The organism is Niabella aurantiaca DSM 17617, assembly GCF_000374125.1.
GTDB lineage: Bacteria > Bacteroidota > Bacteroidia > Chitinophagales > Chitinophagaceae > Niabella > Niabella aurantiaca.
Genome location: NZ_KB893625.1, coordinates 406161 through 458878, shown reverse-complemented (window position 1 = coordinate 458878; position 52718 = coordinate 406161). Strand labels below are relative to the sequence as shown.

General features: G+C 48.3%; 31 protein-coding genes (1 of these 31 only partly in view). 13 read left to right on the top strand and 18 right to left on the bottom strand.

What is annotated here, in order from left to right:
- Positions 1–178: 178 nt before the first annotated feature.
- Genes cas2 through cas9 form a run of 3 tightly spaced genes read right to left on the bottom strand, consistent with a single transcriptional unit; the run spans position 179 to position 5740 of the window.
- Positions 179–484 carry a CRISPR-associated endonuclease Cas2 gene (gene cas2, locus B160_RS0101915; protein ID WP_211218031.1) on the bottom strand — a complete coding sequence of 102 codons (306 nt, stop codon included), beginning with the start codon at positions 482–484 and terminating at the stop codon, positions 179–181.
- A 34-nt stretch (positions 485–518) separates the two neighbouring features.
- Positions 519–1427, bottom strand: coding sequence for a type II CRISPR-associated endonuclease Cas1 (gene cas1 / locus B160_RS0101910; protein ID WP_018626155.1), 909 nt, complete (start codon positions 1425–1427; stop codon positions 519–521).
- An 11-nt stretch (positions 1428–1438) separates the two neighbouring features.
- A complete protein-coding gene (gene cas9 / locus B160_RS0101905) occupies positions 1439–5740 on the bottom strand; it encodes a type II CRISPR RNA-guided endonuclease Cas9 (RefSeq protein ID WP_018626154.1) in 4302 nt (1433 codons plus the stop codon).
- 380 nt (positions 5741–6120) lie between these two features.
- Here cas9 and B160_RS0101895 point away from each other — a divergent pair, with 380 nt between their 5' ends.
- Positions 6121–6855, top strand: coding sequence for a DUF3800 domain-containing protein (locus tag B160_RS0101895; protein ID WP_018626152.1), 735 nt, complete (start codon positions 6121–6123; stop codon positions 6853–6855).
- Between the two features lie 382 nt (positions 6856–7237).
- Here B160_RS0101895 and B160_RS0101890 read toward each other — a convergent pair whose 3' ends face one another.
- A complete protein-coding gene (locus B160_RS0101890) occupies positions 7238–7513 on the bottom strand; it encodes a TFIIB-type zinc ribbon-containing protein (protein ID WP_026309453.1) in 276 nt (91 codons plus the stop codon).
- Positions 7514–7772: 259 nt separating this feature from the next.
- On the bottom strand, positions 7773–9179 hold the full coding sequence (locus B160_RS0101885) for an alpha-amylase family glycosyl hydrolase (RefSeq protein WP_018626150.1): 1407 nt from the start codon (positions 9177–9179) through the stop codon (positions 7773–7775).
- Between the two features lie 496 nt (positions 9180–9675).
- Between B160_RS0101885 and B160_RS0101880 the strand changes: the two genes are divergently transcribed.
- From B160_RS0101880 to B160_RS0101865, 3 genes are all read left to right on the top strand, one after another.
- A complete protein-coding gene (locus tag B160_RS0101880) occupies positions 9676–10908 on the top strand; it encodes a 4-hydroxy-3-methylbut-2-enyl diphosphate reductase (RefSeq protein ID WP_018626149.1) in 1233 nt (410 codons plus the stop codon).
- Positions 10909–11095: 187 nt separating this feature from the next.
- Positions 11096–14260 (top strand): ligand-binding sensor domain-containing protein, encoded by a 3165-nt coding sequence (locus tag B160_RS0101870; protein WP_026309452.1) that lies wholly within the window; start codon positions 11096–11098, stop codon positions 14258–14260.
- Positions 14257–15009, top strand: coding sequence for a response regulator transcription factor (locus tag B160_RS0101865; RefSeq protein ID WP_018626147.1), 753 nt, complete (start codon positions 14257–14259; stop codon positions 15007–15009). Before B160_RS0101870 ends, B160_RS0101865 begins: the two co-directional genes overlap by 4 nt.
- A gap of 124 nt (positions 15010–15133) precedes the next feature.
- On the opposite strand, the gene B160_RS0101860 is transcribed toward B160_RS0101865, so the two are convergent.
- The 5 genes from B160_RS0101860 to B160_RS0101840 form a co-directional block, all read right to left on the bottom strand.
- Positions 15134–16675 carry an alpha-L-fucosidase gene (locus B160_RS0101860; protein WP_018626146.1) on the bottom strand — a complete coding sequence of 514 codons (1542 nt, stop codon included), beginning with the start codon at positions 16673–16675 and terminating at the stop codon, positions 15134–15136.
- A 14-nt stretch (positions 16676–16689) separates the two neighbouring features.
- Positions 16690–19584, bottom strand: coding sequence for a polysaccharide lyase family 8 super-sandwich domain-containing protein (locus tag B160_RS0101855; protein ID WP_018626145.1), 2895 nt, complete (start codon positions 19582–19584; stop codon positions 16690–16692).
- An 18-nt stretch (positions 19585–19602) separates the two neighbouring features.
- Positions 19603–21138: an alpha-L-fucosidase gene (locus B160_RS0101850; RefSeq protein WP_018626144.1), complete on the bottom strand. Its 1536-nt coding sequence runs from the start codon at positions 21136–21138 to the stop codon at positions 19603–19605.
- A gap of 163 nt (positions 21139–21301) precedes the next feature.
- Positions 21302–22909, bottom strand: a complete 1608-nt coding sequence (locus B160_RS0101845) for a RagB/SusD family nutrient uptake outer membrane protein (protein WP_018626143.1) — start codon at positions 22907–22909, stop codon at positions 21302–21304.
- Between the two features lie 18 nt (positions 22910–22927).
- Positions 22928–26056: a SusC/RagA family TonB-linked outer membrane protein gene (locus B160_RS0101840; protein ID WP_026309451.1), complete on the bottom strand. Its 3129-nt coding sequence runs from the start codon at positions 26054–26056 to the stop codon at positions 22928–22930.
- Positions 26057–26628: 572 nt separating this feature from the next.
- Here B160_RS0101840 and B160_RS0101825 point away from each other — a divergent pair.
- The 3 genes from B160_RS0101825 (at position 26629) to B160_RS0101815 (ending at position 31496) form a co-directional block, all read left to right on the top strand.
- Positions 26629–27876: a glycoside hydrolase family 88 protein gene (locus tag B160_RS0101825; protein ID WP_018626139.1), complete on the top strand. Its 1248-nt coding sequence runs from the start codon at positions 26629–26631 to the stop codon at positions 27874–27876.
- An 87-nt stretch (positions 27877–27963) separates the two neighbouring features.
- Positions 27964–30105 (top strand): polysaccharide lyase 8 family protein, encoded by a 2142-nt coding sequence (locus B160_RS0101820; protein WP_018626138.1) that lies wholly within the window; start codon positions 27964–27966, stop codon positions 30103–30105.
- Positions 30102–31496, top strand: a complete 1395-nt coding sequence (locus B160_RS0101815) for a sulfatase (protein ID WP_018626137.1) — start codon at positions 30102–30104, stop codon at positions 31494–31496. Before B160_RS0101820 ends, B160_RS0101815 begins: the two co-directional genes overlap by 4 nt.
- A gap of 67 nt (positions 31497–31563) precedes the next feature.
- Here B160_RS0101815 and glgP read toward each other — a convergent pair whose 3' ends face one another.
- A complete protein-coding gene (gene glgP / locus B160_RS0101810) occupies positions 31564–33228 on the bottom strand; it encodes an alpha-glucan family phosphorylase (RefSeq protein ID WP_018626136.1) in 1665 nt (554 codons plus the stop codon).
- Between the two features lie 368 nt (positions 33229–33596).
- Positions 33597–35561: a 1,4-alpha-glucan branching protein GlgB gene (gene glgB, locus B160_RS0101805; protein WP_018626135.1), complete on the bottom strand. Its 1965-nt coding sequence runs from the start codon at positions 35559–35561 to the stop codon at positions 33597–33599.
- A gap of 521 nt (positions 35562–36082) precedes the next feature.
- On the opposite strand from glgB, the gene B160_RS0101790 reads away from it, so the two are divergent.
- Together B160_RS0101790 and B160_RS0101785 are read left to right on the top strand one after the other, a co-directional pair.
- The gene (locus B160_RS0101790; RefSeq protein ID WP_018626132.1) at positions 36083–38899 is read left to right on the top strand and encodes an outer membrane beta-barrel protein; all 2817 of its coding nucleotides are present in this window, start codon (positions 36083–36085) and stop codon (positions 38897–38899) included.
- Positions 38900–38912: 13 nt separating this feature from the next.
- Complete coding sequence (locus tag B160_RS0101785) at positions 38913–39665, top strand: GLPGLI family protein (protein WP_018626131.1); 753 nt, start codon at positions 38913–38915, stop codon at positions 39663–39665.
- 190 nt (positions 39666–39855) lie between these two features.
- Here the strand turns inward: B160_RS0101785 and B160_RS0101780 are convergent, their stop codons facing one another.
- From B160_RS0101780 to B160_RS0101765, 4 genes are all read right to left on the bottom strand, one after another.
- On the bottom strand, positions 39856–41691 hold the full coding sequence (locus B160_RS0101780) for a glycoside hydrolase family 13 protein (RefSeq protein ID WP_018626130.1): 1836 nt from the start codon (positions 41689–41691) through the stop codon (positions 39856–39858).
- A 105-nt stretch (positions 41692–41796) separates the two neighbouring features.
- Entirely contained in the window at positions 41797–43122 is a 1326-nt protein-coding gene (locus tag B160_RS0101775) for an MFS transporter (RefSeq protein WP_018626129.1), read from the bottom strand.
- A 272-nt stretch (positions 43123–43394) separates the two neighbouring features.
- Positions 43395–44675: a glucose-1-phosphate adenylyltransferase gene (locus B160_RS0101770; protein ID WP_018626128.1), complete on the bottom strand. Its 1281-nt coding sequence runs from the start codon at positions 44673–44675 to the stop codon at positions 43395–43397.
- A 68-nt stretch (positions 44676–44743) separates the two neighbouring features.
- Positions 44744–46174 (bottom strand): glycogen synthase, encoded by a 1431-nt coding sequence (locus B160_RS0101765; RefSeq protein ID WP_040679419.1) that lies wholly within the window; start codon positions 46172–46174, stop codon positions 44744–44746.
- A gap of 135 nt (positions 46175–46309) precedes the next feature.
- Between B160_RS0101765 and B160_RS0101760 the strand changes: the two genes are divergently transcribed.
- The 3 genes from B160_RS0101760 to B160_RS0101750 are packed head-to-tail and all read left to right on the top strand — an operon-like array spanning position 46310 to position 49310.
- Positions 46310–47779, top strand: a complete 1470-nt coding sequence (locus B160_RS0101760; RefSeq protein WP_018626126.1) for an MFS transporter — start codon at positions 46310–46312, stop codon at positions 47777–47779.
- Positions 47780–47800: 21 nt separating this feature from the next.
- Positions 47801–48766 carry an ROK family protein gene (locus tag B160_RS0101755; protein WP_018626125.1) on the top strand — a complete coding sequence of 322 codons (966 nt, stop codon included), beginning with the start codon at positions 47801–47803 and terminating at the stop codon, positions 48764–48766.
- A 55-nt stretch (positions 48767–48821) separates the two neighbouring features.
- Positions 48822–49310, top strand: coding sequence for a VOC family protein (locus B160_RS0101750; RefSeq protein WP_018626124.1), 489 nt, complete (start codon positions 48822–48824; stop codon positions 49308–49310).
- A gap of 133 nt (positions 49311–49443) precedes the next feature.
- Here the strand turns inward: B160_RS0101750 and B160_RS0101745 are convergent, their stop codons facing one another.
- Complete coding sequence (locus B160_RS0101745) at positions 49444–50079, bottom strand: DUF4136 domain-containing protein (protein WP_018626123.1); 636 nt, start codon at positions 50077–50079, stop codon at positions 49444–49446.
- Between the two features lie 181 nt (positions 50080–50260).
- On the opposite strand from B160_RS0101745, the gene B160_RS0101740 reads away from it, so the two are divergent.
- Positions 50261–51034 (top strand): SIMPL domain-containing protein, encoded by a 774-nt coding sequence (locus B160_RS0101740; protein ID WP_157557848.1) that lies wholly within the window; start codon positions 50261–50263, stop codon positions 51032–51034.
- Positions 51035–51095: 61 nt separating this feature from the next.
- Here B160_RS0101740 and B160_RS0101735 read toward each other — a convergent pair whose 3' ends face one another.
- Positions 51096–52718: the 3' portion of a DEAD/DEAH box helicase gene (locus tag B160_RS0101735; protein ID WP_018626121.1), read on the bottom strand. It continues 42 nt past the right edge of the window; the window shows 1623 of its 1665 coding nt (coding positions 43–1665); the start codon falls outside the window, past its right edge — the gene reads right to left on this strand; its stop codon occupies positions 51096–51098.

Sequence of the window (52718 nt, the reverse complement as noted above, 5' to 3'; positions counted from 1 at the left end):
TGCAAACAACTGTTGGTTGTGAATTGCTTTCAATTTCAAATTACCTTTGGTCTTTGACAACGCGTTTTGTCAAAACCTGTAACAGCAAAGGATTTCAGGTTGTCAACAGGATTAAAAAACGGGCTTTTTGCCCGTTTTTTAATTTCTATACCCTCATTTTGTGCTATTCTACCAGTCCCTAAAACAGTTCTAATTGCTGCGCAGGAACCAGCGCCTCTGCCGCTTCTTTCCCGTTAAATATCTCCATCTGCCCGAATTGCTTGTCGGTAATGCACATTATGCCAATATGGCCTTTTTGCGGCAGTATCTTCTTTACTCTTTGCACATGCACTTCTGCATTTTCCCGGCTCATGCAATGGCGGATGTACATGCTGAACTGGAACATATTAAACCCATCGTCAAGGATCTGCTTCCGGAATTTTGCATAACGCTTCCGGTCAATCTTGGTTTCCGTAGGCATGTCGAACATCACAATCACCCACATAATCCGATAAGCATTTAACCGTTCAAAATTCATTTTAAACGAATGAAGGAGACAATACAGGATACAGCAGCCTACGGCTGTTCCCTTCAAAGCATTTAGCAAGGCTCGCCGTCGTTCGCTGTACCGCGTTCATCAACGGGCTCTTTTCATGATCAATAATGACGTCCATTGCAGGAATGCTTAACAATTGCTGCTTCATGGAAGGGGTCATATTCAGGAACTTTCCATTACCCCGTACAATGTCATACACCAGCTGGTCCACATAAGGCCGGTAAGGCTCCATGATATCATCGGCCAGGCAATAGGCATTGTACTGGTTCCGGTGAAAAATGCCCAGCGTAGGCAACAGGCCGCTGCCCACCAGATTTCTTGCCACGATGGCGCGTAGCACCGCGTACCCATAGTTTAATAAATTATTGGGCGGCTCCCCTTCCCGGAACCGCTTAAACCCAGGAAACAGGGGAAACACATTTTTCCAGTAATAGTTAGCTGCCTGCGCTTCGCAATTATCACTGTCGCCGCTTTTTACCCTGGCCGCCAGGGTCAATAATGTTTTATGGGGAATGCGATATTTTGCCAGCAGGTTGGCCTGGTTCTGTATTTTAGCTGTTACCGTCTGCTGCCACAACTGTTTCTTTAACGGCACAGAAGCATCAATCTGCAGCTGAAAGCGCTGGCTTTGCAGGGTATGCCCATCCAGGCTCAGCATCAGACCCGTAGGCAGGTGGATATCATCGCAGGTGATCAGCGCCACATTGTTCGCCAGCAGCTTGGCAATCACACTGTGTGTAATGGTGATCTGCTGGTGATCCAGGATCAGCATTCCTATATCTTCAATGGCGGCCGTTTTTACCTCGCCGGTATCAGCTAGTTCTACAACAAGCTGTTCGTTTTTGGTTTTTAGATAGGCAGGGTTACCGAAGTATAGGGTGCGTTTGACCATGGCAAAACATTTTAGTATTCTCCTACACCGACAACATGACCTAAATGATTTAAGCGAACTTTCACAATATGCTCCAAAGGCAGTAAACTCTTATATTGCTGAAAAGCTATTCCCTGTAACTCTTTCTTATCTATAAGCTGCGCTTCTAAATGGTGTCGGAATTTAAAATCTCTTATTGTATTATTACCATATTTAACAACTGAGATTGTTTGAACTCTAAATAAATTCGGACTAATCAGCTTTCTATTTTGAAGATTAAGCAAATCCACTTCTTTAGGATTAAATCCTATCTGGTCATTCGGGAATACAAACATTTCGTTTTGCTTCATTGTAAACAGGAACTGCCAACCTATTCCCTGATTAAATGCCTTGTCGATGACAGCTTCTCCTGCATTGACTAATTGTACCGCATCAAACAACGACACAACTCTATCCTGCAAGTTCCCCTCTGCATCTCGGTAGATGGCTACATGATGATTATTACCAGTGCTCACGAAAGAGCTTGGTATTTGTTTTCCATTTTCATCCAAAATATCATTGCCGAGGTGGTTTTTTTTGTGATGCAAGGCCTCAGCATTTTTAACACCACTGATAGTAACACGCTTTATGGAAATACCTTTGACCTCATTTAACCAAATGGGGTTTTTATCCAAATCGGAAAAAGCCTTCTTTGGATCACTGTCAAAGTCTGCAAGACGTTTTAGCAGTATTTTTTTTACCCCTTCGTCCAAAACCTTGTCGATGGCTTTTACGTCTTTCAGGCTTTCAGGTGTTACATCTTTGCGAATGGAATAATCATCTTCCAGCCAACGCAGCAGCACTTTTTCAGGTAAAACTTCTTGTCTGACTTCATCAAGAAAAATTGGATTTCTGCTTAACGTATTCTTGCCACCAAACGCCTTTTTAGGGTCGTCCTCATTTTCTGCAAGTCGGTCCAGCAGCAGCTTTTTATACAGAGGATTAGCTACCATTTGAATTGTGGCCTTATCAAACTTTGGTCCTACTTTTTCTTCTTTGCTTTCATAATAGCGATACCTGCCATAAATGGTTTCTTTGTGCAGTTGTCCACGCGGAGTAAGTTCCGTTTTTATTTTCTCCCCTTTGGCTGTCTTTATCTTATTCTTGTTTTTAGTAACTACTTTATTCTTAGCCTTATGCGAAATCAGCACATTTTCCAGGTGCTCTTTTACCACTTCGCGGAAATCGGGAATTGGCTCTTTGAATTTTCTTTTCCGGTTTCCGAGGTCATCATAAACCAGTTCCGTTTCTTTCTCCTCAATCTTGCTTACAACCGGATGCCATTTATTAGCCTCATCTTTACGTGCATTCAGGTGATTCAGATACTGTATGTGACTATGACGGGTAAAAGCAATAGTTAAAGCATCCATAGCATGGTGGCGGTGATCATTACGCTTAGTCCAATCTGTAATACGTTCTTTCTGACCGCCGTCCCTTTTCTCAATCATTTCTGTTAAGCCTAATGCACGGAATTTTGGAAGATTAATCTCCTGCATCACATTTACCAGGCCCCAGTCTTCGCGCAATCTTGCTGTAATTTCGCCACTTGTTGACACAACACGCCTGCAAATAGAGTGAAGTATGTTTTTAGCTTTCTTGGCAATATACTGGCTCTCCCGTAAATCTCTTTCTATAAAGCCATCGCCAATATCAATAAGACGTTTTTGTAATTTCTGGAATTTAGCTTTGCTGATTCCCTCTTCCTTACTTTTCTTACCTGATTCAAAAAGACCGGTTATGCGCAGCATATATTCTTCCAATGCCTGTTCTCCGTACTTGCCAAGAATGTAATCATAGGCTGTTTTGTTGCCTTTATCCTGGTTATCTTTCCTAAATACAACCGTTTTGTTAGAAAAGCTATCATCAAATAAACTCATTTGAGGGATAATGTGATCTATATCAATCTGCTTGCTAAACAAAATTTCACGAGGAATGTAGGTGTTAGTATATAGATCTTTGTAGCCGTTATTCTTCAGTTCTTCGTACAGTTTATAACGGATAATATCGTTTCGGGAGGGATTGGGAACTCCAAATTCTGTTTGCAGTATTCTGACAATTTTTTCATGTAATTGCTTTGCTGCATTAATATTAGTTGTCATCTCCGCCCGCTCCTTAGCGTTCTTTTTCAATTCACGGGCCAGCTCTATTCTTATCTCATCAAAATAAAAATCTTCCGATACTCCCAGGGTTTTTCGCCGAGTATTTTCATCATCAATCAAGGTATTGACTACATTAACCATTTGATTGAGAATTTTCTCCACCACAGGGCTACGTAATTCATTCTTCTTCAATAAATCCAAACGCTTTTGCAAAGGACGGGCGTCTATCTCTTCTTTAGTTAGCGAAGAAGCCGAGTGCCTGTAACCAGCCTCTATACAGGCTTTGTCATAAGTAAGTTCTTTGATAAACGGATAAATTTTACGCATAGCCTTGCTGCTCAAACTACCATAATCATCGCCTAAGGCTACGTTCACTAAGATTTTTGTATGCTCCGGCTTGAAACCGAATTTTCCGCTTAGCTTCTTTTTCAAACTAATATCATTGTTACCAAATGTGAAAATATCTTCCTGTAAATATTTCTTGTTATCATCCTCTGCGGAATACAATAAATGCCATAATTGATATAAAGGTTGCTGCTCAAATTCTTTACCATCCATTTCAGCGTCAAATTCTAAGACAGCGCTATTAATGCCCAAAACGTCAAAAACAGACTGCACCATTTGCTTGATTTCCGACGCAGGCTTTTCAATTTTGGAAACATCAATATCATCACTGCCACTTAATTTCAGCAAGTCTTCGTCATACCCTTCCAGCTCCAAAATTTTAAGATAGGCATCGTATAACGCCTTATTAGTGCGATTACCTTCCAGTGTGTGATAGTTCGCTTCCCATTCTTTGGATTTGTACCCTAAAATTTTTATGGCATCGCTTGCTAACAAATTTCCCTTAATATTAAGCTCGTCAAACAGCTGCTGCTTAGCATCCATATCTGGTACAAAAACTTCTTTCGTGCTTTTATTTCTGAATTCCAGGTTATTTAATACCTGCCATATTTTAAACTCCTGGAACAACGGCGATGATTTGGGTGCGACACGCAGGCCTATTCGCTTCTTTGTGATACGGCCATTCTTTTCTACCTCAATTTCCCTGCTTTCAAATTCACAAAAACTAACTAACCCCTTTTGTGATTTTAGTTTACGTTGATAAAAAATAACAACGTCCCTGATTTCTTCCTTTAGTTCGCGTGTTAGTTGTGGATGAAACTTTGCCTGTGTTTCCCAAATCGTTTCAAATTCATCCAGGTAATCCTGACGATAAAAAACCTGTCCCTTAAGGCGGGTGTGCGGGTTCTGTTTCAGTTGTTGGAATAAATACTGACCAACAGTTTGTTTATTAAAAAACAATTCTTTGCTCCTGTCGGAAATAGCTCCCAGGTAGCCGCTGGATTTATTAAAGTCGTTATTGATCTCTGTAATTACATAAGCTACTTCATCTTTTGCTAATTGCTTAGCAACAGCTTCGCTGCGCCATTGATAGGCTTTCAGTTTTTTTTCCTCCCTGCTACCTTTATTTTCTGCCGTATTGAAACCGTATTGTCCCCAAAATGCTGCCGATGTAGCTCTCTGTCCTTTTCCTTCCAGGTGTTTTTTAAACTCATCTGTTAATATTTCAGGATAAAATTGCTTTTGGAAATCCCATACCTTGTCGAGTTCGGTATTCAAATCAGAACGGTAAAAATCGGGCAGGTATTTTTTTCCTCCTTTTAATAACTGATAAGAAAGCTGACCCGGGGTAAGGTTTTCTTCATATAATCTTTTGGCTATGGCCATACCATCAATCAGTTGCCCTTCATCTTCATTTTTAGCTTTGCGGCTGCTTTTATAACCACGCTTTTTATTGATAGCTAAAAGCACTCTTGCAAAAGCATCGAGGGGAGCCTCATTTGTAGTAGCCAAAGCTCTTAGTGCATAAGTGGAGTGCGTTGTATTCTTTCCATCTTCGGCAAGTTTTGTATCTGCTGTAATAATATTATTCGCTTTCAATATCTCAATTAAATTATTCCTCCGGAGCTGATAACGGTCAAGATTACGGCGCATGCCTCTTTTAAGGGTTCTGTCGGCATTTACTGAAACAGGCTTGCCTTTCTCAAAATTAGTTTGCTCATCAGTAGTTAGCGGGTTTACCCGAACACCAATCAACTCAACAGAAGAGTTTTGGTAATCATCATCTTCAATAACTTTGGCAAAGCCGATAGAAGTAGTACCAAGATCGAGGCCTAAAATATTCCTTCTCATATACTTATAATTGATCTTTGTAAAATTAAATAGTCAATTCAAAATATTTTACGGTTTTCCGTATTTTACTCAATAAGATATATTCTATATTTGTACCTGAAAGCAATTCACAATAAGGATGATTCCGTTGTGAAAACATTTGGGTCGCCTCTTGTCCACAATCAGGAGGTTTTTTTATGCCCATAATACAAGCAAGAGAGGCTTCAAACCTCTCTTATTGAATCTAAAAGCAATTCGCAATCCATAAAGTCAATATATACTGTTTTAACTTTATGGATCTTCAAATTTAGTATATATTTCTTTATGGGGGTTTTTTATTTTATTTATTTTCATGCTATCTTTATATTGGAATGCAAAAATCATAGCGAATCAGGTTATTTATGATCTACAATTTATTTATAGATGAAAGTGGCGACCATGGATTAAGTAATCTTAACCTCAGCTTTCCCGTGTTTTTACTTTGTGGAATTGTTATTTCTTCTGCCGACTATGAAACACTTCGCAAAAGTTTTAATAAAATTAAAGAGGACATTTGGCATAACTCCCATGTTATCTTTCATTCCCGAGATATACGTAAATGTGAAAAAGAGTTCAAGTACCTGTTTGACCTGGAATTAAAAAAGCAGTTTTACGAAAAACTGGATCATGTCATTTCCAATACCAATTATACAATTATTTCTTCCGCCATCAAGAAGGAGGCGTATATTGTACGTTATGGCAAAATTTCGGACGATGTATATGAAATAAGCTTGTCATTTATTATCGAAAGAACTGTGTTCTACCTGGATACCTTAATGGATAAGATTGAAAGAGTTAACATCATCATTGAAAAAAGAGGAAAAAAGGAAGACAGAAAATTACAAGAGCATTTTCAGCGTATTTTATCCAGGGGCACTGCTTATATTTCGTCTGCAAGATTAAAAGCATACAACCTGAATATTCAGTTTAAAGCAAAAACACAAAATATCAATGGTTTGCAGTTGGCCGACCTTATTGCTTACCCCATAGCCAGGTATGTCTTGGAACCCGATAGATTAAATCCTTCCTTTGAAGTATTTAAAAGTAAATTTTATGGCAAAGGCGGGAAACGTTATGGATTAAAAATATTTCCTTAAAAAAACAAAGCCGGATCACTCCGGCTTCATTCCGATTGGGGACACCCCGATCCAAATTTCTTATTACAAAGATAAGAAATAATTCTGTCAAAGACCAAAATTGATCAAGGAAACATTCAGCGCCTCGCCTACCTGCGGGGCATTTTTATGTCACCCCTCAAAAATGCGAAACGCCCCATTCCCGGAGCGTTAATTCCCCGGATGCTATCCAGGGAGTTATTCTGATTTAAACAGAGATCTGTTGAAATAAGGGAACATCAATTGCTTCCTTCTATAAAGATATTTTTTGCGGCCGGAACACTAATATTCCGCCGGTACCATAAAGCCCCCTGGCATGTCCATCCGGGACCTCTGCAACCGCAGGTAATCCGGGGAATCCCTTCTAATCAAAGTCAAAAAAATCCGACAAAAAGGATTTCTTTTTGCGCGGATACTGCTGATGTTTTTGATCATCGCGATGACCGGTATAACGCCCCGCCTGCTCATCATCGTATTGCGTTTTGGAAGCCGGTACGCTTTTTTCGTCGCCAGCAAACTGCAACAGCTTGTCCAGTTCCCCTTTGTCCAGCCATACACCCCGGCAGCCGGGACAATAATCAATTTCAACACGGTGACGCTCGGTCATCAATAACGTTTCATTGCAATTGGGACATTTCATCTTATCTGGTTTTTATTTCCGGGAACAATACTTGCAATATAAGGATTTGCATCCAATTGCCCGGTGCCGGGTCAGGATTATAAACCTTTTTTATGAAGCGCAGGGAATAAATGAACACTGCGCTGCAAGAATCTCAACAGGTTCCTGTCCGATACCCGCCCCGAAAATGCATCCTGATCGGATACCGGGGTGATCATATAAAATGTGACATACCTCAGGGCTGCAGGAACAGTAACGACAAAACATCTGTTGCAGCGGCCTATTTTGTACAGACCAGGAACCCGTAAGGCGGCAATGTGACACTCTTTGCAGCAGAAAAATCACTGACGGCACCGGAGAAAACATTTTTGAAGGAACCGTTCAAATGCGGATCCGTGATATCAACCTGCAGGTCCGGAGTGCCGGAAAAATTCAGTACCACCAGCACTTCATGAGCACCGTTCTTACGCAGGTAAGCAAATACCCGGTCGTCGGCCGTGGTGGTCAGCTTGAAGGTGGTAACGGCCGGATCGCCCCCCCGCAGCGCAGGATGGGTGGCATGCAGCTGCAGCAGCACTTTATAAAAGTTATGCAATTCCAGCCCCTCTGTTTGTCCTGGATCCTTTGCCGGCCACGGGATCGGGTCTTTATCAAAAAACTGCAGGCGTTTTTCTTTCAGCGGAAGCTCCTGGCCACTGTATACCAACGGGATCCCGTTCCAGGTGCAGCTGAACACAGCCAGCGGTTTGGCCAGGTCGCCGTACTTTTCATATTCCGTTCCGTTCCAGCTGTTTTCATCGTGGTTCGAAGTAAACCAGGCACGCATACTGGAATCGCCAATGGCATTGTATTGCAGCAGCAGGTCATACAACCCCGAAAGCGGGTGTTTCTTTTTAAAAAAATCTTCGGTCTGATGCATCCACTTCCAGGAGTAGCTGGCGTCAAATACCTGGCCATAACCCGGGTTTTCCAGCTCATCAAATTCACCCAGCCAGAACAGGGGCTTCACCGCATCCAGTTGCGGGCGGGCTTCTTTCCAAAAGTCAAGTTCCACCCAGGAAGCCAGGTCGCAGCGAAACCCGTCGATATCTGCCCCGGTTACCCAAAACTTCATGGCATCGATCATCGCCTTCCGCAGCGCAGGGTTGCTGTAATCCAGTTCGATAATATCATCCATGCCGCTGGCCGTTTTGAAGGTACCGGTGGCGCTGTCTTTTAAATAATAATCCGGGTGCGAGTGGGTCCACACATGATCCCAACCGGTGTGGTTGGCTACCCAGTCGATGATGACCTTAAAGCCCATCCCATGTGCCTGCTTTACCAGGTCCTTAAAATCCTGCAAAGTGCCAAACTCCGGGTTAATGGCCGTATAATCGGCGCAGGCGTAGTAGCTGCCCAGGGTGCCTTTCATCTTTTCTTTCGAAATCGGCGTAATGGGCATCAGCCAAAGGGTACCAACTCCCATATCCTTTAACCGGGGCAGCGCCGCCGCAAAAGCAGCAAAACTGCCTTCGGGGGTGTACTGCCGCAGGTTCACTTCATAAATACTTGTTGTATGTTTCCAGTCTGTGGTCGTCATTGTTGTTGTTTTTGATCCTTCTCCTGATTCTTGTTTGTCCTCCCTGGGCATCAGCTTACAGGCCGCTGTTATCAAAAGCAAAGTTGTGAGTACATACCATTTGCTCATGTTATTTTCTTTTGTCTGAAGATAAATGTTTTTTTGAGATTTCCGCGATCAGGTTTTAGCTTTTAGGATTGAATTGAGCTTTCAATCTTCAGCCATCAGCTAAGAACCGGGAACGGAGAAATACGCACCAGGTACCAAACGGGATCCACATAAAACTTTAAACATAGAACGCCGGACAATAGACGATAGATAATAGACATTAGACGAGACAACAGGATGAAAGATCTGGTCAGCTTTCAGCTTTCTGAGCCCGGAACTACGAAATGTTCATCGATCAGCGCACATCTTCAACCATATTCAACCAATTGAAACGTATTCATGGAATTGAGAAATGCCCATCGAGCAGCGAACAGAAACCAACCTGGAACCTGGGGCCTGAAACATTGAACTTTAAACGTGAAACGTCAAACGGTATAACTGAAACACTGCCTGCCCGGTCTCAGATCGTATTTTCCCCGGATGCGGCGCTTTAGAAGATATGGAGTAATTTTGCCGCATGAAGCAGTTTGATGTGCCTGTTTTTTACAGGAGCCCGTTGATATCCGCAATAAAAAGAAAACGTAAGGAAAAAGACAAGCTGAAAAAGGATTTTTCGCCCACTTTCCTGGACTTCGGCCCGGTGCAGATCTACCTGGCCCGGCACTTCGGGTTTTGCTATGGTGTGGAAAACGCCATTGAGATCGCCTTCAGGACCATCGATCAGAACCCCGGCAAACGGATCTATTTATTAAGCGAAATGATCCACAATCCGCAGGTCAACAAAGACCTGCTCTCGCGCGGCGTCCATTTCCTGCAAGATACGCATGGCCGGCAGATCATTCCCTTTGCCGACCTGACCCCCGACGACATTGTGCTGATCCCTGCCTTTGGCACGACCCTGGAGATCGAAAAAAAATTAAACACCATTGGCATTCACACGGAAAAATACAATACCACCTGCCCCTTTGTGGAAAAAGTGTGGAACCGGAGTGAGGTCATTGCCCGGAAAGAATATGCCATCGTTATACATGGCAAACCGACCCATGAAGAGACCCGGGCCACTTTTTCACATGCTGCTTTTAATGCCCCTTCCGTAGTGGTAAAGAACATGGCACAGACCATCGAGCTGGCAAAATACATCACCGGTGAGAAGCCTGCGGAGGACTTCTATGAAGAATTCAAAGGTCAATACAGCGCAAACTTTGATATTGCCAAAGACCTGGACCGCCTGGGTGTGGTCAACCAGACCACCATGCTGGCCAGCGATACACAGGCGATCGCCGACTATCTGAAGCAGGTCATGATCGAAAAATACGGGCTTACAAAAGAAACCCTGGCGGACCACTTCGCCGATACCCGGGATACCCTGTGCTACGCTACCAACGACAACCAGACCTCGGTAAGCCAGATGCTGCATACCGCGGCCGATTTTGCCATTGTAGTGGGAGGGTATAATTCTTCCAACACATCGCACCTGGTGGAGCTCTGTGAAGAAAAGCTTCCTACTTATTTTGTCAGCAGCGCTGAAAAGATCCTGAGCCGGGACAAGATCCTGCACTATAATTTTCACAGCCGGCAGGAACTGCTGACCCGGGACTTCCTTCCGGATCATACCCCTGTCAGGATCCTGATGACCAGCGGCGCTTCCTGCCCGGACGCACTGGTAGAGCAGGTGATCGAAAAGATCACCGGCTTTTTTAACGACACCATCCCTACGGATCAGGTGGCCGCAAATTTCCTGCTGGTATAGGCTCCGGGAAGACCCCGAACCGGTTGAAAGATTTTGAAGTGTATTTGCCCTGTTTTGATACCACTATCCTCAAATATGGATTATATTTGGAGAGATGGTTTTTCCCCGAATGACGCGTTTCTGCCGCTTCCCGCTGGTTGCTTTGAATAAGCCCTGCTTTATTTTCCTGATATCCGTCTGCAGCCTCATGCTCCGGGCGCAGGAACAGATCCGTTTTGATCATCTTACGGTAGAAGAAGGGCTATCCAGCAGATCCGTATTGTCGGTTGCCCAGGATGCCCTGGGCTTTCTTTGGGCGGGCACCATGGACGGCCTCAACCGCTATGACGGCAAAAACATCCGGATATACCGGTCTTTTTACGAATCGAACCCGATGAACCCCAATATCAAGATCACTTCACTGGTCTCCGGATCAAAGTACCTGTGGATCGGCACCAATAACGGGCTCTACGCGCATCTCCCCGGAACCGATTTCTTCCGGTCGTTCCTCACCGCGCACACAAAACTTGCCGGCAATACCATCAAAGCCATTTTCCCTTTTGATCCCGACCGGGTGCTGATCGCCACTACCGGGGGGCTCAACATGATCACTCCTGCGCAACATTTTAAAACGGAGCAGATCGGGACGAGCTCGGTGATCACCAACAATCTCCTGAAAACCATCCAAAGCATCGGCTGCGATTCATCGGGCAATATTTTACTTGGAACGGCGTCGGGCCTTTACCTGTTTCCCAGCAGGGAACTGGACCAGGGTCAAAAGATCCGCCCCGTATCGATTCAAGGGCATATCAATGTAAGCACCATCGCCTGCGACCGGCATCAGCAACTATGGGTGGGCACACAGGACGATGGCATCTATCTCTTCGCCGCTCAAAAAAACCTGCTCCGGCATTACACTGCTGAGAACAACGAGCGGAGACAGCGTATCGTGTCCAATACCATACGCAGGATCCGTTGCGGAAAAGATGGCCGTATATGGATCGGTACGCTTAAGGGATTGAGCATCTACAATCCCGCTTCAGAAACCATGCACTCCTGCGTCAATGACCCGGATGACCCGCAAAGCCTTAACTTCAACTCGATCCACGACATTTTCCAGGATCAGCAGGAAAACATTTGGATCGGTACTTTTTTTGGGGGCCTCAATAAGACGAACCGGTATCAGACCCCGTTTAATATTTATCAAAACAACCGGAATGAAAACAGTGTCAGCAGCAACATCATCAGCTCCATTCTCAGCGACGCCTCCGGCAACCTGTGGATCGGAACAGAGGCGGAAGGCATTAATTATTTCAACCGGTCGGCACAACGGTTCACCCATCTTAAGAATGACGCATCCAGGTTTTCCATCAGTTCCAACCTGATCAAGGCCATGTTGCTGGATCAAAGAAACAGGATATGGGTTGGTTTTTTTAACGGGGAGCTCAATATTCTTGACCCGGTGCTCAAAACGGCTACCCGCATCCGTCAAACCAATATCCATGCACCTCCGGATGCCGATGACATCATCACACTTGAGCAGGACCGGGAAGGCCGGATCTGGATCGGCAATGAAGAGGCGGGTGTGAATATTTACAACCCCGCAACCCGCACTTTTCAAACCTTTGAACAGGCCTATCCCGGACGGAAACTCACCAGCAATGCCATTACCCATCTTTACAGGGATGCGAAAGGCAATATGTGGATCGGCACCAAAAAAGGATTGAATGTGCTGGATGCCACATCCGGCAGGCTTATTCATTACACAAAAGCCAATACCAATTCCCTGCTGTATTCGGACTATATCTACTACATCACAGAAGACCGGGATCATATCATCTGGTTCGGAAGCTATTCGGGGCTCTCTTTTTTCAACCCGGCCAACGGCCAACTGCAAACCTTTACCACCCGGGACGGCTTATCCGGAAGCAAGGTAGTGGGTATTGTTGCCGATGAAGCAAACAATTTATGGATCAGCACCAACAACGGCATCTGCAGGCTGGACGTTTCCCGGAAAGAATTCAAAGCCTATAATACGCAGGACGGACTTCCCGGACAGGCATTTAATTACAACTCCTGTTATATCGACAAAAGCAATACGGTTTTCTTCGGGGGATACAACGGACTGGTGTCCTTTGACCCGCGGAAAATTGAGGAGAACCCGGTGCCCCCTCCGGTAGCGCTTATTGATATTATCATTAACGGTGCTCCGTCGAAGGCGTTCAACTCCTTAAAACAGGTACCGGCGCACCTGACCCTCCCCTTCGATCAAAACAACCTTGTGCTCCACTACGCAGTGCTTAATTTTATCAAACCCCAAAAAAACCGGTCGGCCTATAAACTGGAAGGGTTCGATCAGCACTGGAACGATACTTATACCCATACCGCAGCTTACACCAACCTTCCGCCGGGCAACTACACGCTGCTGATCAAAGCAGCCAATAATGATGGCGTATGGAACAAGGTTCAAAAAATGGCGCGGTTCACTATTCAGCCGCCACTGTGGAAGACCTGGTGGGCTTACACCCTGTACATACTTGTATTTCTGGCGGCAACAGGAATGGTATTCTGGTTCCTGCAATCCCGGGCAGCGCTGAAAAGAAAACTGGAATACGAGCACGCATTGAATATCAAACAAAGGGAACTGCAGCAAATGAAAACCGATTTCTTTACGCATGTTTCGCACGAGATCAGAACGCCGCTTACCATGATCATGGGGCCGGCAGAAATGCTGCTTGAAAATGATCTTGACCCTGCCTCGGAAAAGAAACTGCTGTCATCCATCAAGTCCAACGCCGACCGCATGTTAAAATTATCCAACAACCTGCTGGATTTTATGAAAGCCGATTCAGGGTACACCCGGTTGCACCCGGTAAAGAACGATCTCGTTTCCTTTTGCAGGGATGTCTTCGAAAAATTTGCCGTTATGGCCTCCGAAAAAGGCATCCGGTACCGATTCCTGGCTGAAGAGCCATCCATCGACCTTTATTTTGATCCGCACTATATGGAGATCGTCTTTTACAATCTGTTATCAAATGCCCTTAAATTCACACCCTCGGGCGGATGGGTTTGCATGCAGCTCAAAAAACAGGAAAACGAAGGCGCCGGGATCAGCATCTGCGATAATGGAGCAGGCATCCCGCCCGAAAGCAGCGAGAAGATCTTTACCCAGTTCTTTCAGGTAGATGCCGCGGGTAATAAAAAAACCGGAACCGGCATCGGGCTGGCGTTATCAAAGATCCTCGTTTCCCTGCATGGTGGCAGCATCCGTTTTACCAGCACCCGCGGCAAGGCCGGCCGGGAAAATAAAACCTGCTTTTTTGTATCTTTGAAAGGAGGCCAGGACCATTTTTCAAAACCAGCAAACTATTGAACACAACGATCCTCATTATAGAAGACAATACAGAAGTAAGGGATTTCCTTCGTATCTGCCTGAATACAGACTATGTTATTTTGGAAGCAGCTGATGGCAGAGCCGGCTGGAATACGGCTGTTGAAGAGCTCCCCGGGCTGATCGTTACAGATGTAATGATGCCTGAAATGAATGGCAACGAATTTTGCCGGCAACTCAAGAACGATGCGCGCACCAGCCACATCCCGGTGATCATGCTTACGGCGCAAACCAGCATTGATCAGCAGCTGGAAGGCCTGGAAAGCGGGGCTGACGTTTATCTTACGAAGCCATTCAGCGTTAAAGTGCTCCAGTCATACGTCAAGAACCTGCTGCGCTTGAAAGAGTCGCAGCGGCAGCATTTCAGTCAGAAAATATTCCTGGAGCCAACACAGACAGAAATAGGAACCGTCGATAAGAAATTTATGGACCGGCTTATGGAGGTCATTGAAATAAACCTGAACAACCCGGAGTTCCATGTATCTACCCTAGCCCGGGAAGTAGGAATGAGCACCGCTGTTCTGTATAAGAAATTCAATGCCCTCACGCAAACACCCATCGGCGAATTCATTAAATCGCTCCGGCTTAAAAAAGCCGCCCAGCTGCTACGCAATGATAAATTCAATATCGCCGAAGTAGCCTGGGAAGTGGGTTTCAATGACCGTAAATACTTCAGTAAGGAATTTAAAAAGTTCTTTGGCCAAACACCATCGGAGTATATTAACGGGTAGGCGCATGCAGATCCAGCAACTGCCGGATCTGAAATATACTACAATATGCCCGATATCTTTTTAAGCACCTATTTTTCAGCCGGCCCCCGGTGCCGCACATTATTGATCACGGGAGCTGCGATAGCTATTTCAGCAGTAGATCCACTACATCCCCGTTCCGTGATCTTATCCCGGCAGGGATCCGGATGGTAACGATTCCGTCTTTTGCCGTATATGCGACCGGAACATTTTTTCCCAGCAGTTTTATTGCTGCCACCGCCCCCGTCGTTTTGAACGTAACGGTCTCGGGCGCTAACGGCAGGGCCGGTGCTTTTAGTTTATCCGGAACGGCCGGCATTACAAACAGGTACCGGTGCCTGCCACGGGCAGCAGCCGGTACCGAAGCCTGCTCCTGATCGCCAAGCGCGTGCGTACCGGTAACAGCCGCATGATTTACCTTCATCCAGGCGGCGATCTCATGCAGGCGGCTGATCATACCCGCTGAAAATACGCCCTCCTTTGTGGGGCCGAAATTCAATAAGAAATTGGTATTATTGGAACGGCAAACAGCCAGCTGATTCAATACATATGCCGCTGACTTCAGGGGGGCCCTGGTATAACCCCATCCCGGGTCGGCAATGGTAGCGCATAGCTCGGCCCAGTCCGGCTGTTTTACGGATGGCAGCGATTTATCACCTTCCAGCGTTTTATAATCTCCATATCCAAAGAACCGCGGACTCACCACAATGCCCGGCTGCAGCTCATGGATGCGGTCCATGGTAATGCAATGTTTCCATGCTGCATTCCCTTTGGGAATATTTGGAGCACCATCAAACCAGATCATATCGATCCTGCCGTAATTCGTCAGCAGTTCTTCTACCTGCCCTTTGATATAGGCCGCAACTTTCTCATAGTGGCGTTGTTGTTCTGGCACAGTTTTAACCGTTGTACGTGCCTTCAGGCTGGCATCTACCGAAGGGACATGCTGGTAGTCCCGCCCGATACCGTAATAAAGAAAGCTCTGGAATTCCCGGTTAAAATACCAGTCGGGACCAGAATAATACAATCCAACCTTCAGGCCGTATTTCCGGCAGGCAGTAACAAATTCTTTCACAAAATCCCTTCCACCCAGGTAATTCCGGGTATTATAATCTCCGTATTTGCTGGGCCATAAGGCAAACCCGTCGTGATGCCTGGTGGTCAGCACCACATATTGCATCCCCGCCTCCTTTGCCAGTTTTACCCACTGGTCCGGATCACAGGATGCCGGTTTAAAGTCTTTAGCCTGCTCCCAGTATTGGTTGGGTGTAAGACAGGTGCCATTGAGCTTACACCGGTGGCCGGCAAAAAAGTCCGCGGCTGCAAAGTACCGGTCCATCGAGTCCTGCGACGGCTTATGGGCGCTCCAGCCGATCTGTGTGCCTGCCATCATCGGCCAGGACAGATCCAGCTCTTTTACGGAAGAAATACCCCAATGAATGAACATGCCAAAGCCTGCCCGGGGATACCATTGCGCTCCGGGATGGGTGGTCCGTTTATAGGAAGCAGCCGGGTCTTCAGTGATGCCGATCTGCGCATGCTGCATCTTCACTTTTTCGTCTTCCTGCCGGTTTTTCGTCTTCTGTGCCCACAGGCGGGGGCTGCAACAGGAACAAACCAGGACAGCCAAAATAAATGCTTTCTTCATATATTACTTTAGATTCAGTTTAATAAAACAGATCCGCCGGTTCCTTCACGAAGTAGTTTCAGTGTGGCAGGTCGTCCGTCTTTCAAAACAAAACCCGCGGTCGTGGTACCTCCGTCACAAACAACCCGGGCGCCGGAAGGGTTCGCGGCAACAGTCCAGTTCCCCTCCAGCTGCAAACTTACACGATACTCTGTCGATCGCCATTTTGTTGCAATAGCATCCACCGCATTCAGGTCCGGGTTGTTGATGGTAAGGGTGATGCCATTCCCCGACTCCTTTATCCCTACCAATGCCCTGCCGGAAACACGTTTGACCACTCCGATATTCACACGGTCATTCGCCTCGAAAAAAACATAAGCGGTAAGCTTTCCGGGCAAATACGCCACCGCATGCAATGAATCCGTCCGGCTGAGTATCCGGTATATTTTACCGCTTGCAAAACGGGCGGAAAGCAATTCCATTTTCTTTGGCGTTGTACCCGGCACCGCCACAAAACAGTAGCCCGCATTACCGGGGGCGGTTCCGTGATCTATATATGCTTTGCTGAAACGGGACCTGACCGTAGGTGTACCCGTCAGGCTTGTTTCCACGGGAGCATCCTGCAGGCCTCTTGCCACTACGATGGTACCACCGCCCTGCGGTACAAAAAAGCCGGTGGTCTGACCGTTTACCAACCATGCGGCCTTATTTTCCGTGGAGACCCTCTGATCGTAATGATCCTCTTTTATTGCCCGGGGAGCATTTATATAAACAGGAGGATTGGCGGATGCAGATACCGCCTGGAATAAATTCGTTGCCGTTGTATGCGCAGTGTTCGAAGAACGGATCCCACTGCCCAGGCACACAAGGATGCCATCGAAAGCAAAAACAGACTTGTGAAACTGCATATGATTCGGGCTGTATTTATTCCCCGCCCTTTCCACAAAATCCATTGCAAAAATACCGTCCTTACCCAACGACAACGCACCGGCAAAACTGTTCTCGTTGTATTCATCGGCCCTGCCCTGTTTGGCCTGTAATTCGGAAAACGGAAGATGCACGGTGGTTGTGCCCGGCGCCACATTCCAGTCCCAGCCATTGCCTCCCTGGGCGGGATAACCGGTAGCAGCAGTATCCCCGTTGTACAGCACTTCCAGGGAACCGTAGCTCTGATAGCGGCCATACCGATTTTCAGTAACATAGATCTCAGTGCCCCATAACCGGTTGGTAAAGCCGCGCATCACCGCTACCCAGTTGTCCTTGCGCAATACGCCCAGCTGTCCGTAATTGTACTGGTAATAGCCGTCGAACGCTGTCTGTGCTACGGGGTACTTCCGGGTATGGAATATATAATTATAAAATGCTGCCAGTTCGGGATCATACAGCCCTCCCAGGATGTCTCCCCCTACCTCCACCAACTTCTCCAATTTGTTGCGCGGTATGGGAAAGCCTGAAAAAGGATTCCTTCCCGAAGCCGCATTTGCATAGATGGCTCCCGCGGATGACTGTAAATACGATGCTTTATAAAGCAAAGAGATATTCCGGTAAGCACCGGCACTGACACGATATACCGTATTTTTCAATGAATAGATCCGGTCCACATAGGTACCCATAGCATACATATAGCCCAGGTAGTGCGCCCCGTGATGAAAAGCACAGCCATCTACTTTCAATCCATCCGCACTGCCTTCCGTAAAATGCACAAAGAGCCCCAGGTAGCGGGAGATGCATTTCAGATCGCTCACCCAGCTCCCCGGAGAAGGGGCCAATGCTGCCAGCTCAAATAAAAAATCCGATCTCAGATGCATAAAATCCGTATTGGGATCTACCGGTCCCCGGCTATAGATCCGGTTATACCCGATCTGCCACTTCAGCATTTTTATCACTTCACTCCTGATACTGTCGGGATATAGCGACATCCCCTCTAAAAATCCTACCGGAAAGCCCAGGCTATGCCGGTAGTGTCCCAGGTGCAAAAACAACCGTCCGCCTTCCGCCAGGCCCTGATCCAGTAAATACGAAACAAGATCGATCAATTTGTTTTTCGCATCCGTGTCGGCGTTCCGGATTGCGGCTTCTGATAAATAAGCGCAATACCTGGACGCCTGTAAAAGGGTATCTTCATGATCCAGGAAGAGCTGCCCCCTGCCGGTGATCGTATGATCCGTGTTGCGCCGGATGGCACAGGCTGTCACAAAGCTTTTGGCAGCAGCAAGGTTAGATGCGCTTACCGGTGGAATCCTGCGTGGATAAAACAGCTTTACTTTTTGAGCATCCAGCAATTCCTGTGCTGACGCAGCAGCCACCGCAATATCCGGCGTATGCAAATATTCACCGAGCATTTCAGCCGCCTTCCCCGCAAACTGTTCCCGGTCTATGCGCATATGCGGTCCGGGGTAACGGTCTTTGGGATCCCCAATGACCCGGAAAGCATCCAGGTATAGGGTTATAGCAGCAGCAGGATCGCGGGGTTGGTAACGGATCTCCATCCGGTCCAATGCAAACCCGGGCAGCTCATTGCCTCTATTGTAATCGAACCGGTAACTGCGGTGATAATCCCGCCATCCTTTATAATTCAGCAGCATATGGCCTTCCCGTTGCATCACACCAGCCTTATCGTAAAACCGGAAGACCAATGTATCGCCGGAGATACGGGGACTGTAAATAAAAAACTGCGCAGATCCGGCATTCCGGCTGCCGATGTCAGCAAGGGGAATGCCCAGTTCGTCAGCCATCAGCACGGCGCCCTTCTGCACCACCCATTTCAGAGCTTGTTCCCCATCCTTGGTGTGCTCACCACTTAAAGTGAGCTTACCGTTCGACGATGAGAAATTGGCCGGTATCGCCGAATTAAAGTCGTAATATTTTTGCTGGCCGTTTCCCGTTGCAGAGAACAGCGCAATGCAAATGATAATTAAGATCCTCTTCATAAAAAATTATTTCGGCTGCTATTCCAATTCTACATCAATTACCAATGGCAATGTCCTTCTCATACCGACAGGTACATCTACAATCAATTTATTTGCTTCGATTTTGTAGCCGGGCTTCTGGCTATGCCCCAGTAAGGATACTCTTTTAACCGCCCCGCCGGTATAAAATTCTACTTTCTCTTCCGCAGCCCTTTCTCCATTTACGGGAGCCAGCAAAAATAAATAACGGTGCTTTTTTCTTTTAGTGGCCGGCACCGATGCCCATTCCGGAGCATCGAGCGCCCGCGCTCCTTTAACAGAAACGCCGTTCACTTTCATCCAGCCGGAAATTTCTGCCAAACTCTGATACATGTCAGCAGTAAAGGCCCCGTCTTTTGTGGGGCCGTAGTTCAGAAGCATATTGGTATTGAAAGACCTGGATCGTACCAGGTAATTCAGGAGATGGGCTGTAGACTTCAGGGGCGCCTTTGTATGACCCCAGCCACTGGTAGCAGCGGTTGTACAAAACTCGGCCCAGCCGTCCTGCTTCATCACGGGAAAGTTCTTATCACTTTCAAAGCTATGATAGTCGCCATAACCAAAAAGCCTTGGGCTTACAATAATGCCCGGCTGCAGCTGATGCACCCGCTCCATGGTAATGCATTCCTTCCAGGCTGCGTTTCCCGCAGGAATAACCGGAACCCCATCTTTGTCAAACCAGATCATATCTATTTTGCCGTAGTTGGTCAGCAATTCTTCCACCTGTCCCTTTACAAAAGCCGCTACTTCGCGATAATGGGCCTGCTTTTCCTCTGCTGTTTTTACCGCTGTTCCTGGATGTAAGTCCCGGTCCAATACCGGTATGTGCGGATAATCCCTGCCCACACCATAATACATAAAGTTCCGGTATTCACCATCGAAATACCAGTCCGGAGGCGAAAAATACAACCCGGTCTTTAATCCGTATTTTCTGCAGGCGGTCACAAACTCCTTCACAAAATCCCTGCCTCCCAAATAATTCTTTGTATTAAAGTTTCCATATGCGCTGGGCCACATCGCAAACCCATCGTGGTGTTTTGCCGTGAAAACAGCATAGGTCATACCGGCCTCCTTAGCTGCTTTTACCCATTTTTCGGGGTCACAGTCTTTTGGATTGAAATCCTTCGCCATTGCCCAGTATTCATTGGGCGTAATGCAGCTATTGTCCTTTTTACAATCATGGCCGGTAAAGTAATCCCCTGATTCCATTATTTTTTTAACGGAGTCTGCACTCAACCGGTCGTTCGCCGGCCGCCAGCCGATCTGTGTACCGGCCATCATCGGCCAGGAAAGCTCCAGCTCCTTTACAGAGGAAATGCCCCAGTGAATAAACATACCAAAGCCCGCCTGCGGATACCATTGGGCATCCGGGTGGGTGGTCCGCTTATAAGAAGCAACCGGCTCGTCGGTCCGGGCGACCTCCGCCTGTTGTGTCTTTATATTTTCATTTTTCTCCCTGCTGCCGTTCTTCTGCGCCCACAAGCCCATGCTGCAACAGAAGAAAACCAGGGAAGATAAGAAGATCGCTTTTTTCATATCTTATAGCTAAAGATCTGCACTTTTATATTGGCCGGTATTCATTTTACTAAAATGTGTATCATCGCAAATGGTTTGTAAACCCGGAAACCATAGCCCGCGCCGCAGACGGCACCCTCATTGACCGGACAATCAATTTATAAAGATACCAGTATTGGCTGCTTTACCATCCGGGATTTTGTACCAGTTTTTTATTCAGCGCGATCTCCCCCGACGGGATGGGATAAAGCAGGTTCCGCTCTGAAACATTGCTCCCCCCCAACGCCCCATATTTAACACCGCCGCCATTTGCCGTCATATCCGCGCTCACAGCTTTCATTGCCGTAAGAAATTTGCCCCAGCGGATCAGGTCCTGTCTCCTCAGCGTCTCAAAACAAAGCTCCCGGGAACGCTCGTCCTCAATAAAAAGCTGGAATGCGTCTTTCGATAATCCCGCGGGCACATCGGCCATTACACTGGGGGCCAACAGATCAACACCATAGGCCCGTCTCCTCACCTGGTTGACCGCGTTATAAGCGGCATCCGTTGGACCGTTCACCTGGTTCTCTGCTTCTGCCAGCATCAGCAATACATCCGAATAGCGCAGCAACGGAAAATTGGTAGGGCCTGTATTTTTATTTTTGGGCCGCAGGTTCTCATAGGACCTTCTCCATTTTGCAGCATCCCGGCTGTACATATTTGCAGCGGTAGTCACAATCGGTACCCGGGCGCCGGTCTTGCCATTATAGCTATAGGGCTGCAGCGCCCATTCCCTGCGCTGGTCGCCCTCACCGTATAGTTTGAACAACCGGCCCGTTCCTTTGATAAAACCGTAACAATATCCGGTATCGTTCTGAAAAGTGGTGCTGGTCATAGCAATGCCGATGGTATTGCCCACCCTGCCCGACTCATTATAGCCATCGCCGTTAAACCCTTTAAAATCCACTTCCCACATGCTCTCCTTTACATTATAGATATCCTGGGAATGGTTGATAAAGATCTGGCTATAGGCGCTGGTTGCCACTTCGCTGTTATAGTCAATATTCAGCGCGTGCTCGCCGGATACTTTTACTTTTTCTGCCCAGCTGAGCGCCTCGGCATATTTTGCCTGGTCCTTCAGTGGAGCACCGGCCATATGCAGGCATACGCGGGCCAATATTCCTTCCGCTACCGTTTTTGATACCCGGCTGGGGTATCCGAGCACGGAAGACAAGGGCAACGCCGCCTCCGCCTCCTTCATGTCCTTAAGGATCTGCTCATATACCTCCCTGTCGGAGGCCCGGACTACCTCCAGGTTATTGGGCGAGGTCACCGGATCCAGCACCAGTGGCACCCCGCCAAAACGGGTCACCAGCAAAAAATAGTAATATGCCCGCAAAAATTTGGCCTCTCCCAGGATCACGGTCCGCTTGTCCTCACTTATCGGGGGCAGGTTAATATTTGCGATCAACTGGTTGGCCCGTTCAATGCCGATATAACAATCCTGCCACAACTTACGGATCCGGTCATTCGTAAAATCAAAATTATAAACGTTAATACCTGTTGCAGCAGACGACCGTGCATAATAAGAATCGTCCGTGCAGGCGTCCCATTCAGAAAAAAGATAATCGCCATACAGGGTGCCTGAGCCCAGCTTATCATACACACCCGCCAGCGCGTTCATTATTTTCGCCTCCGTATTGTAATACTCCTCACCGGTCAGCGCATCGGTGGGTTTGGTATTTAAAAATTTTTTACAGCTGCCCAAACCGGTAGCCAGCAATACGAAGAACGATATATATATAACTCTCATACAATCCAGTTTTAAATATTAGAAGGTGATTTTTGCTCCAAAGGTGATGGTGCGCGAACGGGGATAAGTAGAATAATCGAACCCGGGCGTCAGCGCAGAATTATAGGCGCTCACCTCGGGATCCATCCCGGTATATCTGGTCCAGGTGATCAGGTTCTGCGCTGCCGCATACACACGCAATCCTTTTATCCGGATCCGATCCAATACTGCCCTGTTAAAATTATAGCCAAGCGCTACCGTTTTTAACCGCAGGTACGATCCATCCTCGACCAGGTAGGAAGAATAGCCTCCGCCAAAATAGCCCTTTGTCCGGTAAAGTTTTGAATCCGTATTCCCCGGGCTCCACCGGTCGGCATAGGAAGCAAACTGGTTAAATGCCAGAGAGCTCCGACCTTCAAACATGAGCTTATTGATATTATACACGTCGTTGCCATAGGACCACTGGAAAAATACATTGAGATCAAAATTCTTATAGGTGAAATTATTGGAAAACCCGCCGTAGTGAACCGGCAACCCCCTTCCGATCACCGTGTAATCTTTGGCATCCACTTTCAGGTCGCCATTGATATCGCGGTACCTGATGTCACCCGGCTGTATCTTTTCCCGCGTGTTGCCATTGGTGGGCACATTGTCCTTCAGCACATAGCCCCCCGATCCGGTACGATCAAAATCATCGTAGCTATAAACACCATCCCAGATATAACCATACATCTGCCCGAGAGCGCCACCCAGACGGGCGATATACGCGGAGGTAGACGTCCAGCCGTTATCCCAGTTAACCGGCCTTTCCAGCGATTCCTGGTTTTCGGCCAGCCCCAGCACTTTGTTCCGGTTAAAGGAAATATTAAAATTGCTGCTCCAGGAAAAATCCTTTTTCTTCATATTCACTGTTTCCAGGGTGATTTCGAGCCCTTCATTCTGCACGCTGCCGATGTTCTTATACGCAACGTCAAAGCCGGAAGAATTGGGCAGGTTCGCGTTCAGCAGCAGGTCCGTTGTTTTTTTCCGGTACACATCCACCGTCAGCATCACCCGTTGTTTAAAAAACGCCAGGTCGAGGCCCAGGTCCGACTGGCCGGTGGTTTCCCATTTGAGATCACTATTGCCCAACGCCAGGGGCACAATGCCGCTGATAAAGCTGTTGTTAAAAACATATCCGCTCCCAACCGGCAACCCAAAAGTGGTTAAATAAGAAAAGTCACCCACACGGTTGTTACCTGTAACACCGTAACCAATGCGGATCTTACCGTCTGACAGAACAGCGTTCCCTTTCAGGAACCCTTCTTCCGAAAAGCGCCAGGAAACTGCCCCCGAGGGGAAATAGCTCCAGTGATTGGTTTCCGAAAATTTGGAAGAGCCATCCGACCGGAAGGAGGCGGTAAGCAGGTACTTTGAGCGGTAGCTATAATTGACCCTCCCTAAAAAAGAGGCCAGGTTCCACAATGAGCTTCTGGCTGTCAACGGCTGAACGGTGCCCTCTTCCAGCCCACTGATCCCCAGGCTTTCATTTGGAAGCTGAATTGCGCTCATACCATATACGGAAGATTTACCCCCCTGGGCGGTGAACCCGCCAACCATATTGATCGAATGTCCGTTCATCGATTTATTCCAGGTAAGTATATTCTCATTCACCCAGGAATTGGTCTGTGCAAAGGCTAAAGATCCATTGACCCCGTTTATTGTCCGGGAGTTCCCAAACTGCGTATTCGAATTATTGAAGGATTCCGAGCGGACCAGCCGGTCATTGAGCCCTCCTGTCACCCGCAATTTCAAACCGGGAAGCAATGTATATTCGGCATATACATTCGCCACAAGATTCTTTGTCCGGTTCTTTCTTACAATATTTTCAAGGTTGATCACCGGATTTATCCGGTAGTCATTTGCGGGATCAATACTGGGATCAAAAAGCAGATCCTCCAGGTCGCCATCCACATTGGGCGATACCGGCCGCATGCCCCATACGGAGGCAAAGATCTTATTTGTAGAGGAACCGCCCCCTTCACTGGGGCTCATGCCTGATTGCACCAGGTAGGTATAGTTGGTATTGATGCCTACTTTAAGCCGGGTGCCGACCGACTGATCCAGCACCACCCGGCCCTGGTAACGGTTATAACCTGAATTGATCAGTACTCCTTTTTGATTCAGGATGGATCCCGAAACCGCATATTTCGTTTGCCTGGAGCCTCCGCTAAGCGCCAGGTTGTAGTTGGCCATGGTAGCCCGCTTCATTACCAGGTCCTGCCAGTCGGTACCGGTCATATTTTTATAGCTGTCCAGTGTTTTCCCGTCTCTCAGATATACTTCCTTGGGCGTGAGCGTGGTGCCGCTGGATACAGAATTGGTATCCAGTTCCAGCTGGTATTTTACAAATTCATATGGGTTCATCATATTCATCCGCTTTGTAGGATCCTGGAACCCGTAAGAAACATCCAGCTGAAGCACCGGAGGCCCCTCCTTTCCTTTTTTGGAGGTGATCATGATCACACCGTTGGCGCCCCTTGCTCCGTAAATAGCCGTTGCCGATGCATCTTTCAATACTTCGATCGACTCGATGTCGCTGGGGTTGATCGCATTGTTATCGGGGCTTTCAATGGGAAACCCGTCCACTACATACAGGGGCGAGTTCTCCTGTGTAATGGAGTTGTTCCCCCTTACCACAATACTGATACCCGAGCCGGGCTGCCCGTCGTTAGAAGAAACCTGAACGCCGGCCGTACGCCCTGCCAGGGCCTCGTCAAAAGAGCGGACAGGTGCTTTATTCATATCCGCTACATTCACTTTTCCCACGGAACCGGTAAGGTCTTTCTTTTTAACGGTCCCATATCCCACAACCACCACTTCATCCAGACCCGTTGTTTCACCGGGCTGAAGCTGCACATTTAAAACAGGGCCGGAGCCGGGCGACAGCTCCTGTGTGAAATATCCTACAAATGAAAAAATAAGTACGGCCTTCCTGTCCCGAAGCCCGATGGTATATTTACCCTCTGCATCCGTAGTGGTCCCACCCGGAAGATCGCTGATCTTCACCGATACTCCCGATAGCGGCGCCCCATCGGCACCGGTTACCACACCATGAAGCAATACCTGCTGTGCCCTTACAGAACTTACTCCCATAAGCAACACCAATGCCAGCAAACAACGTATCATAAGCAACAATTTTTTAATAAATAGTATAAATTAAGATGAACAAAAAACAATCATCAGCGCCCCGTGGTCAAAACAACCGTGCATTACATTTTTTCTGCCATGTGCCTGCACAGACCGGTCCTTCGCCCCGGGTCGTGTCCGCATGCACCATTTCCAATCACAAAAATGTTATATACTCCGGGCAACAGAAACAACGATACTATGGCACCCCGCCCGGGAAAATCATATGCAACCATTCGCAAAAATCTTCACCAACCCTTTTGATCCGGAAGAGGATGGTTACTTGAACGCAAACCTAACTTCGGCGTTTTATTTGCAAGGGGTGCAAATATCTCAAAATAGGGGTATTTTTTTATCAGTGTTGTTTTTCTTTGCTGCTGCGCAGGACAAATACATCTAAAGTTCCCGGCATCCTATACCATCTCTTCGTACAGGATGCGCTGACCGGGAAATATATTTCTACCCCTATTTCAATAAGAAATCCCCCCTGCCCCACAAAATCATTCCGCAATTTGCAGCTGCTTTTGCTGACAGCCACTTGCTGACAAAATTTTAAAACTTAATACAGAAATATGTTTACCAGAAAATGTGGAAGTATTGCAGTGCTCTTCTTCCTTACCCTGCATAGCCTGTGCGGATCTGCCCAGAAAAAAACAGGAGAAAATGAATTCGATTTTGTGTTCCGGCTGGCAGAGCGCCAGTACTCGGATATGCTGGCCATTTCCGGGAACCTGCACCAATATCCCAGGACCAGCAACCCGGACGGGAGTGTGCATTACGACACCGTGGACGACTGGACCGGTGGCTTCTGGCCCGGATGTTTATGGAATGTTTATCAGTTCACAAAAAAAGAACAATGGAAAAAGGCGGCCATCCGATGGACCGAAAGCCTGGAAAACAATCAATACAATACCCGGCACCATGATATCGGCTTTATGATGTACAGCAGCTATGGAAATGCGCTGAAGTTTGTACCGGAGGCTTCCTATAAAAAGATCCTGGTCCAGTCTGCCAAATCGCTGATCACCCGCTACAACCCCGTGGTGAAGTCGATCAAATCCTGGAACTACCGCAAATCCTGGGATGGCAAAACGGAATGGTTCTTCCCGGTCATCATCGATAACATGATGAACCTCGAACTGCTATTTTATGCCAGCAAAGTAACCGGAGATCCGGTGTACCGGAAAGTGGCCATCGCCCATGCCGAAACAACGATGAAATACCATATACGTAAAGATTATAGCTCCTATCATGTAGTGGACTATGATACGATCACCGGCAAAATGCTGCACCAGCAAACCTGCCAGGGGTTTGCCGACAATTCTACATGGGCGCGTGGTCAGGCCTGGGGCATTTACGGTTTTACCCTGATGTACCGGGAAACAAAGGATAAACGGTACCTGACCACCGCAAAGAAAATGGCCGATTTCTTTATGAACCACCCGAACCTGCCGGAAGACAAGATCCCTTACTGGGATTTCAATGTAGGGCAACCCGGCTACAAAGCAGACTGGAACTACAATCCGGCCGATTTTAAATATATACCGAGGGATGCGTCTGCCGCCGCAATCACCGCCGCAGCACTACTGGAAATGCAAGGTTACCTGGGCAAGGACGGCACGCCTTATAAAAATTTTGCCATCGCCATGCTGAGATCACTAAGCAGCCCGGCGTACCTTGCCGCCCCCGGAACCAACAGCCATTTTCTGCTGAAGCATTCTGTAGGCAGCATTCCGCACAGCAGCGAGGTGGATGTTCCGCTGGTTTACGCAGACTATTATTTCCTGGAAGCGCTGCTCCGTTTTAAAAACATGAAATAATTATAGGTATTTTGTGTTTGCAACAGCACCGGCGGGAATGACACAGAAGGTCCCTGCTAAAGCCGTTACACAAAAATCCGCGTAAAAATGAATAAGCAAATAATTGTTTTACTAACAGCTTTTCTGATATCATTCTTACCGGCTATGGCTCAGGATGAGATGCTGACCATCCTGGCGCGCATCAGCAGGGAGGTATTTGATAAAACAACCGATGCTCAGATCACCAAAGGCATACAGGCCTACAAAGACCGTATGAACAGCGACGGAAGCTGGCCCGATATCCGGTACGATGACCGGTCGGCCACGCTATGGCTTCCCGTTACCCATCTGGACCGCATCCGGTTATTTGCCGCCGGCTATTCCAACCCGCGCAGCGCCTATGCCGGGGATGAGACCCTGTTCCGCCTGATCTGCAACGGACTGCAATATTGGTGCCGCGTCAGCCCCAGGAGTAATAACTGGTGGCACAACGACATCAATACTCCCCAACGTATGGGGCAGCTGCTTGCAATGATGCAGTTTGGAAAAAAGCAACTCCCTTCCGCCTTGCAGGAAGCAGCGTTAAAGATCATGGAAGAAACCCGTTCTTCATTCGACTTCACCGGGGCAAATAAGCTGGACATTGCGCTGCACAATATCTGCCGGGCCGCCATTCGGAGGAACGGGCACCTGCTGCAGACCGCCGTACAGGAGGCCTTTCAGCCGATCGCATTCACCACCGGAGAAGGACTGCAAAACGACTATTCTTACCTCCAGCACAAGGAGCAGCTGCAAATCTCCAGCTATGGCCTGGTATTCCTGACCGGCTCCTATCGCGTGGCCTCCTGGCTTGCCGGCACCAGATACGCCATTCCGGAAACCAAACGCAGGCTGCTGGACCACTATTTCTTTAACACATTTGCAAGGACCTTGCGGAGCAGCTATACGGATTACAATATAGAAGGACGCGGGATCTCCAGGCCCAATGGGCTTGATAAAACAAAAATAGCAGACGATAATGATGTTGCCGGTCTTTTCAGCAATATTCTTTCCGTAAGCCCTGACCGGGCGCAGGAACTGGCGGCAATCAAAGCAAGATTGCTCCAACAGCAGCCGCCTTCTTACAAAATAGTTCCCAGCCACACGCATTTCTGGCGCGGCGATTATACGCTGCATCTGCGGCCCGGATATTCCTTTAATGTACGCACCGTGTCCGGCCGCACCATCCGCACCGAAAGCGGGAACGGCGAAAACATGCTGGGTACCGTTCTTCCGGACGGATCTGTAAACCTTGTACGGCGGGGCAATGAATACTTAAATATTATGCCCGCCTGGGAATGGGACAAGATCCCGGGTGTTACCGCCAGGAATTACGACACGGCCGTTACCATGAAAAAAGACTGGGGTATTTACGGGAGCACTGATTTTACCGGCGGTGTAACGGACAGCGTGTATGGCGTAACGGCATATACGCTCAACTACGACGGCGTCGGCGCAAAAAAATCCTGGTTCTTTTTTGATCAGGAGATCGTTTGCCTGGGCGCCGGCATTACCAGCGGCGCTCCTCAAACCATTACAACAGCCATCAACCAGGCCTGGACCAACGGCGATGTATTTGTTCAGAATAACGGCCGGGTACTGCCGGTGGGCAAAAAGGCCGGCTTCACACATGCCGGATGGGTATGGCACGACAGTATTGCCTATCTTTTCCCGGGTGCACAAAACATCTTTGTTGCAAATACCATTCAATCCGGCAACTGGTCGCAGATCAATTACAGCCAGAAAGGGGAAGTAAAGGGCCGCGTATTTAAACTATGGATCGGCCATGGAAGGATGCCCCGCGACGCCTCCTATGAATATATTGTGGTACCGGGGATCAGCAGAAAAACCCTGCAAACATATAAAAAACAAAACATCCGTATCCTTAGCAATACAAAGGAGCTGCAGGCGGTAGCACAAAAGGAACTGGGAATCATACAGGCGGTCTTTTATACCCCCGGGAGCATCAGATCCGGAGACGTGCAGCTGACAGCCGCGCAGCCCTGCATGGTACAGGTTTGCGGCTTGCATAGCGGCAACATAAAGATAAGCGTTGCAGATCCGACCCAGCAGTTAAAAACAACAACACTGGAGCTGCGTACGCCGAAAGGGGCACAACAGCTGGTCATCCCCCTGCCCGGAGGTGCCTATGCGGGTCAATCGGTATCCCGGCAGGAAAACATCCGTACAACTATTAAAAATAAAAGATGATAAAACGAAACCACTGGATCTGGATCATCGGTCTGTTCGCCTTCTTTCAGACAGCCGCACAACAGCAACGGAAGCCCAATATTATTGTTATCGTAAGCGACGACGGCGGCTATGCCGATTTTGGCTGCTACGGAGGCACGCAGATCCCTACCCCTCATATCAATGCCCTGGCAGCAGAAGGCGTCCGGTTCACCAATGCCTATGTATCGGCCTCGGTATGCGCGCCGTCAAGAGCGGGCATTCTTACCGGCCGTTACCAACAGCGTTTTGGCTTCGAGCACAATATGTCTGGTAAACCCTCTCCGGGCTATACGAAAGCCGACATGGGGCTCGACCGGAATCAGAAGACGATGGCCGATGAGCTGAAAGCAAGCGGTTACCGCACCATCGCGATCGGCAAGTGGCACCAGGGAAATGCGGAGGAATACTTCCCGCTCAATCGCGGCTTTGATGAATTCTATGGGTTCCGGGAAGGGCACCGGAATTTCTTTCCTTATAAAACACCGCGGGAAGATGTATATGCGCTCTATGATAACAATACCATTATCCCCGAGGGAAAAATAACTTATCTCACAGATATGTTCACCCAAAGAGCGGTAGACTTTATCAGCCGGAACAAGGCCCGCCCCTTTTTCATGTACCTCGCTTATAACGCCGTTCATACTCCCTTACAGGCCAAACAAAAAGACCTCGATCGTTTTCGTACGATCGCAGACAGGGACCGGAGAACCTATGCCGCCATGATGGCTTCTATGGACGCAGGGATCGGCACGGTACTGCAGGCGCTTAAAGAAAAAGGGATCGAAAACAACACGCTTATTTTCTTTATCAACGATAACGGCGGTGCTACCAATAATGCCTCCGATAACGGCATCCTGCGCGGCATGAAAGGCTCTAAATGGGAAGGTGGTATCCGGGTAGCTACCATCATGAAATGGCCGGAAAAGATCCGCCCCGGAACGGTTTACAACAAACCGGTCATTTCACTGGACATCCTGCCCACCGCGCTGGCCGCCGCTCATGCAAAAAGAACAGCGTCCGATGCGCCGGACGGGGTCAACCTCCTCCCTTATCTTCATTCCACCAAAACCCCGCACCAGGCCCTTTTCTGGCGCAGGGGTGTTGCTGCAGCCGTACGTTCGGGCAAATGGAAGCTGATCCGCGTACAGTCGGACCCGATCCTGCTCTTTGACCTGGAAACGGACATTTCCGAAACCCGGAACCTGGCCGGTCAGCATCCGGAGATCGTAAAAGACCTGCTGCACAAGCTGGAGCGCTGGGAAAAAGGCCTGCAGGCGCCCCATTGGGGCAGCTCCTTCGGCGGATACAACCAGATCATGAAACACAAAATGGAAACGAAAGGCCGGGAAATGGAGCGTAAATACCCATAACATCTTTCACCTCGGCGTCTCCTCGGCAAGACACCCGGGAAATGAAAAATATTGATCCGTTGCGGCGCTAATAGTTCGCGTTATACATCAGCGCATAATACTCGTGCACCATACGATTGCTTTCGAACTGCCAGCGCACATCCTGCATGCCATTCTTCATGATCTGGCGCCAGGTATTATAATCCTGGTAGTACAGGGGGATGATCTGTTTGGTGAGGATCTCGTAGAGCTGATTCAGATCATACTCATCCTGCTCGTGTGTATGCATATTCTCATAATCGGCCTTGGGCACCACAAACCCATTGTGCCCATGATTGATGAATTCGGGGATCCAGCCGTCATCCGTGGAAAAGTTCACTGCACCATTCATGGCGGCCGTCATCCCACTGGTACCGGAGGCTTCCCTTGGCACACGCGGGTTGTTCAGCCATACATCGGCAGCCTGTTTTAACCGCTTCGACAATCCAAGCTCATAACCGGTAAGCACGGCCACATTCCTGTAATTCTTGCTTAAATGCACGAGCTCGTTAAATTCGGAAATCGCCGGAAAATCCATTGGATAAGGCTTACCGGCCCAGATGATCTGAACAGGAAATTCCGTATTATGCAGCAGATGGTTAAAACGCTGCAGGTCCGATGCGATCATCCCGGCTCTTTTATAACCCGCAAAGCGCCTGGCCCAAACGATGGTGAAGACCTTTGGGTCGAACAATTTTCCCGTCTGGTCCGCCACAATTTCAAACGCCCTTTTCTTCAGGAACCATTTGCGGTCGTCAAAACCGTAGTTATCGCCCACATCCTTGAATTTGTACATCTGCTTATCGGCCCAGTAACTCCAGTTTTGTGCATTGGTAATGGAAACAATAGGACAAATACCTTCATATTTCCCCCACATCTCGCGGGAAACTTCCCCATGCAGTTTTGAAACCCCATTGGCAACATGTGCAAAACGCAGGGCCACCAGCGAGTGGTTAAACTGGTCGCCATAATCGCGGGTCAGCGTCTTTACTTCTTCAACGCCCAATCCACAGAAGTAGCTCATTTTATGACAGAGATAGATGTCATGCTTTTCGTTACCTGCTTCCTCCGGTGTATGCGTGGTAAATACCAGCCGCCGTTTTACCTCATCCAGATTCCGGTTATATTTCTGGTACAGGTAAAATGCTGCCGAAAGACCATGCGCCTCATTCAGATGATAGATCTCGGGATCAAAGCCCAGCAGGTCGATCAGTTTGGCGCCGCCTACCCCCAGCAGGATGAACTGGGCCACCTTGGTAGCCACGTTTGCATCATACAGTTTATGACAGATGGTCTGGGATACATAATCATTTTCCGGAAGATCGGTACTCAGCAAAAACAAAGGAGCTGTTTTAAATGTTTCGGGATTCAGGTAATAAGCCTTCACCCATACCGGCGCATCATGCACCATGATCTGGAACTTGATGCCCGTATCTTCCAAAAAGCTATAGATCTTCTCATTCCAGGCTACATCCAGTGTCTGGTCCTGGTTCCGCTCCTGGTCATAATAACCGTATTTCCATAAAATACCGATACCGATCATATTTTGCCGCAATTCATAGGCACTCCGGAAATGCGATCCGGATAAGAAACCCAGCCCGCCGCTGTAAATCTTTAATGGCTGATGAATGGCATACTCCATGGAGAAGTAAGCAACCTTTTTTCCATAATTCTTATCAACCTCATAGGGCACTTTAAAATTCTCAAAACTCATACGCTTTATTTAACGGTTAGCAAAATAAGTGAATTATGATAAGAAATCGCTATAAAATACGGGTGCGTGAATAATTGTGTGGATAAAACACATTAAAAATCACCAGACAGGATGGGCAGTTGCGGTTTAAGGTTTGTGTTGCATTTCAATTCTCAAAAGCTTCCGGGCGATGCCCGATGTACTTATTGCCTATTGCCTGTTATCTAATCTCTAACATCTGTTATCTATAGTCTAATATCTAACATCTATTGTCTAATATCTATTGTCTAATATCTATTGTCTAATATCTATTGTCTAATATCTATTGTCTAATATCTATTACCCCATATCGAACTTCCGCTCTCCGCTTTTGCCGGAATAACAGGATCCTATTTCAGAATGATCCCTGCCAGCGGCGGCAGGTTGATGGTGATCTTATATTGTTTTATTTCTTTATTCAGCAGCTCCGTCCGGATGTCTTTATTAAACACATCACCCGTGCCGTCGTAGCCCCGCTTATCCGAGTTAAACAGCTCTTCTGTATATTCTTTTCCGGAGACCGTTACCACCCAGTCGTAATGCACTTCGGGGGTCATGTTCAGCAACACCAGCAGATCCTCTTCCGGCTTTCTGCCTTTTCTTTTATACACCATTACGCTTTCCGCGCGGTGTTCCAGGTCTACCCACTCAAAACCTTCTGTATTGAACTGGTTAACGTACATGGCCGGCTCCTGCACAAGGACCGCGTTCAGTGCGCGCAAACAGGCCTGCGCCCCTTTGTGGCTGGCATGCTGCAGCAATGACCAGTCCAGTTCCGACTTGTAATTCCATTCCGTGGTCTGCCCAAACTCCGATCCCATGAAAAGCAGCTTAGCGCCCGGGTGCGTCCACATATAAGTAAAGAACAAACGCAGGTTGGCAAATTTCTGCCAGAGATCGCCGGGCATTTTATAGATCAGCGGGCTTTTGCCATGCACTACTTCATCGTGACTGATCGGCAGCATAAAATTTTCATCATAGTAATACATCATGCTGAAGGTAAATTCATTCTGATGATACCGGCGGTGTGCCGGGTCCAGCTTAAAATAATCCAGGCTGTCATGCATCCAGCCCATCATCCATTTCATGCCAAAGCCCAGGCCATCTTCAAACGTAGGCCGGGAAACGCCCGGCCAGTCGGTGGCCTCTTCCGCGATCGTTTGTACATCCGGAAAATCCCGGTAAATGGTTTCATTCAGGTCCTTGATAAAGGCGATCGCCTCCAGGTTCCCATCGCCACCAAACTCGTTGGGTTCCCATTCGCCTTCATTCCGGGAGTAGTTCAGCTTCAGCATCGAGCTGACCGCATCCACCCGCAGCCCGTCGATATGAAACTGCTCCAGCCAGAAGCGCGCGCTGCTGATCAGGAACGACTTTATCTCCCCTCTTTTATAATTAAAAATATAAGAGTTCCAATCCGGGTGATACCCCTTGCGCATGTCGGCATATTCATACGTATGCTCGCCGTCGAACAGATACAGGCCATGTGCATCATAGGGAAAATGCGAGGGTACCCAATCCAAGATCACCCCGATGCCGACATTGTGAAAAGCATCTATCAACCGCATAAAACCCTGCGGATCGCCAAACCGCGAAGTGGGTGCAAAATAACCGGTAGTCTGGTATCCCCAGCTCCCATCAAAAGGATATTCCGTCACCGGCATCAGCTCCACATGCGTAAAGCCCATCTCCTGAACATAAGGAACCAGCCTCGTAATGAGCTGGTCATAGGAATTATAAGAGTGCTCATCCGAGGGGTCTGGCCGCTGCCAGCTGCCCAGGTGCACTTCATACACACTCCAGGGCGCATTCAGCGCATTGTGCTGCTTCCGGTCCTTCATCCACACCGCATCCTTCCAGTCGTAATGCAGGTCCCAGGTAATGGAAGCCGTCATGGGACGTAACTCCCAGTAATGAGCAAAAGGATCTCCTTTATCGGTTACCGTATTGTGCGCACCAACGATATGATACTTGTACAGTTCCCCCAGCTGAAAGCCCGGTATAAATCCTTCCCAGATCCCGCTTTGATCCCATCTTGCGGTTAAAGGATGGGTAACCTTGTTCCAGTCATTAAAATTGCCGGTCACAAATACAAAACGCGCATTGGGCGCCCACACACAAAAATACATGCCCCATTCTCCGTTCACCTGTATGGAGTGCGATCCAAACTTCTCATACAATGTATAATGCGTCCCCTGCTGAAAATTCCGGATGTCTTCATCCGTCAGCAGGGAATAGTTCCACACCGGCCCGGAGGTATCAATATAATTTGCAGCTTCAAAGGTTTCCTGGATTTTTTTTATATCAATGGACATATGAACAGTTGTTCAGCAATGTACAACATTTTTCAGGAATTTTCCGGCAGGATTTTGACGTGCCGGATCGCATTTTTTTACTGCCTTCAATAGCGAACAACTACTGTATAAACGGTCCTCCGCTTTATGATATACCAGCCCCTTCAACCGGGGTTTTTCATCATTCATCACATTTTTATATACTTTAACGTATTTTAAAGAGCTTAACCGGCCGGGATTTATGGAAAAGGATCATTTTTGCGTTAAAGGTTTTTTATCACCGAAAAAAATACCCGACCAATCATGAAATATGACAACAAACCAGGACCATGCCGCCGGATCAAAACAAAACAACAGATGCATATTACTTTTTTTGTTGCGTAGGACCTGTCCGCACGTGCCGCTTCATACTAAGTTTATGCATTTAAAACAACTATTAACTTAGTTTCAATACGATATTTTCGTATTTTCGCCGAAAGGATTGTAACAAAAAAGAAACAATAGCGATTATTCTATATAAAACATCCCATCAAAACACATTCATGAGATTTAAACTACTCGTTCTGCTTGCACTGTTTGCCACGCTTTACCAGGCAGCAAATGCTCAAACAGGCGGAGCCATCAAAGGCCAGCTGGCCGACACCACTGAACAGCGGGACCTGACCAATGCCCTGGTATCCCTGCTCAGTCAAAAAGATTCAACGCTCATTAAATTTACAAGAACTTCAAAACAGGGGAATTTCCAGATCTCCGGCCTTGATACCGGGAAATACATCGTGATGGTCACCCATCCCTATTTTGCAGATTACTTTGACAATATAACCCTGCAGGCGCAGGCCCCGCTTGACCTGGGAACGATCCAGCTCTTCTCCAAACTCAAGATGCTTGAGAACGTTGTGGTCAAAAGCGGATCGGCCATCCGCATCAAAGGCGATACCACGGTATATACGGCCGACAGCTTTAAGGTGCGGGAGGGCGCCAACGTAGAGGAGCTGCTGCGTAAACTGCCGGGGATACAGGTAGACCGGAACGGACAGATAAAAGCGATGGGTGAAACCGTGAAAAACGTGCTGGTGGATGGAGAGGAATTTTTTGGAAATGACCCCGGCATTGCCACTAAAAACCTGCGTGCAGATATTGTAAAGGAAGTGGAGGTCTATGATAAAAAAAGCGACCAGGCCACATTTACCGGCATTGATGACGGTGTACGGGAAAAAACCATCAACCTGAAACTGAAGGAAGACAAGAAGAAGGGCTATTTTGGTAAAATTGAAGCCGGTGGCGGCCTGGGCAGGAACGAGGACCCCGGTACCGGGAACAAATTCAACAACGCGGCAATGATCAATGCCTTTAAAGGCAAACGCAAAATTGCCGCCTACGGCATTATGAGCAATACCGGTACGCTCAACCTGAACTGGGACGACCGGAATAAATACGGCGGCAGTGGCGACAATATCGAAATGAGCGGGGATGGATCCATCATGTTCTACTCCGGGGGAGATGACTATAACTCAAGCGATGGCATTCCTACCAACTGGAACGGGGGCTTCCACTACAGCAATAAATTTAACCAGGACAAACACAGCCTGAATGCCGGGTACAAATTCACCAAGATCAACGCGCCGGCATACAACCGCAGTTTTTCCCGAAATTTCATCAACCTGAACGGGCGCGATACCACCTGGCTGGTCAACAACGAGCGGAACTCCTATAGCTCCTCCTTTAAACAGAATATCAATCTTACCTATGAAATAAAGCTGGATTCGGCCAACACGCTGAAATGGATCGCACGGGGCAATCAAAACAATTCCAGTTCGGATTATTCCGGCCATACGGAATACACCGATACCCTGGGCCGGTTCCTGAATACCAACAAAAGTCATGGAACATCGGAGAGCGACCGGAGCAATTTCAATACCAGCCTGCTGTGGATGCATAAATTCAAAAAGCCATCCCGCACCCTTTCCATCAACACCTCCTTTGCCTATAATAAAGCAAAAACAGACGGTTTGCAGTTCTCCGACGTAGACTATTTTACCAACGGGGATTCTACCGGGCAAAAGATCATTGACCAGCGCACGCTGAGCAATAACGAGTCCAGCAACCTGAATACAAAAATAGCCTACACCGAACCGCTGATGAAGGATGCTTACCTCGAACTGAGCTATGCCCTGGGCATCAATAACCGTACAAATGACCGGATCGTAAATGCCAACGCAGGTGGCGCTTACACCAACCAGATCGATTCGCTCAGCAACGATTTCGTTTATAATACGCTTTCAAACAGCCCGGGGCTGAACTTCCGGCTAACCAAAAAGAAATACAACTTCTCTTTTGGTACCACCACCGGTTTTACCAGCTATGAGCAGCTGGACCGGACGCTGGATGCGGAGCGGAAATATCATTTTATAAACTATTACCCGCGCGCCAGTTTCAATTATAAGATCCGGCCTTCCGAGAACCTCTACCTCAACTATTATGGCGCAACCAATGAGCCTTCCCTGGAACAGCTGCAGCCGGTACGCGACAATACGGACCCGCTGAACCAGCGGATCGGGAACCCGGACCTGATCCCCTCATTCCGCCATGGCTTCAGCCTCTGGTACAACTCCTGGAAAATGCTGAAGGAAAGAGGGATCTGGGCAAGTGCCCGTTATAATTTCACAAGAAATGCCTTTGTGGATCTGAGCCGGTTTAAAGACTCCATACGTACTTACCAGACGGTAAATTCCAATGGCATCTATGATTTCAGCGCTAACCTGGATTATAATATAAAACTCAGAGGCCCCAATATCTTTCTCGGCTTCGGACCGCAGTTCCGGCTGGCACAAAATGTAGACTTCGCAGCAGCCGGCCTCACCGGGGAACCCACCAAAAACACCACCAATACCCGGAGCTATAATTTTGAGTTCTCTGTATCCAAAAACAAGGACGAGAAATATGATTTCCGGATCAACCCAAGGGTGGGCTATAATACCTCGGTAAGCTCCGCAAACGAGGCTTCCAACATCCATTACTGGACCAGCGGCGGATATATTTCAGGAAGGTGGACCATTGTAAAAAACCTGGACCTCAGCACCGATATGGATGCCTATTTCCAACAGAAAGATCCCAAATATCCCGGCAATAATGACTATATAAAATGGAACGCCAACCTTACCAAAAAATTTGCTAAAAACAAATTTGAAGCAAGGGCCGCTGTATATGATATCCTGAACCAGAGCAGAAGCTACAACAGGAATTTCTCGTCATCCAGCTTTACCGAGTCTTATCGCACGGTGTTAAAACGGTTCTGGATGGTATCGTTTATCTGGAATATTACCAAATCCGGCAGCGCTCCTGCACCGGCATCAAAATAATGAAACACAAAAAATGAAAAAGCTATTATTTCTGTGCTCCCTGTTGATCGTGCTGGACGCAACGGCTCAAAAATTCATCACCAGCGGAACGATCGAATACGAGGTTAGAAAAAACCAGAAAAAGGAAATGAGCCGTTTTGAAACCGATCAGGATGACAACGGTTTTTGGGCGCAGCTAAAAGACAAGATCCCCCAGTTCAGCTTAAATTATTATACCTACCAGTTTAATGAGGAGGCCGGGCTGTATAAATTTACCCGTACGGCCGACAAGCAGAAAATGCCGATGTGGTTCTCCCGCGGGCAGGAAGACAATATCTGGTATAACAACTACGCCCAAAATACCTTTACCAATTTAAAGGTCATCGACGATAACTATCTGATATCCGGTGCCCTGGCTGCCATCCAATGGAAGATCAGCCCCAATGACCAGCGCATTATTGCAGGTTTCAATTGCCGGAAAGCCACCGCCATCCTGTTCGACAGCGTTTATGTTTTCGCCTATTATACAGATGAGATCACCGTAAGCGGCGGCCCCATGGGATTACACGGGCTACCGGGAATGATCCTGGGTGTAACCGTGCCCCGCCTGTACACAAGCTGGGTGGCCAGCTCCATAACCCTTACCACCGGCAACATCGCGCCTCCTGCAAAGGGCAAAAAGAAAACGGATACCGAGATCATGCAGGCACTCACGGAACTGAGCAAGTCCTGGGGAAAAGATGGAGCTAAATACCTGCAACCGACTATTTGGCAGACGTTTCTTTAGAAAATGTAGAAATGTGGAAATGTGAAAATTTGGAAATGAACAGCAGGGCCTCAATAGCAGATCGATATTTTAACCGCTCGTTTAGGGGAATGTAAAAGAGACAGGCCCGTTTAATTTCATAAATCGCCCTCCCCGATCGTGCCAATGGTCTATACCACCGGATATAAACCGGGACTTTACGCGTGCAAAGCTACCGCAGTTCCAGCACCCGGTTCGACACCGGGTTCAGGGTCAGGGAATCCGTTAGCGGGATCCTGTTGCCGCTGACAACATCAACGCCTTCCGAAAACTTTTGCAATATTTCCGAAAAGCGGCCGGTAGCAATGGTTACCGGCTTGCTGTTCGTATTCATCGCGCACATGATGGTTTGCTGTGCATCATAACGGAAATAAACGTATATGCCGTCGTAGGGAGCAAACTGCAACAGCTTTCCGCCGGCAATAGCAGAGGAACGCTTCCGGTATTGAGCCAGTGCCCGGATATAATTGAATACTGCATTTTCTTTTTCCGTACGCCCCGCCGCTGTAAATTTATTCTGCGCGTCGCTTTTCCATCCACCGGGAAAATCAAGCCGTACGTATCCATCATTGGGTGAAGTAGTGCCCGCCATCAGGATCTCGCTGCCATAATACATCTGTGGAATGCCTCTTCCGGTAAGCAGCCAGGCAAAGGCCAGCTTATATTTGGCCGTATCTTCATTAACAACAGAATAAAAACGGGCGAGGTCATGATTGTCCAGGAAGATCACCTGGCGCATCGGGTCCTTATACACAAAATCCTGCGCCAGCGTGGTGTACAGCTTATTCACGCCCTCCGTCCAGCCGAAAGGTTGGGTCACCGCAGGGATGATGCCGTAAAACAGGGTCTGAAAATCGGTGGTTGCCTGCAGGTTGCTTTTAAAAGGGATGGAATAGTTGTTCTGACAGAAATAGCTCTGGTTGGGCACACCGTGCACCCAGGTTTCGCCGAAAATACTGATGCGGGGATACTCGTCATACAATGCCTGGTTGCACCGGTTCATAAACCGGAGATCATTATAGGCGTAGGTATCCACCCGCCAGCCATCGATACCAAATTCCTCCACGCACCATAATGCATGTTGTATCAAAAAGGTCTGCACAAACGGGTTGCTTTGATCCCAGTCCGGCATAGAAGGAACAAACCAGCCATCCTCCATTATTTTCTTATCGGCCCGGGAACCGTAAGGATCAAATACCGCCTGATCCTTATAATTGGTTTGGGTAAACGTTGGCCAGCGATGAAACCAGCTGCTGTCCGGCTGATCGCGAAACAATACGTGCTCCAGACCGGTATGATTGTACACGGCATCCTGGATCATTTTCATCCCTTTTGCATGCGCGGCACCGACCAGTTCCTTATAGGCAGCAGCACCGCCGATCCGGGGGTCAATTTTATAATGGTTGGTAAATGCATAGCCATGCTCTGTACGGTTGGGCATATCGTTTTCGATGACAGGGTTCAGCCAGATCGCCGTCACCCCCAGGTCCTTTAAATAATCCAGGTGATCCTCTACCCCTTTCAGGTCGCCCCCATGCCGCTCAAAAACCGAATCCCGGTTCAGCGATTGATCCCGCATCCCCGCCACCCGGTCATTCGACGGATCCCCGTTACTGAAGCGGTCCGGCATGATCAGGTAGATCAGGTCAGCCGAAGTAGCCCCGTTTGCAAAAGCGGTACCGTTGCCCGGGCGGCGGCGATCCAGCGGCCACAACACGACATCATTACCGATCTTTATTTTTACAACACCCGGGCGTGCTTCCGGACTGATCACGAGGTCCAACGCCATATAGTGCGGGTTTTCGAACCGTGAAATTTTTTCCAGCTTCACACCGGGATATTGAACCGAAGCTTTTTGTGCTTTCAGGTCTTTACCCGCTGCCCGCACCAGCACCTGTACCTTGTTCCATTTCATATGCACCCACCAGTTGGTAGGGTAAAGTTCATACTGTGCATCGGCGAACCGGAGCATCATGCTCATACAAAGGAATAAAACCAGCTTTTTCATTATCGTTTATCTTTATGAAATGTCATTATTGAAAAGTGAAATGTACTGGCATGAAAACCGTCCACCGGGTATCCAACAACGGATCCAACCTGAAACTTCAAACCCCTAATCCTTCCGCTCTTTGACAAACAAAAAACAAATAACCGCCGCAACGATCATTAAGCCGCCACCTACCTGTACCGCCAGCAACCGGTCGTTATGCAGTACATTGCGCATCAGCCAGCCAAAACCCAGGGAAGCAATGATCTCGGGAAGCACAATAAAAAAATTAAAGATCCCCATATAGATGCCTACTTTATCCCTGGGTAATACGCCGCTCAGCATTGCATAAGGCATGCTCAGAATGCTGGCCCAGGCAATGCCTACACCGGTCATGCAGGCATACAGCATGTATTTGTCGGTGACCCAGGCCACGCTGATCAGCCCCAGCGCGCCTGCCAGCAGGCACAGCGCGTGCGTGGCTTTTCTCCCCAGCCGGTCTGCTATGGCCGGTAAAACCAGCGCAAACAGGAAGGTCACCACACTATAATAGGCCAGCGTAAGGCTGCCGAAATCCGCACCGGCGGCATATACAGGATCGCCGGCATCCCTGCCGCCAAATACATTTACCGCAACAGCCGTGGTATAATAGAACCACATCAGGAACAGGCCCGGCCAGGTAAAAAACTGCACCAGCGAGATCACTTTCATTTTGGGGGGCATCGTTGCCAGCGCATGCATGATCTCATTAAAGCCTCCCCAAAAACCTTTAGAGGTTCCTTGTGTCGTTTCTTTTTCTACGGGATCCTGCGGTGGGTATTCTTTTGAAGTAAACACCGTGTACAGTACAGCGGCCAGAAAGAAGAAGGCGCCCAGGTAAAAGGACCATTGCACGTTTTCCGGTATTTCGCCGGGTACTGCTGTATTCTGAAAATGGAATATATTTTTCATCAGCCAGGGCAGTGCGGAGGCAATGCTCCCGCCAAGCCCGATCATGAGGCTCTGCATGATGAATCCCCGGTTCACCTGGCTGTCCGGCAATTTATCGGTCACAAATGCCCGGAAGGGCTCCATTGCCACATTGCCAAAAACATCCAGCACCCATAGCAGCCCCGCCGCCATCCACAAAGCGCTGCTGTGCGGCATAAACACAAGGGCGATCGAACTGATCAACGCGCCGATCATAAAATAAGGCCGCCTTCTGCCCCATCGGGGGTGCCAGGTCTTATCGCTCAGGTAGCCGATGACCGGCTGCACCAGCAAACCGGTAAGCGGTGCGGCCAGGAACAGCAGGGGCACCTGGTCCGGGTTCGCTCCCAGGTTTTCGTAAATCCTTCCCATATTGGCACGCTGCAGGTCCCAACCAAACTGGATCCCGAAAAACCCAACGCTCATATTGATAATCTCTGCCAGGGATAGTTTTGGCCTGGTATCATTTGTTGTAACAGACATAGCAACCGGATTTAAACAGCAAATTTAATATGTATTAAATACACATTAAAATTTATTTTTAACGAAGGGGTTGCAGCAAAGGCCGGTATCGTCTTTTGGTACAACCCCGTTTACAGGAGCATCCCTGTAAATATCTTTCCGCCATGACTGAAGTAATGATGCGCTTCCTCCGTATCTGTCCAAAGAAAACAGGTGTCCCGGAACTATTTTTTACAGAGGCAACACGCTACGCAAACAACTTCAATGGACTGATTTAAAATTATTTGTATCGTTTAAACTACAAAGCCGCTGGGCAGCACCGCTCCTTTTTTTACCACAATGATCCCGTCTTTTACCGTATAGAGCTCATGATCTGTATTCTCCAGATGTGTGCCGCCGTTCAGCCGCACATCATCCCCGATACGGCAGTTCTTATCGATAATACAATTACGCAGGTAGCAGCGCTTACCGATACCGATGGGTGGGATCCCCTTGTTCTGATCCCGGCTCAGGTCCTCGATCGTTTCATAAAAATCACTTCCCATAATGTAGCAGCTTACGATGGTTGATCCATAACCGATACGGGAGCGGATGCCGATCACACTGTGTTCGATACGCGATGCATTGATGATGCATCCCTCGGCAATGACCGTTTTCTCCAGCGTGGTGCCGCTGATCTTTGCCGGCGGCAGCATACGGGGACGGGTGAAGATGGACTTGGTATTGTCAAAAAGATTAAATTCCGGGATATCGGAGGTCAGTTCCAGGTTGGCTTCAAAAAAGGAATAGATGTTCCCGATATCGGTCCAGTAGCCTTCATATTGAAAGCTGGCCACTTTATATTCGCTGATGGAGGCCGGGATGATCTCCTTACCGAAATCCGTAGCTTCCGGATGCTTTTTCAACAACAGCGATTCGAGCAGCTTCCGGTTAAAGATGTAGATGCCCATTGAGGCCAGGTAGTTCCGTCCTTTTTGCTGCATGGCCGCTCCGGTATCGCTCTCCCAGTCTGCCAGGATATCCTTTGATGGTTTTTCTATAAAAGAACTGATATAGTTCTCTTCATCCGTCTTTAAGATCCCGAACTCCGGAGCCTCCCGGTCGCCTACCGGTATGGTGGCAATGGATATTTCCGCGCCGCTTTCTTTGTGCTGCTGCAGCATTTTATTAAAATCCATCTGGTAAAGCTGGTCGCCGGAAAGGATCAGCACATAGTCGCTGGCAAAAGGCCCCAGGTGCCGCAGGCTCTGACGGACCGCGTCTGCCGTACCCTGGAACCAGGTAGGATTGTCCGGCGTTTGTTCCGCAGCAAGTATATCTACAAACGCCGTGCTGAAGGCGCTGAACCGGTATGTATTTTTAATATGTCTGTTCAGGGAAGCCGAGTTAAACTGGGTCAGCACAAACATCCGGTGTATATCCGAGTTGATGCAATTGGAGATCGGGATGTCAACCAGCCGGTATTTTCCGGCAATGGGCACAGCCGGTTTAGAACGGGTGCTGGTTAACGGTGCCAGTCTGGATCCTGCTCCTCCGCCTAAGATCATAGCAATAATCTGATTTGAAATGGACATATAGAATAGTTTAAAATTGCTTGGTGTTATAAATATAAACAGGAATTGGTAATACCGGTATTATTATTTTATTGCCCTGGCTGAAGCGATTCATAGAGCTGCAGGTACTGTTTTGCGGACATATCCCATCCATGATCAATGGTCATCATTTTGCCACGCATGGTATTGTAAAGATCCGGTTTATTGGAGTACAGATCGATGGCCCTGCCAACCGAGTAAGCGATATCCCCCACACTGGACTGCTCCATTTTGATACCAAAGCCGCCCGGATCGCCGTAATCTACAACGGTATCTTTCAGCCCGCCGATGTTCCGCACTACCGGCACGGTGCCGTAACGCAATGCATACAGCTGATTCAGCCCGCAGGGTTCCACACGGCTGGGCATCAGCAAAAAATCGGACCCTGCATACAACAGGTGGCTTAGCCCCTCATTGTACCCGATGTATGCATTGAAATACCCTTTAAACCGGTGCTTCATCTGGTCCAGCTGGTTTTCGATCTCCGGATCACCGGAGCCCAGGATCAGGAAGTTGGCCTTGCCCTGGTACTGGTAAATCGACTGGCCGATGGCGTCGGGCAGCAGATCGGCGGCCTTTTCTCCAACAAGCCGGCCGATAAAAGTGATCAGTGGTTTTTCCGCATCCAGTCCGAACTGCGCGGCCAGCTCTTTTTTATTTTTGTCCTTCCCCTGTACCACCAGCTCATTGTTATAGTTCTTTACAATAAAGCCGTCTGTCTGCGGGTCCCATACAGCCGTATCGATCCCGTTGATGATGCCGATGCTCTTTCCTTTTTCATATTCAAAAAGATCCTGCAATCCGTTTGCCGAATGCTTTAGCTCATCCATATAACTGGGGCTTACCGTGGTCACTTTCCAGGCGCATTTGATGGCGGAGGCCATGGGATTAATGGCATCGTCCCAATCCAGCAATCCCCAGTTCCAGGAATCGTAGGCAGGCAGGTAGTAATGCTTATCCCAGCCGAACTGCCCCTGGTATTCGCCGTTGTGTATGGTGAATACGGTAGGCACACTTCCAAGCTGATAGCGGAAGGCATAGGCATGCCGCGCCATGAACGGGATCAGCCCGGTATGATGATCATGACAATGGATAATGTCCGGCCGGTGCTGCCAGCGGCCGATCCAATCGCAAACCGCCAGCTGAAAGCAGAGGAAGCGCTCCGTATCATCTTCGTAGCCATAGATCCGTTCCCGGTCCAGCTTTCCGTTGATGTCTACCAAGTACAGATCAAACCCCAGCTTATTCGTTTTTTCCTTGATCACACTGTATTTAAACCACTCGCTTCCCAGGGCCTGCCCCCCTTCATGCACCAGCTCCCATTCATTCTGATAGAGGAACTTTGTCCGGTACATGGGCATCACCACTTTGGCGATATGCCCCAGTTCATTCTGGTACTTGGGCAGGGCGCCCACAACATCCCCCAATCCCCCCGCTTTCGCCATGGGATAACACTCCGCTGACACATGAATTATTTCCATAATACTGATTTCTTCCGTTACTAATGTAAGCATTATTTATAAATGAAAATATAATTTGAAAGGGAAAGAATTAAAATTTTTATTTAGATGATAACTATTTACATTTACTTCCTGATAAAATAATAAACGATTAAAATGAGTCATCAAACGACCAGGTGGTCCCAATTTGGAACGCTCATCACTGTGTTTTTCTTTTGGGGCTTTGTTGCTGCCAGTAATGATATCCTGATCCCTGTGTTCAAGGAAAAACTTCATTTAACCCAGGTACAGTCCCAGATGGTTTCCTTTGCATTTTATGTTGCCTATACTATTGGTTCTTTGATCTTCCTTTTGATTAGCAGCCTCATCGGAAAGGATCTTTTGCAAAAGATCGGTTATAAGAATGGCATCTCCCTTGGATTGATCATTTCAGCGTTGGGCACGCTTACATTTTATCCCGCCGCACAGCAAGAATCTTTCCCCTTATTTATCATCGGACTCTTTATTGTTGGACTTGGCTTTTCGTTACAGCAAACAGCGGCCAATCCGCTCGCCATCATCATGGGCGATCCCAAGTTGGGCTCCCAGCGGCTGAGCCTTGCCGGCGGCATCAATAATTTTGGTACAACCATCGGCCCCCTTGTTGTCAGCTTTGCCATTTTCGGATCTGTTACCGCATCGAGTGCCAGTGCCGATATCCAGAGCATTAAAGTCCCCTATCTTATCTTAGGACTGGCCTTTGTGATCGTTGCAGTTATTTTCCGATTTTCTTCCGTGCCCAACAAGATCGATCTGGATGCGCTGGATCAGGACGCTCCCGCAGACACTTCGGTTTCCATGGATTCTCCTGCGCAGATCCGCACTTCCGTTTTTGCATACCCGCAGCTGGTATTGGGTATGATCGCCATCTTTTTATATGTAGGTGTGGAAGTCAGCACGGCCGCTAACCTCCCGGAGTTTATGAAAGAGCATCTGCAGACGCCTACCGATAAAATAGCGCCGTTCGTATCACTCTATTGGGCCAGTCTGATGATCGGGCGCTGGACCGGGTCCGTTGGCGCCTTTGACCTTTCAAAAGGTGCAAAAAGCATTTTGCGTTTCCTGATGCCTTATATTGCCTTTACCGTTTTTCTGCTGGTGAACAAGATCGCCAATCACGACATCACTCCTTTTTATATTTATGCGCTCCTGATCGTTGGCCTCATTGCCTGCGACATTCTAAGTAAGGGCAATCCCGCCCGTCAGTTACTTATTTTCAGCTGTATGGGGGGCGTTGCCCTGTTGATCGGGATCTTTGCAGACAAAATGACCAGCGTATACGCCTTCATCAGCGTGGGCCTGTTCTGCTCTACGCTCTGGCCCTGCATCTTTACATTATCCATTGCCGGTTTGGGCCGGTTTACCAATAAGGGATCCAGCCTGCTCATCCTTATGATTATGGGCGGCGGCTTTGTAAGCCTCCTCCAGGGATGGCTGGCCGCCCCGGAGCACCTGGGCATTCAGTATTCATACTTTGTTGGTGTGGCTTGCTTTGCGTATCTTGCCTTCTATGCCATAAGGGCCAAAACCGCTCTGAAACAACAAGGCATCGATTATGATGTAAAAACTTCCGGAGGCGGACATTAATACGTAAAAAATGTATATGATATGGGACTTTTAGACTTGTCAAATGATTTGGCGATCGGGATCGATATAGGCGGTACCAATACCAAATACGGTATCGTGAATCACAGAGGTGAGATTTTGGACAAAGGAGATATAAAAACGGATGCTTACCCTACCATTGAGTTATTTATTGAAGGACTTTATGAAGCGATGAAGCCGATCATCGACAAAAATAACGCGCTGGGCATAAAAGGCATCGGCATGGGTGCACCCAATGGAAATTATTATACCGGTACGATTGAATATGCGCCCAATCTGCCCTGGAGAGGCGTGATCCCCATTGCAAAGATGGTGAGCGAAAAATTTAACATTCCCTGCACTTTAACCAACGATGCCAATGCAGCAGCCATGGGCGAAATGATGTATGGCGCTGCCAGGGGCATGAAAGATTTTATCATGATCACCCTGGGTACGGGTGTGGGAAGCGGCATTGTGGCCAACGGGCTGATGCTTTATGGTCACGACGGATTTGCAGGTGAGCTGGGGCACACCATTGTACGTCCGGGAGGACGCAAGCACTGGAGCACCGGCGCACACGGATCGCTGGAAGCGTACTGTTCCGCTACAGGTATTGCCATTACCGCCAAAAAATTAAGAGCCGAAAATATTCACTCCGCATTGAACGATGTTCCCGAGGAAAACCTCGACTCCCTTGCGGTATATGAACTGGCGGAGAAAGGCGATGAAACAGCCAAGGAAGTGTTCCGGTACACCGGGCAGATACTGGGAGAAGCGCTCGCCAATTTTATTATGTTCTCCTCGCCGGAAGCCATCATTCTTTTCGGAGGAGTGATCAAAGCAGGTGATTATATTATGAAACCGACGAAAGAGCATATGGAAAAGAACCTGCTGCCCATTTTTCAGAATAAGGTAAAACTGGTGTTCAGCGAACTGAAGGAAGCGGATGCCGCTATCCTGGGAGCCAGCGCACTTGCGTGGGAGGTTTAAAGTCTGAAGTCGGATCCTACGTGAAACTTCAGACCTCAAATCTGAAACATAAATTATGGATTACAAAATTCCATCCGCAACAAAAATAGGGCATGTACATCTGAAAGTTTCCGACCTGCAGCGGTCGATCGGTTTTTATTGCGGGCTGCTGGGATTTGAGATCACGACCCTGTATGGCAGCCAGGCAGCTTTCATTTCTGCCGGCGGATATCACCATCACATCGGTCTGAATACCTGGTACAGTAAAGACGCTCCTCCCGCACCGGTGAAAGCTCCCGGTCTTTTTCACACGGCCATTCTCTATCCGGAAAGAAAGGACCTGGCCAATATCCTTTACCGGCTGATGCAGGAAAATTATCCCCTGACCGGAGCCGCAGACCATGGTGTATCAGAGGCCCTGTACCTGGATGACCCTGACGGGAATGGTGTGGAACTTTATTGGGATAAACCCCGGGAGCTTTGGCCGCAAAAAGCGGACGGCAGCCTGGAAATGTACACGCATGAGCTCGACCTGGACCAGCTGTTGCGGGAACGGGATATTTGATATTTCAGGTTTAAAGTTCAAAGTTCCGGGTTGGAACAAAACGTGGAACCTGAAACAAAAAAGAGGGCCCCCGCTAAAAATAACAGAGGCCCCATTGTAACTACCAAACCAAACTACTCTCTTTAAAATACCATTAGCGTTCGCCGTAGCGGGAATTTCTTCCGCGGGTGTCGTACCGGCCGGTTCTTGAGCCCGACTCCCATTTCCGGAAGATCGCATCCACGATCCGGTCGATCTCCCTCCCGGAGAGACGGCGGCTGTTTACCTCATCCGAGGCCCAGCCCTGCATCACCGTTTCGTCCGTGCGGGCATCTGCCATTGTAACGGTAATCGTTCCTTCCTTTGTAGGCACTTCATAATTGTCGTACCCCATAAACATGGAAGGATAGTACACATTATAAAACCGGCGGCTGTACGGGTTGTAGAATGTACGGAAACCGCCCCAGCTGTACCGCGGATCCGATGCCACGCGCGATCCCCGTTCTACCAAAACGTCATAACTCAGGATCACATCCGGGTTGCGCGCCACCTGCCGCCATCCCATACGGGACTCCAGCCTGCCGGAAACAGCATCCCGGACCTGATTTTCCATCATGGTGCGGCTGCCGGTATGCCCGCGGCGGTCTCTTTTTTCTGCCCATGCAAACGTGCGGTACTTGCTGAAATTTGCATTGCGGGAGGTTTCTACGTGTGCAGAAGGGCCGCAACCTGCCAGCACGAGAACAACCACTGCAGCCACTCCCAAAAATTTTATGATACGGCTTTTCATTTCTTTCTGTTTTTCTACCAGTAAGACGGCAAAAACGGTGAATAGATAACAGTACCCGGTGCAAATTATTTGTGAAAAAAAAGCAGCGCCAAAAACGCACTCACAATCAGCCGGTAGTAAGAGGATGTGCAAACAGTGCCCTCTTTTTTGCCGGATCCCGCGTTTTTCCTATCTTAGTTCTATGAGCGACACTGAAAACACAGCAACAAAAGCCGGTACAGGAAACCGTAATTTCACCGGGCTGGTGATCATCGGTATTTGCATTATACTGGCCGGGTTTATCGTGGCCGGTGCCTATAAATATAAATTCAGGACCCGGCAGACCATACGGGTAACGGGCAGTGCAGAAAAGGATTTCACCAGCGATCTGATCGCCTGGAACGGAAGCTATAACCGCACCGATTTTGACCTGAAAACAGCTTATGCGCAGCTGAAGCAGGATGAAAGCAATGTAAAAAACTACCTCACGCGAAAAGGCATTCAGCCCAACCAGATGATCTTTTCCTCGGTAAAAATTGATAAGATCTTCCACTCGAACTATAACCAGGAAACCCGGTCTACAACCACCACTTTCGGCGGTTACAACTTAACACAGAACGTAAAGGTAGAATCCAACGATATTGCGAAGGTAGAGGCTCTTTCCCGGGAAATTACCGAACTGATCGAAACAGGGATCGAGCTGAACTCACCGGAGCCGCTTTACTTTTACACCAAGCTGGCGGATTTGAAGCTGGACCTGCTGGCCAAGGCAGCCGAGGATGCACGGAAACGGGCGGAAACCATTGCCAAAAATACCGGCGGCGCTTTGGGTAATGTGGTAAAAGCCAATATGGGCATTTTTCAGATCACGGGAAAGAACAGCAACGAAGATTACAGTTACGGAGGCACTTTCAATACGTCTTCCAAGAATAAAACAGCCAGCATTACCGTAAACCTGGAATGCGTGGTGGAATAAAAAAAGTGAGCAGTGAAATGTTATGCATTTTACTTCTCACTATAAACAGTTCTTTTGACCCCTATCCTTTTTTGCGTCCGCCGCCGGTTTCCGCATCGTTCATACGGATCCTTCTGCCCCGGTAGTTTTTCCCATCCAGGGCTTTGATCATGATCCGGGCCGATGCAGCATCCACCTCCACCCAGCTGTTCATTTCCTTCATGTCGATGCGGCCCAGGTCATCTTTGCTCAGACGGCTCATATCGAGGATAAACTGGAGGAAACTGGCCTTATAAAAGCCATCCTTGGTACCCAGGTTCACGAACAGGCGCTGGTATTGCCCGTTGCCAAAACTGCGGCCGCTGCGGCTGCCCCGGTCCTGACCACGCCCACCCTTTCGGTCCTCGCTGCCCCGGTCATTGCGCAGGTTCAGGTCAGCCGAATTCTCATAGTATTTTAAAAACCGGTCAAACTCAAGCGCCGCCACGCGTTGCAGCACTTCTTCCTTACTTACATTTTCAAATTTTTCCTGCAATACCGGTACATAGGCTTCATATTCGCCATGGCTGATATCGGCCTTCAGCATCTTGTCGATAAAATGAAAGAACTGTTTCCGGCACACATCTTTACCGGAAGGAATATCGATCTTGTTGAACTTTGTGTTGATCAGCTTTTCAATTTGCCGCAACCGGTAAACTTCTCTTGGCGTTACGATAGAAATGGAGATCCCGCTGAGACCGGCGCGGCCGGTTCTTCCGCTCCGGTGCGTGTACACTTCCGTATCATCGGGAAGCTCGTAGTTAATGACGTGCGTGATCCCCTGCACATCGATCCCCCGCGCGGCAACATCGGTAGCGATCAACAGTTCCAGCGATTTTTCGCGGAAACGCCCCATCACTTTATCCCGTTGCGCCTGTGTAAGATCGCCGTGCAGCGCCTCAATATCATATCCTTCCCGGATCAGCTGTTCGGTGATCTGCTGTGCATCGGCCTTCGTCCGGGTAAAAACGATCCCATACATACCCGGATTGAAATCAATGATCCGCTTTAACGTTTCATAACGGTTAATATGCTGCGTCTGGTAGTATTGGTGCGCAATATTCGTGTTGGCGGAATTGGCTTTCCCAACCGTGATTTCAAACGGGTTTTCCATATACCGTTTGCTCACCTGCCGGATCTCTTTGGGCATGGTAGCACTGAACAACCAGGTACTTTGACGATTGGGGGTTTCTTTTAAAATAAACTCAATATCGTCCTTAAAGCCCATGTTCAGCATTTCATCGGCCTCATCCAGCACTACGTAGTGGATATCATCCAGGTGAATGGCCTTTCGCTCGATCAGGTCGATGAGGCGGCCCGGCGTTGCCACCACAATATGTGTTCCTCTTTTTATTTCACGGATCTGCTGGCTGATGGCTGTACCGCCATATACGGCAGTAACGCCGATATGCGCCTGCTTTTGCCGGAAGGACTGCAGGTCATTGGCAATCTGCAAACAGAGCTCGCGGGTTGGGCAAATGATCAATGCCTGGGGAGAGGAGAAGGATCGATCAATCAACTGTAAAAGGGGCAACCCGAAGGCGGCTGTTTTGCCGGTGCCCGTTTGCGCCAGTCCGATAAAATCTTTTGTTCCCTGTAATAAAACCGGTATTGCCTGTTCCTGTATTGGAGTAGGCGTCTGAAACCCGATCTGCTCCAATGACTG

Coding starts and splice junctions, on each gene's coding strand:
- B160_RS0101890 (WP_026309453.1), bottom strand. CDS start 7,513: ATGAAATGTCCCAATTGCAATGAAACGTTATTGATGACCGAGCGTCAC.
- cas2 (WP_211218031.1), bottom strand. CDS start 484: ATGTGGGTGATTGTGATGTTCGACATGCCTACGGAAACCAAGATTGAC.
- B160_RS0101815 (WP_018626137.1), top strand. CDS start 30,102: ATGATAAAACGAAACCACTGGATCTGGATCATCGGTCTGTTCGCCTTC.
- B160_RS0101870 (WP_026309452.1), top strand. CDS start 11,096: ATGCTCCGGGCGCAGGAACAGATCCGTTTTGATCATCTTACGGTAGAA.
- B160_RS0101770 (WP_018626128.1), bottom strand. CDS start 44,675: ATGTCCATTTCAAATCAGATTATTGCTATGATCTTAGGCGGAGGAGCA.
- B160_RS0101775 (WP_018626129.1), bottom strand. CDS start 43,122: ATGTCTGTTACAACAAATGATACCAGGCCAAAACTATCCCTGGCAGAG.
- B160_RS0101825 (WP_018626139.1), top strand. CDS start 26,629: ATGTTTACCAGAAAATGTGGAAGTATTGCAGTGCTCTTCTTCCTTACC.
- B160_RS0101750 (WP_018626124.1), top strand. CDS start 48,822: ATGGATTACAAAATTCCATCCGCAACAAAAATAGGGCATGTACATCTG.
- B160_RS0101765 (WP_040679419.1), bottom strand. CDS start 46,174: ATGGAAATAATTCATGTGTCAGCGGAGTGTTATCCCATGGCGAAAGCG.
- B160_RS0101880 (WP_018626149.1), top strand. CDS start 9,676: ATGAAGCAGTTTGATGTGCCTGTTTTTTACAGGAGCCCGTTGATATCC.
- B160_RS0101820 (WP_018626138.1), top strand. CDS start 27,964: ATGAATAAGCAAATAATTGTTTTACTAACAGCTTTTCTGATATCATTC.
- B160_RS0101755 (WP_018626125.1), top strand. CDS start 47,801: ATGGGACTTTTAGACTTGTCAAATGATTTGGCGATCGGGATCGATATA.
- B160_RS0101780 (WP_018626130.1), bottom strand. CDS start 41,691: ATGAAAAAGCTGGTTTTATTCCTTTGTATGAGCATGATGCTCCGGTTC.
- B160_RS0101785 (WP_018626131.1), top strand. CDS start 38,913: ATGAAAAAGCTATTATTTCTGTGCTCCCTGTTGATCGTGCTGGACGCA.
- glgP (WP_018626136.1), bottom strand. CDS start 33,228: ATGAGTTTTGAGAATTTTAAAGTGCCCTATGAGGTTGATAAGAATTAT.
- cas1 (WP_018626155.1), bottom strand. CDS start 1,427: ATGGTCAAACGCACCCTATACTTCGGTAACCCTGCCTATCTAAAAACC.
- B160_RS0101760 (WP_018626126.1), top strand. CDS start 46,310: ATGAGTCATCAAACGACCAGGTGGTCCCAATTTGGAACGCTCATCACT.
- B160_RS0101845 (WP_018626143.1), bottom strand. CDS start 22,909: ATGAGAGTTATATATATATCGTTCTTCGTATTGCTGGCTACCGGTTTG.
- B160_RS0101860 (WP_018626146.1), bottom strand. CDS start 16,675: ATGAAGAAAGCATTTATTTTGGCTGTCCTGGTTTGTTCCTGTTGCAGC.
- B160_RS0101850 (WP_018626144.1), bottom strand. CDS start 21,138: ATGAAAAAAGCGATCTTCTTATCTTCCCTGGTTTTCTTCTGTTGCAGC.
- B160_RS0101895 (WP_018626152.1), top strand. CDS start 6,121: ATGATCTACAATTTATTTATAGATGAAAGTGGCGACCATGGATTAAGT.
- B160_RS0101885 (WP_018626150.1), bottom strand. CDS start 9,179: ATGAGCAAATGGTATGTACTCACAACTTTGCTTTTGATAACAGCGGCC.
- B160_RS0101745 (WP_018626123.1), bottom strand. CDS start 50,079: ATGAAAAGCCGTATCATAAAATTTTTGGGAGTGGCTGCAGTGGTTGTT.
- B160_RS0101855 (WP_018626145.1), bottom strand. CDS start 19,584: ATGAAGAGGATCTTAATTATCATTTGCATTGCGCTGTTCTCTGCAACG.
- glgB (WP_018626135.1), bottom strand. CDS start 35,561: ATGTCCATTGATATAAAAAAAATCCAGGAAACCTTTGAAGCTGCAAAT.
- B160_RS0101790 (WP_018626132.1), top strand. CDS start 36,083: ATGAGATTTAAACTACTCGTTCTGCTTGCACTGTTTGCCACGCTTTAC.
- B160_RS0101740 (WP_157557848.1), top strand. CDS start 50,261: ATGAGCGACACTGAAAACACAGCAACAAAAGCCGGTACAGGAAACCGT.
- cas9 (WP_018626154.1), bottom strand. CDS start 5,740: ATGAGAAGGAATATTTTAGGCCTCGATCTTGGTACTACTTCTATCGGC.
- B160_RS0101840 (WP_026309451.1), bottom strand. CDS start 26,056: ATGATACGTTGTTTGCTGGCATTGGTGTTGCTTATGGGAGTAAGTTCT.